Genomic DNA, 42,217 nt, shown 5'->3' on the forward strand with positions numbered 1-42,217 from the left:
CGGCCGCCCTCGCCTACTACTTCCGCCGCCGCGGTACCTGCGGGCACTGCGGACGCGGCTGACCCGGCGCCTTCGAAATTTTTGATCCAGCGTTGAGCGGCGCGTTCGCCTCCGTGACAGTGAAAACGAATCACATGCCCCTGACCGGACGGGACGAGAACATGCGCACCCCCTGACGGCCACCCACCCCTGATCCGGCGGTTTCCGGTCCGTGCCCCCGCGGATCGGGAGCCGCCTTCCCCGTTTGTGCCCGCCCGGGCGGCCGCGCCGGGATCTGCCGATCGGCAGATGTGCCGGGACGCCCCGCGCGGCAGCGTTGTTCCCACGAAGAAGACAGATTCCGCCCCGAGCGGTGAACCGGAGGAAGTCCGTCATGCCGAACACAGCCACCGAAACGCGTACCAGGGAAGCGATCCCGGACGTCGTGCCCCGGCGCCGGTGGTCGAGGTGGCCGGACTGGGCGGGGTACCTGGCGATCGTGTGGTCGGCGCTCTACGGGGCGGCGGCGCTGTACTGGGCCCTGGGCGGGGACTCCTACCCCTTCGGGCGGGTCCACGAGGACCGCGCGTCGGGATCGATCCTGGAGCCGAGCCGGGCCGAAGTGGTCGCCCCGGTGCTGGCCGTGTTCTGCGCCCTCGGTGTCGCCGTCGGCGTCATGATGCTGCGCGGCCGCGGGACCGGACGGTACCGGAAGGCCCTGCTCGCCTACGGCTGGGTGGCCGGCGTCGCCATGACCTTCCTGATCCCCGACTACTCGCTGCTCGGCCTGCTGGTGTTCTCGCCGGCCCTGCTCGTGTTCGCCTTCACCGGGGTGCCGGGTCCGCAGGACATGGGCGACATCCTGTACTGGCACCGCGGCAATCTGATGATCGTCTTCATCGGCGGGTTGCTGTGGATCGCCGCGACCGTCGCCCACCAGCGGCGCACCAACGGCCAGTGCGTGCGCTGCGGCCGGGCCCCGCACGGCCCGGGCGCCTGGAGCGACCCGGCCAAGCTGCGCACCTGGGGGCACCGGGCCGTCTACGTGGCCGTGCTCTCGACGATCCCCTACGACGTCACCCGCATCGCCTGGTACTTCGGCCTGCCGCTCGGCATCACCGACGAGTTCCTCAAGGAGATGCAGGACACGCCCAACATGCTGGAGATCGGGCTCGTCATGGGTGTCCTGTCGACCCTGGGCAGCCTGTTGATGCACGGACTGGTGGCCAAGTGGGGCGAGGTCTGGCCGCGCTGGGTCTGGTTCAAGAAGGGCCGGAGGATCCACCCCGCGACCGCCATCGTCCCGGCCGCGACCGTCGCGGTGGTCCTCGTTCCCGCCGGGCTGATGGGCCTGCGGGGCTTCGAGGCCACCTCCTGGGGGATCATGGGACCCGCGATCCTCTGGGCGGTCTGGGGCGCCGCCCTCGGCGCCGCGACCTACCTCTACCACCTGCGTCGCCGCGGCCGGTGCCGCAGCTGCGAGCAGGAGTGAGGCGCCGGGCGGTGACCGCCCCCCTACGCGCGAGGGCCCGCCGTCCCCTCCGGGACGGCGGGCCCTCGCGCGTAGGGGGGCAGGCTCACGACACCTTGCGGAAGCTGCGGATCGCCAGCGGCGCGGTGAGGAGCACGACGACCAGGCAGATGCCCAGGGGAGCCAGGACGGTGCTCAGCCGGGGCTCCCCGAAGGCCAGGTCGCGTGCCGCCGTGATGGCGTGGGACATCGGGTTGACCTCGGCGAACCCCTTGAGCCAGCCCGGCAGGCCCTCGGCCGGCACGAAGGCGTTCGAGGCGAAGAGCAGCACCATGTTGATGATTCCGCCGATGGGCTGCAGCGCCTCCGGACGGCGCAGCCAGGCCGACAGGGCCATGAAGACCCACCCCAGCGACCAGCCGAGCACCACGGCGACCAGGACCGCGCCCAGCGCGCCGAACACGCCGCCCGCCGGGCCGAACCCGAAGACCAGGGCCGCGGCCACCAGCATGACCAGCATGTTGACCGTGTTGAGGACGGTGTCGGCGATGCTCCGGCCGATCAGGATGGACGCCGTGTGGATGGGCATCGCCTTGAAGCGGGCGATGATGCCGTTGTTGAGCTCCGTCGTCAGTGCCACGCCCGACTTGAGCCCCGCGCTGATCGACCCCGTGACGAGGAAGGCCGGCAGGAGGTAGTCGATGTAGCTGACCCCGGCGGGGAACGCGGAGGTCTGCGAGACGCTCTTGAAGACCTGGCTGAACACCGTCAGCATCAGGATGGGCTCCAGGACACCCGGCAGTACCAGGGCGGGTTCGCGTAGGGCCCGCAGGGACCGGCCGGACAGGACCTGGATCTGCTTGAGGACGCCGGTCCCGGCGAACCGCGGGGGCGTCACGGGGACGGCTTCTCGGGTCGGCCGATCGGCCGCCCGGCTGGTCGTGATGGTCATCGGGGGTTCCTGCCTAGCGTCCGGTGGAATGGTTCAGGGCCATGTACACGTCGTCGAGGGACGGTTCGGCGAAGGCCAGCCCGGCGAGGTCCACTCCCGCCTCGTCCGTGGCCCGGACGACACGGGCCAGGTCGGTGGAGTCCGTGACGGGCATCGTCAACACCAGCCCGTCCCCCTCGTGCGCGGGGGAGAAGCCGGCGCCCCGCAGGGCCTCGGAGGCCCGCGGGCGGTCCGACTCGCCGCGCACCGTGACGGAGACGCTGCGCCGCCCGATCCGGGCCTTCAGTTCATCGGCGGTGCCGGACGCGATGACCCGGCCGGCCGCCAGCACGGTGATCGAGTCCGCCAAGTAGTCGGCCTCGTCGAGGTACTGGGTGGTCAGCAGCACCGTGGTGCCGTCCTTGACGAGGAGTTTGACGACCTCCCACAGGGCGCGTCGCGCCGCCGGGTCGAGGCCGGTCGTGGGTTCGTCGAGGAAGATGACGTCCGGGTGCCCGACCAGGCCGGCCGCGAGGTCCAGGCGGCGGCGCATACCGCCCGAGTAGGTCTTCGCCTTGCGTTCCGCGGCGCCCGTGAGGTCGAACACCTCCAGCAGTTCTTCGGCGCGCAGCGCCGCCTCGCGCCGGGACGCGCCGAGCAACCGCGCGATGAGGACGAGGTTGCCGCGTCCCGAGAGGGTTTCGTCCACCGCCGCGTACTGGCCGGTGAGCCCGATGCGCCGGCGGACCTCCTCCGCGTCGCGGGTGACGTCGAGGCCGCCGACGCGGGCCGTGCCCGAGGTGGGCAGGGCCAGCGTGCTCAGGATGTTGACGAGGGTGGTCTTTCCGGCGCCGTTGTGCCCGAGGAGTCCGAGCACCGTCCCCTGCGCCGCTCCGAGGCTGACCCCGTCGAGCGCCTTTGCCTGACCGAATGCCTTCGATAGGTCCGAGACTTCAATCATCACGTCGTCCATGAATTCTTTCCTCGCTCGATGCCGGGAGCCCACCACCGGTCGTCGGGAGTAATTGAGGAATGACCGAAATGGATGACATGGGCCGTACCTGTAATCGGTACGGTAGTGGTGGCATGCCGTAATGCGGAGTGAGGATCAGAAGTCTCGAAGTGACATTGCGGGATGGCCGGAGATCCTGCTATTCACCATCCCGTGGGGTCATTCGCCGATGGGCAGCGCGGCGGACGTCCGCCACCCCCCGTCGGCGGGAGCGCCGAAGTCGAAGGTGCCGCCGAGCGCCTCCACGCGTTCGGCGAGGCCCGCCAGCCCCGAACCGCCGCCGCGGCGGGCCCGTTCCCCGGCCCCGCCGCCGTGGAGGGACGGGGCGCTGTTGGTCACGGAAACGGCCAGCAGGGGCACCGGACCGGATAGGTCGGGCAGTATCCGGACGCGGACCAGCGGAGTGGTCGGGGCGTGCCGGCGGATGTTGGTCAGTGCCTCCACGACCGCCCGGTGGGCGGTCGCCGCCACCTCGCGCGGGACCCGGCCGACGTGATTGGGCGTCAGGTCGATGTCGAGGTCGACCTCGGCCCGCCCGGCGGCCCGGAACCGGTCCACGACGTCCACGATGTCGGTCAGTCCGTACGCCTGGGGTCGGCCCTCGCCGCCGCCGGGGCCCGGTTGCCCGGGGGTGGCGTCGGCGCCGTCGAGCATGTGGACGGTACGGTCCATCGAGCCCAGGGCCTGGAGCCCCGCGGCCTCGATCTGCGCCAGGAGCGGCAGGACCTGGTCCGGCCGTCCGGCGCCGACGACCTGGGCGGCCTGGGCGAGCACCACGATGCCCGACACGTCGTGGGCCACGAAGTCGTGCAGGTCGCGGGCCAGTTGAAGGCGTTGGGTGCGTCGTGCCTCGCGTACGGCGAGCAACCTGCGGGATTCGAGCGTGCGCAGGTAGCCGCCGATCGCGGCGGCCGCCACCGCCCCGAGCGCGAAGAAGGCGCTCTGTGCCGCGGCTTCCAACACGGTCGGCGGCAGTTGCAGTCGAAGGACGACGGTCGACTCCAGCAGGCCGATCGCCGAGCCGAGCACGATGGCCTGCCGGACGGGCGCGCGCCGCGCCAGCAGCAGGACGATCACCAACAGGGCGGCCACCTCGACCAGCGCGAGCAGGCCGGCCGGGCCCTGTTGGGTCTCGGCGGGCGGCGGGAACTGGGCGGCGGTCCCCAGCGCCGACGCGACGGCCACGGCGGACGCCGTCGGCGCGAGCGGCACCCGTGCGGGCAGTCCGGTGAGGGCGAGGGCCGCGAGGACCGCCACCGTCATGGGTAGGAGGGCTCTCCAGCCCGCCGAGGGCGCGGCGAGCAGGGCGGCCGTCAGGCCGCCCGCTCCCAGGACCGCGCAGAGGGTGCTCGGAAGGACGTTCCGCAGCGGGTGTCGCTCGTCGTGGGGCATCCGGCCGAGTCTAGGAGGGCGTGTTGCGGGAGATGCGGACAACCTCCCCTCCGTAAGGGGAGGTTGCGCCGACATGGCAGCAAGCTGCCATCCGGCTACTGCTCGGCCGGGTCGTTCTGCTGTTCTTCTCCGGGATGTGTCGCGAATCGATCCGTAGAAGGCGCGAGGGAGCTCGAAATGACCGACGACCGGTCGGAACTGGACCGTCTGGTGCCGAAATGGCATTTCAGGGAAATCCACCGGATTCCCGTTGCGGGTTCGACGGACGACGTGATGCGCGCCGTGTACGCCACCACCTGGGCGGAGGCGCCCGTGGCACGCGCCCTCATCGCCCTCACCCGGGCCGACGTCTCGGCGGAGCGGCGCATCGTATCCGACTACCTCAAGGAAAGCGGAGAGGTGATTCCCAGCGGAGGCGAGGAGTTCCTCTTCGCGGCGGTGCAGTCGATGGAGGACATCCCTCGACCCCCGGGTACGATTTCCGAGATAATTCGTGATTGTCCCGGGCCCGGAATACTCAAGATCGGGATGAACGTCCGGTACGCCCGCGGGATCCTCTCCACGGAGACCCGGATCTTCGCGACGGACGACCGTGCCCGGCGCAGGTTCGCTCCCTACTGGTTGTTCATCAGGTTCGGCAGCGGGGCGACGCGCAAGTCCATGCTCCGGGCGATCCGGGACCGGGTGCTGAGGGAGGCTCCGGCCGCCTGAACGTCCGGGGCCCGAACGTCGGCCGCCCCGGGGTCGCCCGCTCCGCCCGGCCCGGCCGGGCGGAGCGCCGGCACGTGATCGGGCAGCCGCCGCCACACCTCGGGCGTGTAGAAGTGCCCGCCGGGCAGCGGCGTGGCCGTGAAGCCGCCCGCGGTCAGCGGGCGCCACGCCTCGACATCGGCGGCGCCCATCATGTCCCGCTCCCCGTACAGCACGTGCAGCGGCGCCCGTACGCGCGTGCCCGGCCGGTGGTGGTACCCGTCCAGGACGCGCAGGTCGGCGCGGAACGCGTCGACGGCCATCCGCGTCAGCTCCGGCTCGGCCCGCACCGCGTCCGCCAACTGTCCGGCCGAGCCCATCCAGTCGAGGAGCTCCTCGTCGGTGTCGTACAGGCTCGGCGGGGTCGACAGGGCTTCCCGTACGCGGGAGGGAGCGTGGGCGGCGGAGACGACCACGGCCCGCGGCGCCGGCCCACCCGCCCGTTCCGCCCGCACCGCGAGATCGAAGGCGACCCAGGCCCCCATGCTGTGCCCCAGCAGTACGTAGGGCCGGCCGCCCAGGCTCCGCACCGCCCCCAGCGCCTCGGCGAGGAGCTCCTCCCAGTCCCGCGCGAACGGGTCGGTGAAGCGTCCCTCCCGGCCGGGATAGCAGTACAGGGCCAGTTCCACGTCCTCCGGCAGCGCCCGCGCCCAGGAACGGAAGGGCGCCGTACCACCGCCGCAGAAGCTCAGGCACAACAGGGTCAGCCGGGCCCGGGGGCGCGGCAGCGGTCTGATCAGCGGTCCTGACACCTGAACTCCCTGCTGGTCGTGAGGGGATGGCACGGTGGACCGTACTGGTCGCCGCGCTGGGGCGCCGACCGCGCCAAGAATTCTTCGATGGCCGGAAGCGGTCCTCGCCGCCGGGGCGCACGGCGGGCGGGGCCGGCGCCGGCGGGCCGCGGCCGACGGGGCGGAACAAACGTACTTTTTCGCCGTCGGCACGACCGGCCCGGAGGTGCGCCCCGAATCCGCGCAACACATTATTCAATTCCTTTCATTGCAATCTCTCACGGCCGGGCGGTCGTCGCGGGTCGGGCAGCCCTTGTCGAGATGATTCCCGGGTGCTTATGGTCGAGCCGAATTGGGCGACAGTGCCAGGAAGGGAAGAGTCGATGGCCAATCCATTCGAGGACGACAGCGCCGAGTACTGGGTACTCGTGAACGAAGAGGGACAGCATTCCCTTTGGCCCGGATTCGCCGAAGTGCCGGCGGGTTGGACCGTTGCGCACGGCAAGGCCGCCAGGGCGGAATGCCTGGACTACGTGAACGAGCACTGGACCGACATGCGTCCCCGCAGCCTCGCGGCGGCCATGTCCGCCGACGCGTCCTGATCAGCCGAAACACGACCTAGGAGAAAAGAAAATGTCGACCCTCACCGACGAGCGCCGTACCGCCATCAAGGAAATCGTCATCGACATCCTGGAGCTGGAGGACGACGAGGTCACCGAGACCAGTCTCTTCATCGACGACCACGGCGCCGACTCGCTCCGCGCCATCGAGATCCTCGCCTCCCTGGAGAAGGAGTTCGGAATCACCATCGACCAGTCCGAGCTCGCCCAGATGGTCAACCTGGAGCGCGTGTACGAGGTCGTCGCGGCGGCTCCCGTCCGCTGACCCGGTCCGTAAGCACGCCGCACCGCAGGTCCGTAGGTCTGAAGGGGGAACAGCATGTCCTCAGTACGCCCCGGAGCCGGAACCGGGAAACGCCGGGTGGTCCTCACCGGCTTCGGAGTCATCTCCAGCATTGGCATCGGGGCGGAGGAGTTCACCGCCAGTCTGCGGGCCGGCCGCAGCGGCGTCAGCCCGATCTCGGTGTTCGACGTCGAAGGCTTCGCGCACGTCAACGGGTGCGAGGTCAAGGGGTTCGACCCCGAGCAGTGGATCACCCGCACACCCGTGGCGGAGCTGGGACGCGCCAGCCGCTTCGCCGTCGCGGCGGCGCGGATGGCCGTGCGGGACGCCGGTCTGGACCCGGCGGACCTCGCCGGCCGACGGGGACTGGTCTCCGTCGGCACCACGGACGGCGAGTCCTACGAACTGGACCAGCTGGTCGCCGCCGAACTCGCCGACGGGCCCGAGCACATGGACCCGCAGGTCGTCCGGCGCGTGTCACCCGCCAGGCTCTCCACGGCCATCGCACAGGAGCTGGAGCTCACCGACGTCGAAGCCCCCACCATCGCCACCGCCTGCTCCGCGGGCAACTACGCGATCGGGTACGGCTTCGACGCGGTGAGCTCGGGCGAGGTCGAGTTCGCCCTGTGCGGGGGTGCGGACGCCATGTGCCGCAAGACCTTCACCGGTTTCTACCGGCTCGGCACCATAGCCCCGGAGTTCTGCCAGCCGTTCGACGTGGACCGCAAGGGCATCCTCACCGGCGAGGGCGCCGGCGTCCTGGTCCTGGAGAGCCTGGACTCGGCCCTCGCCCGGGGCGCCACCATCTACGCGGAGGTCCTCGGGTACGGCCTCAACTGCGACGCGTACCACCAGGTCGCCCCCAACGGCGACAGCGTCGCCCAGGCCATGAGCATCGCGCTGGAGAACGCCGGCGTGAAGCCCGCCGAGGTCGATCTGATCTCCGCGCACGGCACGGGCACCAAGGCCAACGACATCACCGAGGCCGAGGCCATCAACAAGGTCTTCGGCGAGGGGCCCCCGCGCACCATCTCGCTGAAGTCGATGCTCGGCCACACCATGGGAGCGGCCAGCGCCCTGGGGGCCATCGCCTGCGGACTGGCGATCACCCACGGCTTCATCCCGCCGACCATCAACCACCGCACGACCGACCCGGAGTGCCGCATCGACTGCGTCCCCAACCACGCGGTCGAGGCCGACCTGCGCGTCGTGCAGAACAACGGCCTGGCCTTCGGTGGCAACAACGCCATCGTCATCCTCGGCAAGTACGAGGGGGCCGGGCAGTGAAGTACCCCATCATCGGCATCGGGGGAGTCACCAGCATCGGCCGGGACCCCGAGGAGATCTTCGACGGCCTGTGCTCGGGCCTCAGCGGCCTCGCCCCGCTACGGGCCTTCGACCGCTCCCGCTTCAACGCGCAGCAGCTCTTCGAGGTCGACGACCGCGAACTCGACGGCGTGGACGAACCCGGCCGCGCCACCCGCCTCCTGATCGAGGCGGTCCGCCAGGCCGCCGAGGACGCCGGGCTCCCCGAGGACCTCGGCGGGATCCCCGTCCTGGTCGGCACCGGCCTGCGCGAACTGCGTTCGCTGGAACTGTGGTGGCGCGACGGCATCCCCTTCGACACCGACGGGCTCCACTTCGAGGAGGCCCTGCGGCGCAGGTTCGCCGCCGACGACACCCACACCTTCGCGGGGGCCTGTTCCGCCTCGCTGTACGCCCTCGCGCTGGCCTGGGACATGCTCGAACTCGGCGAGGCGGAGACGGTCATCGTGGCCGGCTGCGACGTCGTCACCGAGAGCATGTTCGGCCAGGCGGACCGCGTCCAGTTCGATCCGCCGACCTCCGTACGCCCCTTCGACAAGGACCGCGGCGGCACCATCCTGGGCGAGGGAGCGGCCGCCGTCGTCCTGACCCGGACGGCGGACGCCGGGCGCCGGGTCCACGCCTGGCTGCGCTCGGTGGCCGTCAACTGCGACGCCCACCACCAGACGGCGCCGGACGCCGTCGGCGTGGAGGCGGCCGTCCGCGAGGCCCAGGAACTGGCGCAGGTCACGCCCGAGGAGATCGACCTCGTCGTCCTGCACGCCACCGGCACCCCGCTCAACGACCTCACCGAAGCCATCGTGACCGGCCGGGTGTTCGCGGGTGCCAGGCCCGCCCTCACCGGCATCAAGTCCCTCACCGGACACACCTCGGGCTCGGCCGGACTGCTCAGTCTGATCGTCGCCGTGCGCTCCCTCGACACCGGACTGGTTCCGCCCATCGCGGGCCTCACCGACCCGCTGCCCGAGGGCGAGGGGCTCCACCTGGTGGCCGGCCGGCCACTGGCGGCGTCCCTGCGCGTGGCCCAGGTCAACAGTTTCGGCTTCGGCGGCGTCAACGCCGTCGCGATCGTGGGAGGCGCCGCGTGAACATCGCCGTCTCCGGTGTCGCCGTGGCCCTGCCCGGCGTGTCCGACCCGCGAGCCCTCCTGAGGCCCGCCGTGCCCGGCGCCGAACCGGTGGACGCCGCCGCCCTCATCGGCAGGAAGGGCCTGCGCTTCAAGGACCGGGCCACCCGGCTCGGCCTGCACCTGGCGCACGTGGCACTCACCGACGCCGCGCTCCTCGACGGCACGGAACTCACCGTGCCGGGCAACCGCATCGGCACCGTGGTCAGCTCCAACCTCGGCAACGCGGACACCGTCTGCCGCGCGGTGGAGACCATCGCCAAGGAGTCCACGAGCGCCCTCAGCCCCATGGACACCCCCAACGCGTCCAGCAACATCATCGCCTCGGAGACCGCCATCCGGTACGGACTGCGCGGCCCCAACCTCACCGTCTGCAACGGCCGGACCTCAGGCCTCGACGCGGTCCGCTGGGCCACCCTGATGCTCCGCACCGGCCGCGCCGACCACATGCTCGTCACCGGCGTCGAACCGGACAACGAGGTGACCCGTCGGCTCGTCGGTGGGCCCGTCGCCGACGGCGGCGCCGCCCTGGTCCTCAGCCGCACCCCCACCGCGACCACGAAGGCGCTCCTCGGCCCCGTGGTCCGCACCCCCCGCTCCGGAGAGACCGTGGCCCGGCTCGCCGAGCGGGTTCCCGACGCCGGACTCTGGCTCACCCCCGAGGACGTCCCCGTCGCCGGTGACGCCCTCCACCTCACCCTCGGCGGCTGGGGCGAACTCTCCGGCGCGCTGGGCGTCGTCCAGTGCGCGGCCGCGGCCGGCTGGTTCGCGCAGGGACACACCGACCCGGTGTACGTCGTCCTCGGCGGCGCCGGAACCGCCCTGCTCCCCGCCGGGGCTCCGGCATGAGCACCGTGGTGCTGCTCCACGGACTCGGCAACAACGAGGCGATCTGGGAGCCCACGACGGCGCACTGGGACCCGCGGGTACGCGTCCACGCGCCCCGGCTGCCCTGGCACAGCGGCGGCATCGCCGCGTGGCGGCACGAGAGCGACTCGGCGGGGCTGCTCCAGGACGTCCTGGACGCGGTCCCCGGCGGCGCCGACGTGGTGGTGGCCCATTCCTTCAGCTCCGTCCTGCTGCTGGAACTGCTGTGCCGCCGGGCCGCCGCGGGCAACCCCCTCGACGTCCCCGCCGTCGTCCTCGTCAACCCGTTCTACCGGGCCGACGCCGACGAGTTCCACTGGGACCTGCTCGGCACCAGCATGGCCGACTTCCCCCGCACGATGTCCGAGTCCATCCGGCTGCGCACCCTGGACCGGCCCATCGACGAGGACCTGCGGGCCGACATGGCCCTGCGGATGACCGAATGGGTCGGCCCCTACGGCTGGCTCCGCTTCTTCGAGACCTACCTGCGCACCCCACTGCTGCGCGTGGACCTCGTGCACACCCCCGTACTGACCATCGGCGGCGGGCTGGACCTCTCGGCCCCCGTGGACGAGGCCCGCCGGCTCGCCGCCCGACTGCCCGCCGGCAACTGCGTGACCGCACCCGACTGCGGCCACTTCCCGATGCTGGAGCGGCCCGAGTGGTTCGCCCGCACCGTGGAGTCCGTCCTCGACGGCACTCCCGCCCGATCCGCCCCCCTACGAAGGAGTCCGTGATGGGCCCGACCCCCCATCCCGCTGTGACGGCGCTGCTGGAGAACCCGACGACGGGACGGCTGCGCCCCCTGTTCGAAGGCAACAACATCAGCTTCGCCATCGGCTTCAAGCACATCAACTACGTCGCCGAAGCGGCCGTACTGAACCACTTCAGGACGGCGGGCCTGCCCGCCGGCGACCTCTACCGACGCTTCGGACTCGGATTCGACGTGGTGGACGTCCACTCCCGCCTCGCCGCGCTCCTCGCCGTCGACGACGAGGTGGAAGCCGTCGTCACCCCGGCCGTCAAGGCGGGCGACGACCGGCTCCGCTTCAAGGTCGCCCTGTACGTCGAACGCGACGGCGAACGGATCAAGTGCGCGGGCTCCACCGTGGTCGTCGTCCTGCGCGTCGACGACCACATCAAGGCCGAGGAGGCCTGGCCCGAGGGCATCGAGCGGTTCACCGCGGCCCGCCTCGGCACCGGCGAGAGCCGCGAGGCCACCGCGGTCCCGCTGCCCTACGGCGGGTTCACCGCCGGCCGCGGCACCACCAGCGACCCGGTCCTCGACGAACTCATCGGCGACACCAACGCGTTCGGCTGGCGCTGGCGGATGCCGTACTTCTACTGCCACTTCAACGAGCGCGTCCAGATGTCCGGCTTCCTGCGCGTGATGGAGGAGGTCGAGGACCTCTTCCTCGCCGACCGCGGACTGCCCATCAAGAAGGTCCTCGACACCCGCGGCTGGATCCCCGTCGTCACCCAGTCCCGCATCGAGATCCTCGACGAGACCGTGATGGAGGAGGAGCTCTACACCGTCTACACCGTCGAGAACGTCTTCAAGACCCTCCTCTACTCCACCCGCATGGACTGCTGGGTGCTGCGCGACGGCCGACTCGTGAAGACCGCCACCGGCACCATCACCCACGGCTACCTCCACGAGTCGGCCCCCAACCACTGGGAGATGGCCGAGTTCGACGAGGCCACCGTCGCCGCCCTCTCCACGCCCCGGGCGGCGGCATGAGCACCGCCGTGGCCCCCCGGGCCGTCATCACCGGCTGGTCGGCGGTCTCGCCGTACGGCATCGGCGCCGACGCGCTGGCCGAGGGACTGCGCGGCGAGCGCTCCACCGGCGCCCCGGTCGACACCGCGCGCTGGAAGGTGCCGGCCGGCCGCGCCCACCTGGTCCCCGGCTTCGAGACCCGCGAGGTGCTCGGCAAGAAGGGCACCCGTTCCATGGACCGGGTCACCGGCCTCGCCGTCGCCGCCGTCGGCTCCCTGCTGGAGCGGCCCGGCGCCGTCCGTGAGTCGGAGACCGGCGAGCGGGCCGCGCTCGTCCTGGCCACCACCACGGGCAGCGCCGCCAGCATGATGGACTTCACCCGCAGCTCGCTGGTCGGCGAGCGGCCCTACGACGTCGACCCGGCCGTCATGCCCAACGCCGTCATGAACTGCGCGGCCGGCCAGTGCGCCATCCGGTACGGCATCAAGGGACCCAACACCACCCTCGCGGGCGGTCGTGCGGCGGGCCTGCTGGCCCTCAACTACGCGACGCGGCTGCTCTCCTCGGGCCGCGCCGACACCGTGCTCTGCACGGCCGCCGAGGAGTACTCGGCGGCCCGCTACTGGCTGGAGCGCCACAGCCGGGGCGCCGAGGCGCCCGGCGTCGCGCTCGGCGAGGGCGCGGCCGTGCTGCTGGTCGAACCGGCCGACCGTGCCACCGCCGAGCGGCCGCGTCTCGCCGAGGTCCTGGCCGTCCGGACCAGGGTGGCGACGGGCACCCTCGTGCGCCCGGTCCTGGAGGCCTGCGTACGCTCCGCCCTCGAGGCCGCCGGAGTCGGCCCGCAGGAGGTGTGGGCGGCGAGCGCCGGTGACGCGCCGGGACTGCTCGGCCACCAGGAGCGCGAGGTGCTGGCCGAGGTGTGCGGCACCGAGGCCCTGGAACGGGTACCCGCCGTCAGCCGCATCGGTGACGTCTCCGCGGCCTCCGGGTCGTTCCAGATCGCCATGGTGCTGGCCACCGCCGCCGCCGACGCCTCGGCGGCCGGCCGGGTCGTCGTCATCAGCTCCGCCGACCGCGACGGCTCGCTGGCCTGCGCGGTCCTGCGGCTGGGGGGTGCCTCGTGAGCACCGCCCCGTCCTCCCGGGTGAGCCCGGTCGCCGCCGAGGTCCTGGTGGAGTCCCGGACCGCCGACGGCCTGGCCGCGACCGCCCGCGTCGAGATCGCCGCGAGCGAACCGGTGTTCGCCGGCCACTACCCGGACTTCCCGATCTTCCCCGGGGTGTGCGTGCTGGAGTGCGTGCAGCGCGCCGCCACCGACGGCGACGCCGCCCCGGCCCCCACCGAACTCGCCGCCGTGGAATCGGCGCGGTTCGCCGGATCCGTCCACCCCGGGGACACCCTCACCCTCACCCTCAAGTGGCGCCGCACCGGTACCGGGCTGCGCTGCGACGCCGTCGCGGCCACGGAACGCGGCAAGGCCGCCTCCGTACGGCTGCGCTACGAGTTCCCCGGAGACGCGCCATGACCACCGCACCCGAGCGGGCCCTGCCCCGGGTCACGGACCTGCTGCCGCACCGCTACCCGATGCTGCTGGTCGACCGGGTCCTGGAACTCGTACCCGGCGAGTACGTCCGCGCCGTCAAGGCCGTCACGCACAACGAGCCCTGGTACCGGGGGATCTCCCCGGACTCCCCGCTGGACTACCCGCCGGCCCTGCTCATCGAGTCCTGGGGCCAGGCGGCCGGACTGCTCGCCTCGGCGCTCGCCGAAGCACCCGACGGTCAGGTCATGCTCTTCGGCTCGGTGGCCGACGCCGAGTTCCACCTACCGGTCCGGCCCGGGGAGCTCATCGAACACCGGGTCCGCGTCAGCCGGGCCCTCACCGACACGGTGATCTTCGAGGGCAGCAGCCACCGCGGCGACGAGACCGTGATGACCGTGGCCCGGATGGTGATGGCGTTCCGCCCCGCCGAACAGCTGCGCCCCGCCGGCGCCCCCGCCGACCTGCCCACAGACACCCCCGACCGAGAGGCCACCCGATGACCGACGACAGGCCCGTGGCCCTGATCAGCGGAGGCTCCCGCGGCATCGGCCGGGCGACGGTGCTCAAACTCGCCGCCGACGGCCACGACGTCAGCTTCTGCTACCACTCCCGCGAGGAGGCGGCGCTGACCCTGGCCAAGGAGGCCGGCGAGCTCGGCGCCCGCGTGCTGTACCGGCAGGTCGACGTCAGCGACGCCGCCGCGGTCCGCGAATGGGTCGCCGCCACCGAGGACGAGCTGGGACCGGTCGCCACCGCCGTCACCTCGGCCGGCATCACCCGGGACAAGGGGCTGGTCATGATGTCCGACGACGACTGGAAGTCGGTCGTCGCCACCAACCTCGACGGGGTCTTCCACGTGTGCCGGGCGGTGGCCTTCCCGATGATGAAGCGCCGCAAGGGCAGCATCGTCAACATCTCCTCCGTCGCCGGGATCTACGGAAACGCCGGCCAGACCAACTACGCCGCCTCCAAGGCCGGGATCATCGGCTTCTCCCGGTCGCTGGCCAAGGAGTCGGGCCGCTACGGCATCCGCGTCAACGTCGTCGCCCCCGGCTTCGTCGACACCGACATGACCGCCGCCGTGTCCAAGGGCGCCGTCGAGGGCGTCCTCGCGAACGTGGCCCTGGGCCGGATGGGTTCCGCCGAGGAGGTCGCCGAGCTCGTCGCGTTCCTCTCCGACGACCGCGCCGGCTACATCACCGGAGCCGTCTTCCAGATCGACGGGGGGATATCGCTGTGAGCACCCGCAGGAAGAAGCACCCCAGGTGGTACTTCTCGCTGCGCAGCCCGTACTCGTGGTTCGCGTACCGGGACCTCACCGAGAAGTATCCCGACGTCCTCGACCGGATCGAATGGATCCCCTACTGGGAGCCGGACGAGGAGTCCACCCGGCTCCTCGCGGACGCCGGGGTCACCCTGCCGGTGATGCCGATGCACCGCTCCAAGAACTTCTACATCCTCCGCGACGCCCGGCGCTGGGCCCACGCCCGCGGCTGGCACGTGACCTGGCCCGTCGACCGCGCCCCGCACTGGGAGGTCTCCCACCTGGCCTACCTCGCGGCGGAGGAGAAGGGCCTGGGACGGCGGTTCGTCGACCTCGCCTACCGGGCCCGCTGGAACGAGGGCCGCGACCTGGCGGACCCGGCGACCATCGAGGCCATCGCCGCCGAACTCGGCCTCGACCCGACCCTCGCCGAGGCCGTCGACGACCCGGACCTGCGGCTCAAGGGCGTCGAGTGCCTGATCGCCGCCTACCACGACGACGCCTTCGGGGTGCCGTTCTTCATGCACGGACGCGAAGCGTTCTGGGGAGCCGAGCGGGTGGGGGCGTTCGTGGCCGCCGTCCGCGGCCACGACTGGGACGGCATCAGCGACGCCCCGTTCGAAGCGGCCCCCTACACCGTCGTCCCCGACGGCAGCCCGCACGCCTGACAGGAGAGACGATGACCACCACCGGAACCCCCCAGCGGCTCGTCCCGCGCCGCGTGCCACCGACGCCCGGCCCCGACGGAGCGCCCGTACCCGCCGCGTGGGCCGGGACGACCGTACCGGTCCCGGTCCGGCTCGCCGCCCGGGCCCGGCTGCTGACCAGGCGGTCGCGCACCGGCTGGGCCGCCGCGGCGCTCGCCGCGCACACCGCCGTGCTGAGCGCGCTCGGCGGCGAACGGGCCGTGGTGAGCGGCTACGTCCCGCCGGTCGCCCCGGGCTCGGCCGCGTCCGTCCCGCAGGCCCTGACCCTTTCCTCGGACGCCGGCACCTGGCGCGAACTCCTGACCGCCGCCGGGGCGGCGGCCGCCGAACCCGCCGGCGGCGCCTTCGAGACCGTGCTGGACCTCGGCCACCCCGACGGCGAACCGGCCGCCCCGGACGGCGACACCGTGCTGGTCACCACCCTGCGGTACGGCCCGCGGGGTCCCGCGCTGCTGCTGCGCCACCGCACCGACGTCCTGGACACCGAGGCCGCGGCCCGGATCGCCGGGTACTACCTCACCGCGCTGGAACAACTGGTGGCCGGACCCGAGGCGGGCGTCCACGACCGGGGACTGCTCTCCGAGGCCGAGTACCGCTTCCAGGTCCACGAACTGGCCGGGCCGGTGCGGGAACTGCCCGACCGGCGCTTCCACGAACTGTTCGAGGCGCAGGCCGCCGCCCGCCCCGCGGAGACCGCCGCCGTGCACGCCGGCCGGAGCTGGACGTACGGCGAGCTCAACGCCCGGGCCAACCGGATCGCGCACGCGCTGCTCGCCCGGGACCTGGGGCCCGAGGCGGTGGTGGCCGTCGTCACCGAACGCAACCTGGAGTGGCTCGCCTCCGTCATCGGCATCCTCAAGGCCGGTGCCGCCTACCTGCCCGTCGAGCCGCACGCCCCGGTCGACCGGATGGCCCGCACCCTGGCGCGCAGCGGCTGCCGCCTCGTCCTGACCGAGGAGGGCGGCCCCGGGCACCTCCAACAGGCCGCGCCGGCGGACCTGGAGCTCCTCGACGTCGCCGCCGCGCACGCGGAGGACCGCGGCGAGGCGGATCCCCGCGTTCCGGTGGCGTCGGACCAGCTCGCCTACCTGTACTTCACGTCGGGCTCCACCGGCGAACCCAAGGGCGCGATGTGCGAACACGCCGGGTTCGTCAACCACCTGTACGCCAAGATCGACGACCAGGGCATCGCCGAGGGCCAGGTGGTCGCGCAGACCGCGCCGCAGTCCTTCGACATCTCGCTGTGGCAGCTGGTCGCCGCGCTCGTCGTGGGCGGCCGGACGCTGATCGTCGGCCAGGAGGAGATCCTCGACGTCGACCGCTACCTGGACGCCGTCGAACAGGGCGGGGTCGCCGTCCTGCAGGCCGTCCCCTCCTACCTGGAGGTGGTGCTCACCCGCCTGGAGGAGAGGCCCCGAGAGCTGCCCGCCCTGCGCTGCGTGTCGGTCACGGGCGAGGCGCTGAAGAAGGAACTCGCCGTCCGGTGGTTCGCGCGCTTCCCGCACGTCGCCCTGATGAACGCCTACGGCCTGACCGAGACCTCGGACGACACCAACCACGAGGTGATGACGTCCGTCCCGGTGTGGGATTCCGTCCCGCTCGGACGGGCGGTCGGCAACGTCACCGTGTACGTCGTCGACGAGAACCTCCGGCCCGTCCCCCTCGGCGCACCCGGCGAGATCGTCTTCTCCGGCGTGTGCGTGGGCCGCGGCTACGTCAACGACCCCGAGCGGACCGCCCAGGCCTTCGGAGAGGACCCGCACCGACCCGGGCAGCGGCTCTACCGCTCGGGCGACTTCGGACGCTGGCTGCCCGGCGGCACCCTGGAGTTCCTCGGCCGCCGCGACGCCCAGATCAAGATCCGGGGCTTCCGGATCGAGATCGGCGAGATCGAGAACCAGTTGCTGAAGCTGCCCGGCGTGCGCGACGGCGCCGTCGTGGTCGTGGAGAGCGCCGACGAGGGCCGCCACCTGGTCGCCTTCCAGACCGGCTCGGACGAGACCCCGGACGCCCTGCGCCTGCGCCTGAGGGAGACCCTGCCCGGCTACATGGTGCCCGCCCGGCTGGAGCGCCTGGACGTGCTGCCGCTCACCCCCAACGGCAAGACGGACAAGCGCGCCCTGACCGCCCTGGCCGCGCGACTCGCGGTCCGGGAGGAGGACCGGGCGCGGGAGGAGCTCGTCACCGCCACCGAACGCCGCCTCGCCGAGGCCTGGTCGCACGTGCTCAAGGTGCCCGTCGGCAAGCTCGGGCGCGGCGACGGCTTCTTCGACCGGGGCGGTACCTCGCTGTCGGCCGTACGACTGATCGTCCTCATGGAGCGCGCCTTCACGCTGGGCGACGTCATGCGCCACCCGACGCTCGGCGAACTGGCCGCGCTGATCGACGCCGGAGCCACCGGCGCTTCCGGTTCCGACGCCGTGACGCCCGACTCCTCGTCCGACTCCACCTCCGCCTCCGCTTCCGCCGCCTCCGACGCCCCCCGCGGCCCGTCGGCCGGGCCGTCCGCCGCCGACGCGCCGGCGGTTCCGTACGAGGTGACCCGGACCGAGGGCCGGCCGGCCGTGCTCGTCCTCGACGGCCCGGCCCCCGCCGATCCGGCGGCCTGGGCCGCCGAGCACCGCGCCCGACTGCGGGCCACCGTCGCCGAGCACGGGGCGCTGCTGGTGCGGGGCCTCGGGCTGGCAGACGCCGCGACGGTGGCCGCCGTCGGCCGGGAGGTCCTGCACGAGGTGATCACCGAGCGGGAGGGCTTCGCCGTCCGCCGCCGCCTCGCCGACGGCGTGTACTCCTCCTCGGAGTGGCCCGCCGACCAGCCCATGTGCATGCACCACGAGCTCAGCTACGCCCGGGAGGTACCCGGCACCCTGCTGTTCGCCTGCCTCACCGAGCCCGCCTCCGGCGGGGTGACCGGCGTGGCCGACTCCGCGGACGTGCTGGAGGCCCTCCCCGCCGGCCTGGTCTCCCGCTTCGAGGCACAGGGATGGCGGCTCGACCGCAACTACACCGGGACCGTCGGAGTCACCCTCGCCGATGCCTTCGGCACCGACGACCGCGCGGCCGTGGAGGCGTACTGCGCGGAGCGGGGCATCACGTGCGCCTGGCAGCCGGGCGGCGACCTGCGCACCACCCAGCGCGCCGCCGCGGTGCTGACCCATCCCCTGACCGGCCGCCGCGGCTGGTTCAACCAGATCGCGTTCCTCAACGAGTGGACGCTGGACCCGATGATCAGGGAGTACCTCACGTTCGAGTTCGGCGATGACGGGCTGCCGTTCAACAGCACCTACGGCTCGGGAGCACGCCTGGACGAGGACACGGTGCTCGCCATCAACGCGGTGTACGAGAAGCACACGCTGCGCGAACCGTGGCGTGCCGGAGACCTGTTGATCGTGGACAACCTCCGCATGGCGCACAGCCGGGAGCCGTACGAGGGGGACCGCGAGATCGCGGTCGTCCTCGGCGACCCGGTCACCGTCCCGGGACACCCGTAGCACCGCACCGCACCGCCCCGCCGCACCACGCACCGCCCCTCGCCGCACCCGCGGATCCGCGGCCGGGCGCCCCACGGCGCCCGGCCCCCTCGCCAACCCCTTGGATGGAGCAGCCATGTCCCGCCCGTCGCTCGTGCCGCCCTTCGCCGTCATCACCGGCGCGCAGGTGGCCGGGGTCCTCACCGGCAACGAGAAGCAGGTCGTGGAGCTGACCGAGGAGGTCTACCGCCTCCACGGCCGCGGCGACTCGGTCAACCCTCCGTCGTACTTCCTGCGTTTCCCGGACCGGCCCAGCTCGCGCATCATCGCGCTGCCCGCGTCCGTGGGAGGCGACCGGCCCACCGACGGCCTGAAGTGGATTTCCAGCTTCCCGGAGAACGTCGCCGCCGGCATTCCCCGCGCCTCCGCCGTACTGATCCTCAACGACCACGCGACCGGCTACCCGTTCGCCTGCCTGGAGAGCTCCATCATCAGCGCCTCCAGGACCGCGGCCTCGGCGGCCCTCGCCGCCGACCGGCTGAGCCGGGGCGAACGCCCCCGCCGGATCGGCTTCGTCGGCACGGGACTGATCGCCCGCTACATCCACCACTACCTGGAGGCGACCGGCTGGACCTTCGACGCGCTCGGCGTCCACGACCTGTCCGATCAGCACGCCGAATCGTTCGCGGACTACCTCGCGGGCCGTCCCGGCGACGCTCCCGTCGTCGTGCACCGCACCGCCGAGGAACTGATCAAGGAGAGCGACCTGGTGGTCTTCGCCACCGTCGCCGGCAGCCCGCACGTCCACGACCCGTCCTGGTTCGCCCACCATCCGCTGGTGCTCAACGTGTCCCTGCGGGACCTCGCCCCCGAGATCCTGCTGTCCGCCACCAACATCGTCGACGACGTCGAGCACTGCCTGAAGGCCGACACCTCCCCGCACCTGACCGAACAGCTCACCGGCAGCCGCGACTTCCTCGACGGCACCCTCTTCGACGTCCTCGAGGGCCGCGTCGAGCTCCCCGCCGACCGCACGATCGTCTTCTCCCCCTTCGGCCTCGGCGTGCTCGACATCGCCCTCGGCCGGTACGTGCACGACCAGCTGCGGGACGCGGGCGGGCTCGGCGTCATCGACGGCTTCTTCCACGAGCTCGACCGCTACGGCCGCAACCAGGCGACGCCGCCCGAACGGAACACGGTGATGAAGTGACGGTCATATCCGCCCCGTACGAGATCAACGTGGACGACGTCTTCGTCGATCTTCGGTCCGTCTTCGACGTGCCGCTCTTCCTCAAGTACGAAGGACTCAACCTCGCCGGCTCGGTCAAACTGAAGGCAGCCCTGGGGATGGTGCTCGCCGCCGAGCGCGACGGCACCCTGACCCCGGGGGACGTGCTCGTCGAATCCTCCTCGGGCAACCTCGGCATCGCCCTCAGCATGATCGCCGCCAACCGGGGATACGGCTTCGTCTGCGTCACCGACTCCCGCTGCAACCCGGCGAGCCGCCGCCTCATGGAGTCCTTCGGTGCCCGCGTCCTGGTCATCTCGCGCCCCGACAAGGAGCGCGGCCTGCTCGGCGCCCGGATCGACTACGTCCGAAGACTCGTCGACTTCGACCCCAACTACGTCTGGCTCAACCAGTACGTGAACCCGCACAACTGGCTGGCGCACTACCGGTCCACCGGCCCGGCCGTCGCCGCCCAGTTCCCCGAGCTCGACGTGCTGTTCGTCGGCGCGGGCACCACCGGCACCCTCATGGGCTGCGCCCGGTACTTCCGCGAGCAGCGGCGTCCCGTCCGGATCGTGGCCGTCGACAGCGTCGGCTCCGTGACCTTCGGCGGGCCGGCCCTCACCCGGCACATCCCCGGTCTGGGGGCGGGCGTACGGCCCGAACTGCTGGAGGACGGACTCGTCGACGAGGTCGTCATGGTGCCCGAACGGGACACCCTGGAGAGCTGCCACGCGATGGCCCGACAGGGCTTCCTCTTCGGCGGTTCCACCGGGACCGTCGTCAGCGGCGCCCTGCGCTGGCTCGCCGGACGGCCCCGGGGCGAACGACTCACCGCGGTCGCGCTCTCACCCGACCAGGGTGACCGCTATTTGGACACCCTTTACGACCCCGGCTGGGTCGAGGAGCACTTCGGCGACCCCCGGACCTGGGACGCGGCGGTACCGGCCACGGTCGCCGCACCGCCCCAGCTGGTCACTAGCGTCGGCTGAAAACGTACCCGGCAATGCCCCCGCGAGAAGAGGAATCGCGTCATGGAAAAGCCAGTTGAAGAGTCGGCCGACAGGCCGGTGGGAAAACCGGTCGTGCTGATAGCCGAGGAGCTCTCACCCGCAACCGTCGAGGCCCTGGGACCGGACTTCGAGGTCCGGCACTGCGCGGGCGCCGACCGGGCGGAGCTGCTGGCAGCCCTGCCCGCGGCCGACGCGGTCCTGGTGCGCAGCGCCACCCGCATGGACGCGGAGGCCATCGCGGCGGGAACCCGGCTCAAAGTGATCGGTCGGGCCGGAGTGGGCCTGGACAACGTGGACGTGACCGCCGCGTCCCGGGCCGGAGTCATGGTGGTCAACGCCCCCACCTCGAACATCGTCAGCGCGGCCGAACTGACCGTCGGACTGCTGCTCGCGGTGGCCAGGAACATCCCGCAGGCCGACGCGGCCCTCAAGGATGGCCACTGGCAGCGCAGCCGGTTCACCGGCGTCGAGCTCTCCGGGAAGACGCTCGGCATCGTCGGCCTCGGCCGGATCGGCACGCTGGTCGCCCGCCGCATGGCCCCCTTCGGCATGAAACTGATCGCCCACGACCCCTACGTGCGGCCCGGATACGCCGAGGCGGCCGGCGTGCGGGTCGTCGAACTCGACGAGCTGCTCGCCACGTCCGACTTCCTGACGGTGCACCTGCCCAAGACGTCCGAGACCGCCGGTCTCATCGGCTTCGAGGCGCTGCACCGGGTCAAGCCCGGCGTCCGGATCGTCAACGCCGCCCGCGGCGGGATCGTCGACGAGGCCGAGCTGTACGCCGCGCTCAAGGAAGGCCGGATCGCCGGCGCCGCCGTCGACGTCTTCTCGTCCGAACCCTGCACCGACTCACCGCTGTTCGAACTGGACAACGTGGTCGTCACCCCGCACCTGGGTGCCGGCACCGAGGAGGCCCAGGAACGCGCCGGGGTTTCCGTCGCGGCGTCCGTGCGCCGGGCCCTGTCGGGACGCTTCGTCCCCGAGGCCGTCAACGTGCGTACGGGCACGGTCGACGAGGACCTCGACCCGTGGCTCACCCTCACCGAACGGCTGAGCGGGCTGTTCACGGCCACGGCCGGCGGCCTGCCCGAGCGGCTCCGGGTGACGGTCTCCGGTGAGATCGCCCGCCACGACACCGCCGTACTGGCCCTGTCCGCGCTCAAGGGCGCGCTCGGCGGGGTCGTCGAGGGTGGGATCTCGTACGTCAACGCCCCGCTGATCGCGCAGGAACGGGGTCTGCACGCCGAGGTGACCACCGGCCCGGACAGCCCCGTCCACCGCAGCCTGGTCGCCATCGAGGGAACGCTCGCGTCCGGGGAGCGGGTGTCCGTCTCCGGCACCCTGAGCGGCCCGCGCTCCGGTGAACGCCTCGTGGAGGTCTGCGGGTTCGAGGTGGACCTCTCGCTCGCCGCCGACCTCGCGTTCTTCCGCGCCCCTGACCGGGCCGGGGTGATCGCCGAGGTCGGGGAGGTCCTCGGCCGCGCGGGGATCCCGATCGAAACCCTCCAGGTCGCCCGCTCCGCGGCGGCGTCGGGGGAGGTCCTGGTGGTCGTCGGCCGCTCCGCCCGGGGGCAGTCGCCACGGGACCCGGGCGGACCGTCCGCCCAGGACCACCTGGACGACGCGGCGGCCCGGATCGACGCCACCCGCAACTGGTCCGTGGAGCGGTCGAGATGACGACACACGACTGGCTGATGGGACAACTGGAGACCGCGCAGGCCCGGTTCCGCGTCATCGACCACGCCCCCGAGGGCCGCACGGAGCCCGCCAGCCTGCTGCGCGGGCACCCGCTGGAGCAGGCGGCCAAATGCCTGGTGGTGCGCGTCGCGCTGACCCGCCGTACCCGGCGCTACGTACTGGCCGTCGTACCGGGGGACCGCAAGGTCGACCTGGACGGTCTGCGGGACATGTACTCCGGGACGGAGGCCTCGTTCGCGGCCCGCGACGTGGCCGAGCGGCTGGCGGGCAGCGTCAGCGGTTCGGTCGTGCCGTTCGCCCGCGATCCCGAACTCGACCTGGTGGCCGACCCGGGCCTGCTCGTGCACGACGAGATCTTCTTCAACGCGGCGCGGCTCGACCGGTCGGTGGCCCTGGCCACGGCCGACTACCTCGCGCTGGCCCGGCCCCGGGTCGTGGCCATTGCCCAACGGGCCCTGGTACGGAGGACGGCAGGATGACCGCCTCCACCTCGGCCGCTGCTTCCGCGTCGGCCTCCGCTTCCGCCTTCGCGCACCGCGGCGCCACCGCCCCCGTCCGACCGGACGGCGACCGGTGGTTCCGGCGGTACGCCATGCGGGCCGATCCGAGCCGTCGGCTCCTGATCCTGCCGCACGCCGGCGGCTCGGCGAGCTTCTTCCACTCCTGGGGCGTCGCCTTCGACGAGGACACCGAAGTGCTCGTCGCCCGCTACCCGGGCCGCCACGACCGCCTCACGGACCCGTGCGTCCATTCGATGGAGGAGCTCGCCGACCGGGTCACCGAGGCCCTGCTGCCCTTCCTGGACGTCCCCGTGTCCCTCTTCGGGCACAGCATGGGCGCCTCCGTCGCCTACGAGGTGGCCCTGAGGCTGGAAAGCCGGTACGGCGTGCGTCCCGCGGCGCTCCACGTGTCGAGCCGCAAGGCCCCGCACCGGCTGACCCCGCGCTCCCTGTACGAGGAGGGCGACGAGGCGCTGATCGCCGAGGTCCGCCGGCTCGGCGGCACCGACGACTCCCTGCTCGACGACCCCGACCTGAGGGAGATCCTCCTGCCCGCGATCCGGGCGGACTTCAAGGTCGTCGGCACCTACGGACCGCGTCCCGCGACCCCGGTCGGATGTCCCGTCCACGCCCACATCGGGGACCAGGACCCGTCCACCACCATCGAGGACATGGCCGCCTGGTCCGACGTCGCCCCGGCGGGCTTCGACCTCCAGACCCTGCCCGGAGGCCACTTCTACCTCCTGGAGCACCGAGAGGCCCTGATCGGGTCCGTCTCACGGCACCTCACGGCCACCGCCTGAGCCACCCCGCACGCCCGCCCCGGGGGCCCGATCGGCCCCCGGCTCCGGGCCCGCCCCGCGCTCACGTCGGTGTCACCGGCCGACGTCGGGGGCCGGCGTCACCGGCCGGTGCCGGCGGCGAACAACTCGCGGACCTGGTGGGCCGTCCAGGAGCCGGCGGCACCCGGACAGGCGGCAAGGTACCGGGCGATGCCCCGCTCCTCCCACGGTCCGGACTCCAGGAGGCCGCCGGCCAGGTAGCGCAGGTACGCGGCCGACGGGGTGAGGACCTCGACGTCCTGGAGGGTCCAGGGGGCTGTGAACGTCAGCACCGGGATGCCCTCGATCGCGCCCGGGCAGATCAGGGTCTCGTACCGCCCCGGTCCGAGCTCGTCGCGACCGTCCCGTACGGCCGTCGACACGTCCAGGTCGGCCCCGGGATCCCTGTACATCTCCTGGGCGGCGATGTCCGACATCTGGCCGACCGTCACCAGGTGCGCGCGCCCCCACATCCGCCCGGCGGCCGTGGGGTCGTAGAACCCGCGGCCACCGGTCCACACGGGGGACTCCGTGGCGAAGTACAGGCGACCTTCCAGCTCGACCGCGATCGACCGTTCCGGCGCCCGCCTGTCACGGCATCCCGGATAGGTACGCGTCGCCCCGGGCGGCGTCCCGCCCGCGATGTATGCGGCGAGCCGGTCCATGTGCATGTTGGACCCGTAGGAGGCGTACCAGACCTGCTCGGGCGCGGGGATCGCCCGGGTGAGCGGGATGGGGGTGTGCGCGACCATGCTCGGTTCCTCTGGGTCGGGGGCGGGGCCGCGTGCCGCTGACCTGCACGAAAGCCCTCCCCGGAGGGAGGGCTGAGTGTGGGACGTGAAGAGTGCCCCCGGCAGGACTCGAACCTGCGGCCAAGTGCTTAGAAGGCACCTGCTCTATCCACTGAGCTACGGGGGCCCGAAGGTGGCCGTGGTGGCCTGGAGCCCCGGGGTGGGGGTGGGGCGTCCGTCCGTGCCGGGTCAAGGATAGGGCTCCGGTTGCCTTGTCCCGGTTGCTTCACCCGCGTGCCACGATGTGGAGGTTCGGTGAAGCGGTCCCGATACTCGCAGGCAGGTGCGATTCTCGCATCGCTTTTGCGCCGCGTCGCCCTGGGTGTTGTGCACTCGTTATGCCTGCGTCCCACTCGTCCGCCGTGTCCATGATGTTCCGCTGGAGTCGCCGTCGGCGCGCAGAGGGCGTATAAGCTTCAAAAATGGTCCTAAATTGGGCATTCTTCGCATGTGGTGACCTTGGATGTACGGCCTCAGCTGCTCGATGCCCTGTCCGCCCTGCGCGACCGGGTCGCGTCCGTGCGTCTGCCGCTGCCCCTGCCCGGCGCCCCGCGCGCCCGCCAGACCAGAGCCGAGCTGCTCGCGCAGCTCGACGACTACCTCGTACCCCGGCTCAAGGCGCCCGAGGCGCCCCTGCTCGCCGTCATCGGCGGGTCGACCGGGGCCGGCAAGTCCACCCTCGTCAACTCCCTCGTCGGCCGGCAGGTCAGCGAAGCGGGCGTACTGCGCCCCACGACGCGTACACCGGTGCTCGTCTGCCATCCGGATGACCACCACTGGTTCGCCGGGATGCGGATCCTCCCCGACCTGATGCGCGTCTGGGCGCCCCAGGAGGACGAGGAACCCGCCGGCCCGGCCAAGAGGAGCAACCTCCGCACACAGAACCGCCGCGCCTCCGCCCGCGAACTGCGGATCGAGACCGTCGCCACCCTCCCGCGCGGCCTCGCCATCCTCGACGCCCCCGACATCGACTCCCTCGTCGTCGAGCACCGGACGCTCGCCGCCGAACTCATCTGCGCCGCCGACGTCTGGGTCATGGTCACCACCGCCTCGCGGTACGCCGACGCCGTGCCCTGGCACCTGCTGCGCACCGCCAAGCAGTACAAGGCCACCCTGGTCACCGTCCTCGACCGGGTCCCGCACCAGGTGCTCACCGAGGTCTCGCGGCAGTACGGGGCCCTGCTCACCCGGGCCGGGCTGGGCGACGTACCCCGGTTCACGGTGCCCGAACTGCCCGAGTCGGCGGGCGGGGGCGGACTGCTGCCGGCCAGCGCCGTCGCGCCCCTGCTCGCCTGGCTCAGCCACCACGCCCAGGACCCGGCCGCCCGGCAGTACGCCGTCGGGCGCACCGCGCTGGGCGCGCTCGACTCGCTCGGACGGCGGATGCCGGAGCTGGCCTCGGCCGTCGCCGCCCAGCACGCCGCCGCCGTACGGCTGACATCGGCCGTCGAGGACGCGTACAAGCGGGAGGGCAAGCGGGTCCGCAGCCGCCTCGACCAGGGCGCCGTCCTCGCCGGGGACGCCCTGACCCGGTGGCGCGGCTACCCCCTCGACACCAGCGCCGACGAGCTGCTGGACTCCCTCGCCGAATCCCTCGCCGCGCTGCTCCAGTGCGCCGTCGCCGCCGCCGACGAGCGGATCGCCGAAGCGTGGCGACGCGAACCGGCCGCCGGAGCGGTGTCCCTGCCCGCCCCCGACCGGGAGGCGGCGGAACGTATCGGCATGGCCGTACGGCGCTGGCGGCGCGTCCTGGAGGAACTCGCGGAGGAGGAGGTCGCCCGCCTCGACAAGCAGCCGCTGCCCGACCCCGACGGCGTCGCGGCCCTCCTCGTCGCCGCCCTCCTCGGCGGCAAGCGCGCCCGCCCGGCGGGGGAGAAGCTCGCCGAGCGGATCGGCGTCCAGGCCGCCGTACGCCTGCGCGACCGGGGCGGAGAACTCGTCGGCGACCACCTCGACGAGGTGCTGCGAGCCGAACGCGACCGCCGTCTCGCCCCGCTGGAAGCGCTCGAAGTGACCCCGGAACCACAGGCCGAGCTGATCGCCGCGCTGTCCGTACTGCAGAAGGAGAGGTGACGCGGTGACCGCCCTGACCGACCGTGACCGCACCGACGACCGCTGGGACGACGGGTTCATCGCACGCTCCCGCCCCCGGCCCAAGGGCCGCAGGGGCCTGAGCGCCGCTCCCGGCCCCGGCGGCGAACTGTGCGGGGAGGGCCTCTGCGACGAGGGCCTGTGCGACGGGGACCACGACGACGCCGAGGTGCTGGGCGAGGGCGAGGAGGAACTCGTCCGCGCCGTGTCCGGGGCGGGCAGCGACGGCGGCAAGGTCTCCGCGCCACCCCTCAGCCCCGAGGCCCAGGCCCTGCGGACGCGCCTCGACGCGCTGCGCCAGCTCGTCGGACTGTCCCGGACCCGCCTCGACGGAAAGACCCTCGCCGAGGCCGGCCGGGTCCTCGACGAGGCCTCGGCGCGCCGAGGGCTGTCCCCGCAGCACACCGTCGTCGCCATCGCCGGAGCCACCGGAAGCGGCAAGTCCACGCTGTTCAATTCACTCGCCGGAGTGCAGATCTCCGAAACGGGGCTGCGCCGCCCGACCACGGCCGCACCGATCGCGTGCAGCTGGTCGGACGGGGCCGCCGGCCTCCTGGACCGGCTGGAGATCCCCGGCCGGCTGCGGCGCCGGCCCCGCGAGACCTCCGAGGCCGAGGCGCTGCGCGGCATGGTCCTCGTCGACCTGCCCGACCTGGACTCGGCGCTCGGCGTGCACCGGGACCACGTGGACCGGGTACTGGCACTGGTCGACGCGGTGGTGTGGGTCGTCGACCCCGAGAAGTACGCGGACGCCGTCCTCCACGAGCGGTACCTGCGCCCGCTCGCCGGGCACGCCGAGGTCACCTTCGTCGTGCTGAACCAGGTGGACCGGCTGCCCGGCGACTCCGCCGACCTCGTCCTCGACGACCTGCGCAGACTCCTCGACGACGACGGCATCGCGCTCGGCGAGCACGGCGAACCCGGAGCCACCGTCCTCGGACTGTCCGCCCTCACGGGTGAGGGCGTCGGGGAACTTCGCGAACTCCTCGGACAGTTCACCCAGGAGAAGGGCGCCGCGACCCGCCGGATCTCCGCCGATGTCGACCGGGCCGCGCTGCGCCTGCGCCCGCTGTACGTCGCCGACGGGCACGCGGGGCCGGAGATCGGCGAGGTGGCGCGCGCCGAGTTCGAGGACCGGCTCGCCGAAGCCGTCGGCGCGTACGCGGCGGGCCTCGCCGCCGAACGGGCCTGGCGGCGCAACGCCGGCAAGGCCTGCGGAACGCCCTGGCTGCGGCTGTGGCGGTGGTACGAGGGCCGCCGCGCCCCGCGCTCCCTGGCCGGACTGGCCGCCCTCGCCGCGATCGGCCGCTCCACCGCGCCCTCCGCGCAGACCCCCGTCGAGGAGGAGGTGACCGCCCGGCAGCGCGTCGAACAGGCCGTGCGGACCGTCGCCGACGAGGCGGTCATCGGACTGCCCGACCCCTGGGCGCAAGCCGTACGGGAGACCGCCGCGCGCGGCGGCGAACAGTTGCCCGAAGCGCTGGACGAGCTGGCCGTGACCCTGGGCCCCGAGGTCGCCGTGCCCGGCGCCAAGCCGCCCCGGCCGACGTGGTGGCCCGCCGCGGTCCTGGCGCAGGCGGCCATGACCCTCGTTCAGATCTTCGGCGGGCTGTGGCTCGTCGGGCAGATCGTGGGCGTCCTCGAACCGAAGCTCATGCCGCCGGTGCTGTTCATGGTGGCGGGCATCATCGGCGGGCCGCTGGTGGAGTGGGCCTGCTCCCTCGCCGCACGCGGCCCGGCCCGCCGCTACGGACAGGACGCCGAACGCCGACTGCGGCAGGCCGCCGCGGGCTGCGGACGGGCCAGGGTCCTGGAACCGGTCGCGGCCGAACTGCTGCGCTACCGGGAGGTGCGCGAGCAGTACGCCACGGTGGCCGCAGGGGGGAGCAAGTTGTCCACAACCCGCCAGTAGTCCACAGGCCGGAGCGGGGCCCGGGGGGCCGGGTCCAGCATGGTCGTACCTCGCGCGGCCGGTCCGCGGAGGTACCCGTGCGGAGGGCCCGCGCGGGTGGGCGGACGTGGGGGAGGGCGACCGGGATGAACGACACCCTGGTGACGCTGGTCGGGTACGTGGCGACACAGATCGACTTCAAGGAGACGACCACCGGCCCGTCGGCGAGATTCCGCTTCGCCGTGACGCCGAGGTACTTCGACCGGCGGACGGACACCTGGACGGACGCGGCCACCAGCTTCTACACGGTGTGGGCACGCCGTGTACTCGCGGTGAACCTGGCCGGTTCCGTGTCCGTCGGCGAACCGCTCGTGGTCCACGGACGATTGCGGGTCCGGGAGGACCCGCCCGACGGCGACGGGGTCCGGTGGTTCTCCGCCGACATCGACGCCATCGCGATCGGACACGACCTCAACCGCGGCACGGCCGCGTTCCGCCGGGTGGTCAGGACGGACACCCCACTGATGGGCAATCAGAACGCGGCGGTGGTTTGAGTGTTCGAGGGGGCTAGGATTCCCCGGTACTCACGGGCACCTGGGTCTTTGGCCCGAAGGGGAAGACTGTGTCGATTGCTGTTCCCGCGTCCTCCGCATCCTCCGCATCCTCCGCATCCTCGGGGTTCACCGATTCCGCGGCCGCCGCCGCAGGCGGACCGGAGTCCGCTCCGATGGCGCCGTCCGGCGCCCGATCAACGCCCAGAACCGCCAAACCCGCGGTTCCGCTTCCTGCCCGGGCGGCCACTCCCGTCGTCCCTGCCGTCCCCGCTCCGGGTGCCGGAGCCGGCGGCGGGGGGAGGCCCTCCGTGCGGCGGCCGCTCGCGGTGGCGCTGCTGGCGGCGGCGGCCTTCACCGCCGCACCGGGAGCCCGGGCCGCGGCGGACGCGGGTCCGACCACGGGTCGGACCTCCGAGGGGGCCGGCGCCGTCCTCGACGGACTCAAGACGTACGGACAGGCCGTCCTGCGCGCCGGCGACGGCTCGGTCCGGCAGATTCCCGCCGGCCTCCACGAGATGCGGGTCGACGGTGGCGGCACCCTCCAGACCTACGGAGTGGGCGTCGCGGGATACGCGCAGCCCCAGGCCCGCTTCACCGAGACCGGTTGGGGCGGCAGCCCCCTCGCCGGGAACGCCGAGGCGGGTCGCATCCGCTGGGTCCTGGAGCACTCCTACCCCCAGTTCAACGACCTGGCCGGGCTCGCCAAGGCCTCCGGAGCGGGTTCGCTGACCGCGGAGAGCGCGGCCGCCGGTACGCAGGTGGCGATCTGGAGACTGGCCGACGGGGCCCCGGTGGAGGCCGCCGACCCGGCCGCCGAACGCCTCGCCGACTACCTCCAGCGGGAGGCGGGTCGACTGCCCGAACCGCCCGCCTCGCTGGGGCTGGACCCCGGCCCGGCGACGGGACCCGTCACCGGGCCGACCGGCAGCCGCATCGGACCGGTCACGGTGCGGACCCGGGCCCAGAGCGTGACCGTCACCCCGGACGCGGCAGCGGCCGCCATGGGGGTCCGGGTCGTCGACGCCGACGGCAAGCCCCTGACCTCCGCCACCGACGGAAGCCGCCTGTACTTCGATGTGCCCGCGGGCACTCCCGACGGCACGGCCTCCGTCACCGTCCAGGGCTCCACCAAGGTCCCCGTCGGGCGGGTCTTCACCAGCGGAGTCCCCGCCGAGGCGCAGATCGTGGCCGGCTCCAGCGAATCCGCGGCCTCGGCCGGGGCCGCCGCGACGTGGCGCGAACCGGGGCAGGCCCCGGCGGGCCCGGTCGGCAACCTGTCCGGAGCGACCGAGGTCCCCGTCGCCGACGCCACCGCCCGGGCAACCGTCCGGCCCCCGGCATCCGCGGCTTCCCAGGTGTCCCCGGATTCCGCGGACGGGGAACGGTTGGCCTCCAGCGGCAGCTCCGCCGCGACCCCGGTCATCGCCTCCCTGGCCGTCGGCCTGGTGGTCCTGGGCGGAATGGTCGTCCTCCTCCTGCGCAAGCGCCCCCTCGAAGGCGACCACCCGGAGGAGGACGGGGCGTAGGACGGCCCCGTCGCCCGTCGCCCGTCGCCCGTTGCCCCGCCGGCGGTGTCCGCGGTCCGGGCTCCGGCGCGCCGCCACCCGCGCGCCGGAACCGGACTGTGGCGTTCGGGGCTCGTCTGATTCCGGACCGGTTCCCCGGGGTAGGCGCTGGAGATGTCTGATCAAGAACTGACCTGGCGGGGTGCGGTCGCGCGGTGGGACCGGCAGCTGTTCGACGCCGTGGCCCGCCGGCACTGGCCGGGGGCCGACCGGGTGCTGCCGCGCCTCGGTCGGGCGGCGAACCACGGGGTCCTGTGGGGCGGGACCGCGGTGGCGATCGGCGTGCTCGGCTCCCCCCGGGCCCGCAAGGCCGCGCTGCGCGGGGCCGCCTCGCTGGCGCTGGCCTCGGCGACCATCAACACCGTCGGCAAGTGGTCGGTCCGCAGGCCCCGCCCGCTGCTGGACGGGGTGCCCGCCGTGCGGCAGTTGCACACGCAGCCGCAGACCACCTCCTTCCCGTCGGGGCACTCGGCGTCGGCCTTCGCTTTCGCCGCCGGGCTGGCGCTGGAGTCCCCGGGGTGGGGGGCCGTGGTGGCGCCCGTCGCCGCGTCGGTGGCGTTCTCCCGCGTGTACACGGGGGTCCACTACCCGTCCGACGTCGCGGCGGGCGCGGCGCTCGGGGTGGCGGCGGGGTTCGTCGTACGGCGGCTCGCGCGGGACGCCCAGGAGGCCAGGGTGGTGCCGGGGGACGAGCGGCCCGCGCCCGGAGTCCCCGCGCTCCCGGACGGGGACGGGCTGACGGTGGTCGTGAACACCGCTTCGGGGACGGCCGCGGAGGCCGGGCTCCACGTCCTGCGGGAGCGGCTGCCGAAGGCGGAGCTGGTGGAGGTCGGCAGCGGCGACCTGGTGGCCGAGCTGGCGGCGGCGGCGTCCCGGGCCACCGTCCTCGGGGTGTGCGGCGGGGACGGCACGATAAACGCAGCGGCCACCGCCGCGCTGCGGGCCGGGGTGCCGCTCGCGGTGTTCCCCGGCGGCACCCTCAACCACTTCGCGCTGGACCTCGGCCTCGCCGGCCCGGCGGACACCTGCCGCGCGGTCGCGGCGGGCGAGGCGGTCCGCGTCGGCGTCGGCCGCTTCACCCCCGGCCCCCGCCACCCCGACGCCCCCGACGCCCCCGCGAGTACGGCCACCGGCCACCACCCGGACGCCGGCTCCGGTACCGGATCCGGCTCCGGCTCCGTCCCGGTCCCCGGAGCCGGCCCCCGGCCGGGCGACGACTCCGGGTACTTCCTGAACAACTTCAGCGTCGGGGCGTACCCGGAGCTGCTGCGCCACCGGCTGCACTGGGGCCCGCGGATCGGCGGCGGGCCGGCCGCGTTGCTCGCCGCCTGGCAGGTACTGCGCGCCGAGCGGCCCGTACGGCTCCGGTTGGCCGGTCGACCCCGGAGCGTGTGGCTGCTCTTCGCCGGCAACGGCACCTACCAGGGGACCGGCCCGACGCCGCGCCGACGCGCCACCCTCGGCGAGGGCCTGCTCGACCTGCGGCTCGTCCTCGGAGGTGGCCGCCCCGGACCCCGGCTCCTCGCCGCCGCCTTCACCGGCCCGCTGACCCGTTCCCCGGTGCACGTGGCGAGCAAGCTGCGCAGCCTGCGCGTCTCGGACGTCCCGCCGGGCACCCCGCTCGCCTACGACGGGGAGTACGCCCAGGCCCCCGCCGCCTTCGTCCTCGACGCCCTGCCGGACGCCCTCACCGTCTACCGCCCCCACTGACGCCCACCGCCCCGGCCCCGCGGCCGGGGCGGAACCGTCGGCCGGGCGTCGCACCGCCCTCGGTCCGCGACCCGGCACGCCCCCCGGGGGCAAGCCCCGGCGGGGCAGGCCCTAGAAGGGTTCCACCGCCGGGCCCGGCTCCACCCCCAGGTCGGCGCGCATCGCGCCGCGCATGACCATCCACTGCTCGTTGGCCCGGAGCAGCCCGGACTGGATCTCCTCGAACGAACCGTCCGGCGCGGGGTTGCCCTCCTCCAGCCGCATGACCCGGTCGTACAGGGACGCGAAGGTCTGCGACATCGCGTCCAGTTCCGCCAGGACCGCGTCGGAGGCGGCCATCTGGGCCTCGGCGAATGACGCGTGCATCGCGTGCCGCGCGTCCTCCAGGGCCGTTCGCCGTTCCGGGGCGACCGCGTCCTTGTGCACCAGCCAGAGGTAGTTCATGAGCTCGACGCGGAAGCGGCGGTAGCCGGAGTTCGCCGCCACGTAGCAGTCGCGCCGTTTGTCCAGCGCGGAGACCTGCTGCTCGCGCCGCCACTGGGCGTCGGCCACCCGTTCCTGCCGGTCACCCTGCTCCGCCTGGACGCGGGCCACGAGGCGCTGCGTCAGCAGGGGGGCGAAGAGGGTGCCGCCGACGCCGATGAGCGCGATGGCGAGCGGGATGAGGGAAGTGCTGTTCAGGGGGACCTCCGGGACCACCGGCGCCGGGTGGCGCAGCAGCATCCTGCCCTCCCGGGGGACCCCCGGCCAGACCCTTCCCCGCCGCCCACCACCCGCCGCCCGCAGGCCACCGTCGGGCCCCGGCCCAGGGGCCTCTGACCTACCCATTCGCCCGCAGGTATGGACGACTGGCAAGATGGGGTGTATCTGCCCACCATCGATCTGCCGGACGGTTTCTCTTGGCTGAGTTCATCTACACCATGCGCAAGACGCGCAAGGCGCACGGCGACAAGGTGATCCTTGACGACGTCTTCCTGAACTTCCTGCCCGGCGCGAAGATCGGTGTGGTGGGCCCGAACGGCGCCGGTAAGTCCACCGTTCTGAAGATCATGGCGGGCATCGAGCAGCCGTCGAACGGTGAGGCGTACCTGTCTCCCGGCTACACGGTCGGCATCCTCATGCAGGAGCCCAAGCTCGACGAGTCGAAGACCGTCCTGGAGAACGTCGAGGACGGCGTCGCCGAGATCAAGGGCAAGCTCAACCGGTTCAACGCGATCGCCGAGGAAATGGCGACGAACTACACCGATGAGCTGATGGAGGAGATGGGCAAGCTCCAGGACGACCTGGACCACGCCAACGCGTGGGACCTCGACGCCCAGCTGGAGCAGGCCATGGACGCGCTGGGCTGCCCGCCCGGCGACTGGCCTGTCACCACCCTCTCCGGCGGTGAGAAGCGTCGCGTGGCGCTCTGCAAGCTGCTGCTGGAAGCCCCCGACCTGCTGCTCCTCGACGAGCCCACCAACCACCTCGACGCCGAGTCGGTGAACTGGCTGGAGCAGCACCTCTCGCAGTACAAGGGCTGCGTCATCGCGGTCACCCACGACCGGTACTTCCTGAACAACGTCGCCGAGTGGATCCTCGAACTCGACCGCGGCCGCGCCATCGCCTACGAGGGCAACTACTCCACGTACCTGGAGAAGAAGGCCACCCGCCTCAAGGTCGAGGGCCGCAAGGACGAGAAGCGCCAGAAGCGCCTCAAGGAAGAGCTGGAGTGGGTGCGGTCCAACGCCAAGGGGCGTCAGACCAAGTCCAAGGCCCGTCTCGCCCGGTACGAGGAGATGGCGGCCGAGGCCGACAAGATGCGGAAGCTGGACTTCGAGGAGATCCAGATCCCGCCGGGCCCGCGTCTGGGCTCGATCGTGGTCGAGGTCAACAACCTCACCAAGGCGTTCGGCGACAAGGTCCTCATCGACGACCTGTCGTTCACGCTGCCGCGCAACGGCATCGTCGGCGTCATCGGCCCGAACGGCGCCGGCAAGACCACGCTCTTCAAGATGATCCAGGGCCTGGAGACGCCGGACTCCGGCGCCATCAAGGTCGGCGAGACCGTCAAGATCAGCTACGTCGACCAGAGCCGCGCCAACATCGACCCCAAGAAGACCCTCTGGGCGGTCGTGTCGGACGAGCTGGACTACATCAACGTGGGCCAGGTCGAGATGCCGTCCCGCGCGTACGTCAGCGCCTTCGGCTTCAAGGGTCCGGACCAGCAGAAGCCGGCCGGTGTCCTGTCCGGTGGTGAGCGCAACCGCCTGAACCTGGCGCTGACGCTCAAGGAGGGCGGCAACCTGCTGCTCCTCGACGAGCCCACCAACGACCTCGACGTCGAGACCCTGTCGTCGCTGGAGAACGCGCTCCTCGAATTCCCCGGTGCGGCCGTGGTCATCTCCCACGACCGTTGGTTCCTGGACCGGGTCGCCACGCACATCCTCGCGTACGAGGGTGAGTCCAGGTGGTACTGGTTCGAGGGCAACTTCGAGTCCTACGAGAAGAACAAGGTCGAGCGGCTCGGCCCGGACGCCACGCGTCCGCACCGTGCCACCTACAAGAAGCTCACCCGGGGCTAGGTCGAGACCATGGCGAGACACCACTACCGGTGCCCCCTCCGTTGGGCGGACATGGATGCCTTCGGGCACGTCAACAACGTCGTCTTCCTCCGCTACCTGGAGGAGGCACGGATCGACTTCATGTTCCGCCTGGCGCCGGGGGAGGGCAGCGACTCCTTCACGGGCGGCTCCGTCGTGGCCCGCCACGAGATCGACTACAAGCTGCCCCTGGTGCACCGGCACGAGCCCGTCCTCATCGAGTCCTGGGTGACCCGCATCGGCGCCGCTTCCCTGACCATCCGCTACGAGGTCAAGGACGAGGCGACTCAGGACGCGCCGGAGACGGTGTACGTACGGGCCGAGACCGTGGTCGTGCCCTACAACCTCGCCGAGGGACGTCCCCGCCGCATCACCGCGGAGGAGCGTCGCTTCCTGGAGGAGTACCTCGACCGGCCCGAGCCCGCCGAAGGGCGCCTCGCGGCATGACCGAGCAGCTGCGCTTCGTCGATCCCGGGGAGGCGGCGGACCTCGCCGCCTTCCTGGGTCGGCTGGTGCACTACGACCGCGCCGCCGCCGTCCGCCTGCAGGCGCGGTCGGGCGGCGGCGCGCTCGCCGTCTTCGGACGCCCGCCGTCCTTCGACGTGCTCGCCGTCCGTACGGCCCGCCTGGCCGAGCCCCTCGCGACACCGCTCGACCTCACGGTGTCGGCGGGCGAGCTGCTGGAGGCGATCGACGAGACCACCGCCGGCGCCGTCGTGCCCGCGCCGGTCACCGGGCCCCCCTGGGCCGGTGTGCTGCCGCCCCGCGGCGGCTGGCAGCCCGTGCCGGGCCTTCCTTCCCCCGAGGCGGTCAGGGCCTGTGTGGCCGCGGCCGTCACCGAGTTCCGGGCCCGGGACGAGGCCCTGCCCCCGCAGCACCGGACCCGCTCCGAGCGGGACCGCATCGGCCGCGAGATCTGGTCGCGGACCTTGGGCGACACCGAACTTCCGCTGCGCGCCGTGCACGCCGCGCAGTCCCTGGGCTTCCTGCGCCCGGTAAGGACCCCCGTCCCCGCCGCGACGCCCCCCGTGGCGGCGCCGGTCACGGCGCCCGCCCCCGTGGCGCTGTTCGCCTCGGGCGGCTGGCTGCGCCTCAGCACCCCGTACGGGTCCGTCGCCACCCGGCGCCCCGGGCGGACCGGCGGCCTGGGCGCCCTCCAGGTACGTCCCGTCTGACCTCCCCGACCCGACGCCCCGGGCCGGCCGGACTCAGGCGGAGTTGATCATCGAGGCGGCCGCGTAGGTCAGGTAGCGCCACAGCTGCGCCTCGTGCTCCGGCGCCAGCCCCATCTCGTCCAGCGCCACCCGCATGTGCTTGAGCCACGCGTCGTGCGCGGCGGCGTCGACCTGGAACGGCGCGTGCCGCATCCGCAGGCGGGGGTGGCCCCGGTTGTCGCTGTAGGTGGTCGGGCCGCCCCAGTACTGCATCAGGAACAGCGCGAAGCGTTCCTCGGCGGGCCCGAGGTCCTCCTCCGGGTACATCGGGCGCAGCAGCGGGTCCCCCGCGACCCCCTGGTAGAAGCGGTGGACCAGCCGGCGGAAGGTGTCCTCGCCGCCCACCAGCTCGTAGAAGGTCTGCTCCTGGACCGTGCTCTGCGGATCGTCATTCACCCGACCATCGTCTCAGACACCCGGACGGAGGACTCCGGTCCCAGGGCCTTGATCTCTTGCAGGGGTCGCATGATCTCTTGCAGGGGTCGCACGGGAGGCCCGCCCGCAGCACAGTGGAGTCATGGGCACGGGTGGCACGGGGGCACACACCCCACGCAGGTCCCGCAGCACGCCGGACGAAGCGGTCCGGGACACGCGGGCGGCGGCGCACGCCGCCCAGGTGCGGGAGCTGACGGCGGCCGGGGCGCTGGAGGACCCGGCCTGGCGGGCCGCCTTCGCGGCGGTGCCCCGGCACGTGTTCGTCCCGTACTTCTGGACCGGCCGCGGCGCCGGGCACGAACGGCTGTGGGGCGAGGACCCGGATCCCGAACAGCGGGCCCGCTGGCTGCGCGGCGTGTACACCGACACCCCGCTGGCTACCCGACTGCGCGACGGCGAACTGGTCTCCTCCAGCAGCCAGCCCTCGCTGATGGCGAGGATGCTGGAGGCGCTGGAGGTGCGCGACGGCGACAACGTGCTGGAGATCGGTGCGGGCACCGGCTACAACGCCGCCCTGCTCTGCCACCGGCTCGGCGAGGACCTGGTCACCACGGTCGACCTGGACGAGGAGATCACCGAGTCGGCGCGGGCCCACCTGGCGCTGCTCGGGTACCGCCCGACGGTGGTGACGGGGGACGGGGCGCGCGGCTGCCCCTCCCGGGCCCCCTTCGACCGGATCCTGGTGACCTGCACCCTGCCGCTGATCCCGGACGCCTGGCCCGCCCAGTGTCGGCCGGGCGCGCGGATCCTGGCGCCGCTGTCGACGGGGCTGATCGCGCTCACCGTCCGGGACGCCGGTTTCGCCGAGGGCCACTTCCTGCACACCTCGGCCTACTTCGTCCCCCTGCGCGGGGCCACGGCCTCGCCCACCCCCGCCGGGACGACGGGTCCGCTGCACGGGGTTCCGTACGAACTGGTGGCGAACGAGCGCTTCCAGTTCCTGCTGATCCTGACCGCGGGCGTGCTGCACCCCCGTGAGGCCCTGGACCTGTGGCGCAGGGAGGGCCGGCCGCCGCGCGAGCGGTTCGGGGTCACGATCACGGCGGAGGGCCAGTGGTCCTGGCTCGACGACCCCCAGGGCCCGTACGTGTGGCCGCTGGGGGAACCGGTCCGGCCCGGTTAGCCGCGGCGGATGGTGATGGTGGTCCAGGCCCCCACGTGGACGCGGTCGCCGTCGGAGAGGGGGACCGGCACGTACGGCTGGATCGGCTCCTCACCGCCGTTGATGGTGGTGCCGTTGGTGGAGTTCTGGTCGACGACCGCCCAGCTGAGGTCGGGCTGCTGGACGAGCACCGCGTGCTGGTGGGAGACGCCCGGGTCCTCCGGCGGCACCGCGAGGTCGATGTCCGGGGCCTCGCCCGTGGAGGCGCGGCGCCGGCCGATGGTGATCTGGCCGCCGGAGAGCGGCAGGTGCTGTTCGGGGGAGTACGCGGGCAGGTTGAGCGCGGCGGCCTCCGGGCCGCTGCGCTGCATCATCGCCAGGAAGTACGAGCGGTCGGGTGCGATCGTCGCCGACCAGGACACCGGCGCCGGGTTGTTCTGCGGCGGGAACGACTGGTGCTGCTGGTACTCGTGGTGCTGCTGCACCGGCTGTTGCTGGTGGTGGTACTCCTGAGACGGCGGAGCCTGCTGCTGGTAGTACTCCTGCTGGTACTCCTGCTGCACGGGCTGCTGCCCGGACTGGCCCTGCTGCTCGTGCGAGGGCGGCGGCAACAGCCAGTCGTCCTCCCGCTGGAGCGGTTCGGCGGGCCGGTTGACCCGGGACGGCCGGGACCCCTGGTACTCGAAGTGGTCCTGGGAGAAGACCGGCGGTGCCTGGGCCGGCGGCGGGGGCGGCGGGCCGGGCTGCGCGCCCGCCCCGGTGCCGGGCCCCGCACCCGTGCCCGTCGCGTCCGGGGACAACGGCGCGTACGAAGTCGGCGTACGGGTCAGGAAGTTGTACCGGCACTCCTCGCAGAACGGGGCCATGGCCTCGCGCGGGGTCCGGCACTGCGGGCACAGCTCCGCCTGGGCGGTCGGTTCACCGGCCGTGGGAGGGTAGCCGTATCCGTAGGAGGGCGCCGCGGGGGTGCCCGTAGGGGCAGCCATGCGGTGGCCGCAGACCTCGCACCAGTCGTCGGAGGCGGACTGGTGCCCGTTCGGGCAGGTCGGCATCGCGGCGCTTCCCCCTTCTTCCTGCGTCATCGCGTCAGGTTTCTTGTCAGGACTTCTTCACTCGGACGGTCTGCGTCGAACGCGTTTCAAGGGTCATCTCGTCGGCATCGGCGACCTTCGCTTTCAGCCGCACAGTACCCGCCACCGCGTCGACGACATCCACCACCTTCGCCAGCAGTTTGGCAGTGTCGGCGTTCCCGGAGACGCTCGCCAACTGCACGGCACGCCCCAGTTTGGCCGTGGCCCCGTCCACATCACCCATTTTGCGGGCTTCCAGGCCCTGTTGGATAGCCTGCGCGAGTTCTGCCTGTCCCGTGTAGTGCGCCACTTGCGGGCTGATCGCGGTCGAGGCGGCCAGATCGTCGGTCCACACCGCCCTGACCAGCCCCTGGGCGAGCGGCGGCCGGGGCTCGCCCGCCGGCCCGGGCAGGACCAGCGAGGCGCGGGCCGCCAACATCTCCTGGCCGACGGAGGCCCCCGGCACCCGGACGCAGACGTGGTACTCGCGGGACTCGTCGCCCCACGACCCGGTCGGGTAGTCCCCGGCGCGGGGCCCGGCCTCCGTGCGGCGGCCGGTCAGGTCCTGGACGGCGGGCGCGACCTGCTTGACGTACTGGACCTCCACCCCCACCGGGGTCCACAGGCGCAGCGCCACGTCCGCGACCTCCTTGCCCATGACGTTCTCCATCATGCGCGTGAAGTCCTCGGCGAGGTGGGCCGGATCGGCGACGATGTCCGCCGAGCCGAGCAGCGCGCCCGCGATCCCGGTGACCTCCTTCACCTCCCAGTCGGTGCCCACGCCGCGGGCGTCGCACGTGAAGCGGCCGGCGCAGGCGTCGAGGGTGGCGCGCAGCACCGCGGGTTCCTCGTGCTCGTTGCGGCCGTCGGTGAGCAGGATCCCGTGCCGGATCGTGGCCGGGGACCGGCGGAGCAGTCCGTCGGCCAGCCGCAGCCAGGTCCCGATGGCGGTGCCGCCGCTCGCGGTCAGACCGCGCAGCGACTCCTTGGCCTGCGCGCGGCTCGCCGGGTCGGCGGTGGCCAACCGGCCCTGGCCCGGGTACACCTCGCGGGCCACGTGGGTGCCGGCGATCACGGCGAAGGCGGTGCCGTCGCGCAGGGTGTCGATCGCGGCGGCCGTCGCCTCGCGGGCCCCGCGCATCTTGTCCGGCGGGTACTCCATCGAGCCCGAGCAGTCGACCATGATCACGACGGCCGCGTCCTGCCCCAGGACGCGGGCGGCCGTCGCGGTGGCGCCCCCGCTGGAGGTGACCGTCACGATGGCGTGCACGTCCCGGCCGCCCTCGGGCAGGAACTCGTTCTGGTACACCTCCACGCTGAAGCGCGGGGCGCTCGGCTTGGCGAAGTTCGCCATCGACTGGACTCCTCGGGGGCTGGCTGACGGGGACGGGCGGGTCAGGCCCGGGGGCGCGGTTCCGCTTCGGCTTCCGCTTCCGGGCCGGCGCCGGGGGCCCCCGGTTCCGGTACGGCGGCGAAGGGCACGACGGCGACGGTGACGTTGTCGTGCCCGCCCCCGTCGAGGGCGTGGCCCACCAGGACCTGCGCGCTGTGCAGGGGACGGACGGCCGCGTCGGAGGGCAGGACCTGGGCCATGTCCCGGGCGGACTCCGCGTAGTTCCAGAGGCCGTCGGTGCAGACGACGACCACGCCGGGGTGATCCGGCTTGTAGCTGGCGGTGTGCGGTTCGAGCTCGTACGCGTCGGCCCCGAGCCAGCCGGTGATGGCGTGGGCCCGGACGTCGGCGTAGGCCTCGGCCTCGCCCATCAGGCCCGCCGCGACCATCTGGGCGGCCCACGAGTCGTCCTCGGTCAGGCGCCGGGGCATGGCGCCACGGTCGTCGGGCACCCAGTAGGCGCGGCTGTCACCGACCCAGCCGATGGTCAGGACACCGCCGCTGACGACGGCGCCGACCAGCGTGCAGGCGGGCGCGTTCTGCGCCCCGGGAGTCTCGGGCGCGAGGGCGTTCACCGCGGTGGCGGCGGCGAGGATCGCCTCGTGCATGGCCTCCTGGGGGTGGGCGCCGCGGGGGAGGGCGTCGAGGAGCGCCTCGTTGGCGGCGCGGGCGGCCGCGGCCGAGGCCTCGTCGGGCCGGCTCGCGGAGGAGACGCCGTCGCACACGATGGCCACGGTGGCGGCCGACCCGTCGGGCAGGGCGGTCGCCGACACCGCGAAGGAGTCCTCGTTGCGGTGGTGGCGCAGGCCGCGGTCGCTGACGGCGGCGACGCTGCCGAGCTCCTCCTCCAGGTGGTCCCGCTCGCGGGGCTGGGCGTGGCCGCAGTGCTCGCAGTACCCGTCCGGGTCGACGTGCCCGGCGCGGCAGGCGACGCAGGTCTTCCCGCCGTCCCCCGCCGGGACGGCGCCGTACGGGTCCTCGTGCGCGGCTCCGCCCTGCGCGCCGTACGGCTCCTCGTGCGCGGGCGCCCCCCACGCCCCGTCCCCGACCGGCGCACCGGGGTCCCCGGCGCCGCCGGGGAGGTCGTGGCGCACGGGATCCTGCCCGTACGGGGCCTGGTGGTGGCCCGGCTCCTGACCGTGCGGCCGCTCGTGACGGGTCGGCTCGGGCCCGTGCGGGGCATCGCCCCGGGTCGGTTCCTGTCCGTACGGGGCCTGGTGGCGGCCCTGTTCCTGTCCGTACGAGCCCTCGTGCCCGGCGTCGGAGGCGCCCCAGGGCACGCTCGGGCCCGGCATGACGGAGCCGTCGTCGACCAGGGTCGGGGCGGCCTCGGCCACGCTGCCCCAGCCGGGCGCGGGCAGCCC

At 73.0% G+C, this 42,217-nt stretch carries 39 protein-coding genes and 1 tRNA gene; 29 read left to right on the forward strand and 11 right to left on the reverse strand.

The features are described from left to right. Positions 1-373: 373 nt before the first annotated feature. Entirely contained in the window at positions 374-1,471 is a 1,098-nt protein-coding gene (locus NOD94_RS21870) for an NYN domain-containing protein (RefSeq protein WP_281207725.1), read from the forward strand. An 85-nt stretch (positions 1,472-1,556) separates the two neighbouring features. Here NOD94_RS21870 and NOD94_RS21875 read toward each other — a convergent pair whose 3' ends face one another. From NOD94_RS21875 to NOD94_RS21885, 3 genes are all read right to left on the reverse strand, one after another. Then, positions 1,557-2,402 (reverse strand): ABC transporter permease, encoded by an 846-nt coding sequence (locus tag NOD94_RS21875; protein WP_281207726.1) that lies wholly within the window; start codon positions 2,400-2,402, stop codon positions 1,557-1,559. Positions 2,403-2,415: 13 nt separating this feature from the next. Next, a complete protein-coding gene (locus NOD94_RS21880; protein ID WP_281207727.1) occupies positions 2,416-3,354 on the reverse strand; it encodes an ATP-binding cassette domain-containing protein in 939 nt (312 codons plus the stop codon). 198 nt (positions 3,355-3,552) lie between these two features. Next, entirely contained in the window at positions 3,553-4,785 is a 1,233-nt protein-coding gene (locus tag NOD94_RS21885) for a histidine kinase (protein ID WP_281207728.1), read from the reverse strand. A gap of 177 nt (positions 4,786-4,962) precedes the next feature. On the opposite strand from NOD94_RS21885, the gene NOD94_RS21890 reads away from it, so the two are divergent. Further along, positions 4,963-5,496, forward strand: a complete 534-nt coding sequence (locus NOD94_RS21890) for a hypothetical protein (RefSeq protein ID WP_281207729.1) — start codon at positions 4,963-4,965, stop codon at positions 5,494-5,496. Here the strand turns inward: NOD94_RS21890 and NOD94_RS21895 are convergent. After that, positions 5,400-6,287 (reverse strand): alpha/beta fold hydrolase, encoded by an 888-nt coding sequence (locus tag NOD94_RS21895; RefSeq protein WP_281207730.1) that lies wholly within the window; start codon positions 6,285-6,287, stop codon positions 5,400-5,402. The genes NOD94_RS21890 and NOD94_RS21895 overlap by 97 nt on opposite strands. Positions 6,288-6,649: 362 nt before the next feature. Here NOD94_RS21895 and NOD94_RS21900 point away from each other — a divergent pair, with 362 nt between their 5' ends. From NOD94_RS21900 to NOD94_RS21985, 18 genes are all read left to right on the forward strand, one after another. Continuing rightward, positions 6,650-6,868, forward strand: coding sequence for an MbtH family protein (locus tag NOD94_RS21900; protein WP_281207731.1), 219 nt, complete (start codon positions 6,650-6,652; stop codon positions 6,866-6,868). A 31-nt stretch (positions 6,869-6,899) separates the two neighbouring features. Then, positions 6,900-7,151 (forward strand): acyl carrier protein, encoded by a 252-nt coding sequence (locus NOD94_RS21905; RefSeq protein ID WP_281207732.1) that lies wholly within the window; start codon positions 6,900-6,902, stop codon positions 7,149-7,151. 54 nt (positions 7,152-7,205) lie between these two features. Further along, positions 7,206-8,456: a beta-ketoacyl-[acyl-carrier-protein] synthase family protein gene (locus tag NOD94_RS21910; RefSeq protein WP_281207733.1), complete on the forward strand. Its 1,251-nt coding sequence runs from the start codon at positions 7,206-7,208 to the stop codon at positions 8,454-8,456. Continuing rightward, on the forward strand, positions 8,453-9,583 hold the full coding sequence (locus NOD94_RS21915) for a beta-ketoacyl synthase N-terminal-like domain-containing protein (protein ID WP_281207734.1): 1,131 nt from the start codon (positions 8,453-8,455) through the stop codon (positions 9,581-9,583). Before NOD94_RS21910 ends, NOD94_RS21915 begins: the two co-directional genes overlap by 4 nt. Then, positions 9,580-10,470 carry a beta-ketoacyl synthase N-terminal-like domain-containing protein gene (locus NOD94_RS21920; RefSeq protein ID WP_281207735.1) on the forward strand — a complete coding sequence of 297 codons (891 nt, stop codon included), beginning with the start codon at positions 9,580-9,582 and terminating at the stop codon, positions 10,468-10,470. The genes NOD94_RS21915 and NOD94_RS21920 overlap by 4 nt, the downstream gene beginning before the upstream one ends. Continuing rightward, entirely contained in the window at positions 10,467-11,225 is a 759-nt protein-coding gene (locus tag NOD94_RS21925) for an alpha/beta hydrolase (RefSeq protein ID WP_281207736.1), read from the forward strand. Before NOD94_RS21920 ends, NOD94_RS21925 begins: the two co-directional genes overlap by 4 nt. Further along, a complete protein-coding gene (locus tag NOD94_RS21930) occupies positions 11,225-12,229 on the forward strand; it encodes a hypothetical protein (protein ID WP_281207737.1) in 1,005 nt (334 codons plus the stop codon). Before NOD94_RS21925 ends, NOD94_RS21930 begins: the two co-directional genes overlap by 1 nt. Further along, positions 12,226-13,332, forward strand: coding sequence for a beta-ketoacyl synthase N-terminal-like domain-containing protein (locus tag NOD94_RS21935; RefSeq protein ID WP_281207738.1), 1,107 nt, complete (start codon positions 12,226-12,228; stop codon positions 13,330-13,332). Before NOD94_RS21930 ends, NOD94_RS21935 begins: the two co-directional genes overlap by 4 nt. After that, a complete protein-coding gene (locus NOD94_RS21940) occupies positions 13,329-13,733 on the forward strand; it encodes a hypothetical protein (RefSeq protein WP_281207739.1) in 405 nt (134 codons plus the stop codon). Before NOD94_RS21935 ends, NOD94_RS21940 begins: the two co-directional genes overlap by 4 nt. Beyond that, on the forward strand, positions 13,730-14,251 hold the full coding sequence (locus NOD94_RS21945) for a 3-hydroxyacyl-ACP dehydratase FabZ family protein (protein ID WP_281207740.1): 522 nt from the start codon (positions 13,730-13,732) through the stop codon (positions 14,249-14,251). Before NOD94_RS21940 ends, NOD94_RS21945 begins: the two co-directional genes overlap by 4 nt. Beyond that, positions 14,248-14,991: a 3-oxoacyl-[acyl-carrier-protein] reductase gene (gene fabG, locus NOD94_RS21950; protein WP_281207741.1), complete on the forward strand. Its 744-nt coding sequence runs from the start codon at positions 14,248-14,250 to the stop codon at positions 14,989-14,991. Before NOD94_RS21945 ends, fabG begins: the two co-directional genes overlap by 4 nt. Next, positions 14,988-15,683, forward strand: a complete 696-nt coding sequence (locus tag NOD94_RS21955; RefSeq protein ID WP_281207742.1) for a DsbA family protein — start codon at positions 14,988-14,990, stop codon at positions 15,681-15,683. The genes fabG and NOD94_RS21955 overlap by 4 nt, the downstream gene beginning before the upstream one ends. A gap of 11 nt (positions 15,684-15,694) precedes the next feature. Further along, positions 15,695-19,213 carry an amino acid adenylation domain-containing protein gene (locus NOD94_RS21960; RefSeq protein WP_281207743.1) on the forward strand — a complete coding sequence of 1,173 codons (3,519 nt, stop codon included), beginning with the start codon at positions 15,695-15,697 and terminating at the stop codon, positions 19,211-19,213. 115 nt (positions 19,214-19,328) lie between these two features. Continuing rightward, on the forward strand, positions 19,329-20,402 hold the full coding sequence (gene sbnB, locus NOD94_RS21965) for a 2,3-diaminopropionate biosynthesis protein SbnB (protein WP_281207744.1): 1,074 nt from the start codon (positions 19,329-19,331) through the stop codon (positions 20,400-20,402). Next, positions 20,399-21,412, forward strand: a complete 1,014-nt coding sequence (gene sbnA, locus NOD94_RS21970; RefSeq protein WP_281207745.1) for a 2,3-diaminopropionate biosynthesis protein SbnA — start codon at positions 20,399-20,401, stop codon at positions 21,410-21,412. Before sbnB ends, sbnA begins: the two co-directional genes overlap by 4 nt. A gap of 42 nt (positions 21,413-21,454) precedes the next feature. After that, positions 21,455-23,113, forward strand: a complete 1,659-nt coding sequence (serA, locus tag NOD94_RS21975) for a phosphoglycerate dehydrogenase (protein WP_281207746.1) — start codon at positions 21,455-21,457, stop codon at positions 23,111-23,113. Further along, positions 23,110-23,613 carry a YbaK/EbsC family protein gene (locus NOD94_RS21980; protein ID WP_281207747.1) on the forward strand — a complete coding sequence of 168 codons (504 nt, stop codon included), beginning with the start codon at positions 23,110-23,112 and terminating at the stop codon, positions 23,611-23,613. The genes serA and NOD94_RS21980 overlap by 4 nt, the downstream gene beginning before the upstream one ends. After that, positions 23,610-24,437, forward strand: coding sequence for an alpha/beta fold hydrolase (locus tag NOD94_RS21985; RefSeq protein WP_281207749.1), 828 nt, complete (start codon positions 23,610-23,612; stop codon positions 24,435-24,437). The genes NOD94_RS21980 and NOD94_RS21985 overlap by 4 nt, the downstream gene beginning before the upstream one ends. A 98-nt stretch (positions 24,438-24,535) precedes the next feature. Here the strand turns inward: NOD94_RS21985 and NOD94_RS21990 are convergent, their stop codons facing one another. Both NOD94_RS21990 and NOD94_RS21995 read right to left on the reverse strand, forming a co-directional pair. Continuing rightward, positions 24,536-25,207 carry a histone deacetylase gene (locus tag NOD94_RS21990; protein WP_281207750.1) on the reverse strand — a complete coding sequence of 224 codons (672 nt, stop codon included), beginning with the start codon at positions 25,205-25,207 and terminating at the stop codon, positions 24,536-24,538. Between the two features lie 93 nt (positions 25,208-25,300). Then, positions 25,301-25,373 (reverse strand) — tRNA-Arg (locus tag NOD94_RS21995). A 332-nt stretch (positions 25,374-25,705) separates the two neighbouring features. On the opposite strand from NOD94_RS21995, the gene NOD94_RS22000 reads away from it, so the two are divergent. The 5 genes from NOD94_RS22000 to NOD94_RS22020 all read left to right on the forward strand — a co-directional run bounded on the left by NOD94_RS22000 (position 25,706) and on the right by NOD94_RS22020 (position 33,057). Beyond that, positions 25,706-27,319 (forward strand): dynamin family protein, encoded by a 1,614-nt coding sequence (locus tag NOD94_RS22000; protein WP_281207762.1) that lies wholly within the window; start codon positions 25,706-25,708, stop codon positions 27,317-27,319. Positions 27,320-27,323: 4 nt separating this feature from the next. Then, complete coding sequence (locus NOD94_RS22005; RefSeq protein WP_281207751.1) at positions 27,324-29,249, forward strand: YfjP family GTPase; 1,926 nt, start codon at positions 27,324-27,326, stop codon at positions 29,247-29,249. Between the two features lie 125 nt (positions 29,250-29,374). Then, positions 29,375-29,782, forward strand: a complete 408-nt coding sequence (locus tag NOD94_RS22010) for a single-stranded DNA-binding protein (protein WP_281207752.1) — start codon at positions 29,375-29,377, stop codon at positions 29,780-29,782. 308 nt (positions 29,783-30,090) lie between these two features. Then, entirely contained in the window at positions 30,091-31,308 is a 1,218-nt protein-coding gene (locus NOD94_RS22015) for a thioester domain-containing protein (protein WP_281207753.1), read from the forward strand. A gap of 153 nt (positions 31,309-31,461) precedes the next feature. Further along, positions 31,462-33,057, forward strand: coding sequence for a bifunctional phosphatase PAP2/diacylglycerol kinase family protein (locus NOD94_RS22020; RefSeq protein WP_281207754.1), 1,596 nt, complete (start codon positions 31,462-31,464; stop codon positions 33,055-33,057). Between the two features lie 111 nt (positions 33,058-33,168). On the opposite strand, the gene NOD94_RS22025 is transcribed toward NOD94_RS22020, so the two are convergent. After that, positions 33,169-33,780, reverse strand: a complete 612-nt coding sequence (locus NOD94_RS22025; protein ID WP_281207755.1) for a hypothetical protein — start codon at positions 33,778-33,780, stop codon at positions 33,169-33,171. Positions 33,781-33,956: 176 nt separating this feature from the next. On the opposite strand from NOD94_RS22025, the gene ettA reads away from it, so the two are divergent. The 3 genes from ettA to NOD94_RS22040 are packed head-to-tail and all read left to right on the forward strand — an operon-like array spanning position 33,957 to position 36,814. Then, the gene (gene ettA, locus NOD94_RS22030) at positions 33,957-35,621 is read left to right on the forward strand and encodes an energy-dependent translational throttle protein EttA (RefSeq protein ID WP_281207756.1); all 1,665 of its coding nucleotides are present in this window, start codon (positions 33,957-33,959) and stop codon (positions 35,619-35,621) included. A gap of 9 nt (positions 35,622-35,630) precedes the next feature. Then, positions 35,631-36,086, forward strand: coding sequence for a thioesterase family protein (locus NOD94_RS22035; protein ID WP_281207757.1), 456 nt, complete (start codon positions 35,631-35,633; stop codon positions 36,084-36,086). Continuing rightward, a complete protein-coding gene (locus tag NOD94_RS22040; RefSeq protein ID WP_281207758.1) occupies positions 36,083-36,814 on the forward strand; it encodes a hypothetical protein in 732 nt (243 codons plus the stop codon). The genes NOD94_RS22035 and NOD94_RS22040 overlap by 4 nt, the downstream gene beginning before the upstream one ends. A 33-nt stretch (positions 36,815-36,847) precedes the next feature. Here NOD94_RS22040 and NOD94_RS22045 read toward each other — a convergent pair whose 3' ends face one another. After that, positions 36,848-37,249, reverse strand: a complete 402-nt coding sequence (locus tag NOD94_RS22045; protein WP_281207759.1) for a globin — start codon at positions 37,247-37,249, stop codon at positions 36,848-36,850. Between the two features lie 121 nt (positions 37,250-37,370). Between NOD94_RS22045 and NOD94_RS22050 the strand changes: the two genes are divergently transcribed. After that, positions 37,371-38,411, forward strand: coding sequence for a methyltransferase domain-containing protein (locus NOD94_RS22050; RefSeq protein ID WP_281207760.1), 1,041 nt, complete (start codon positions 37,371-37,373; stop codon positions 38,409-38,411). Here NOD94_RS22050 and NOD94_RS22055 read toward each other — a convergent pair. From NOD94_RS22055 to NOD94_RS22065, 3 genes are read right to left on the reverse strand one after another with little or no spacing between them, the layout of a single operon-like run. Next, the gene (locus NOD94_RS22055) at positions 38,408-39,442 is read right to left on the reverse strand and encodes an FHA domain-containing protein (protein WP_281207763.1); all 1,035 of its coding nucleotides are present in this window, start codon (positions 39,440-39,442) and stop codon (positions 38,408-38,410) included. The two genes, NOD94_RS22050 and NOD94_RS22055, sit on opposite strands and share 4 nt — an antisense overlap. 46 nt (positions 39,443-39,488) lie before the next feature. After that, positions 39,489-40,814: a VWA domain-containing protein gene (locus NOD94_RS22060; RefSeq protein WP_281207761.1), complete on the reverse strand. Its 1,326-nt coding sequence runs from the start codon at positions 40,812-40,814 to the stop codon at positions 39,489-39,491. 41 nt (positions 40,815-40,855) lie between these two features. Then, a complete protein-coding gene (locus NOD94_RS22065) occupies positions 40,856-42,214 on the reverse strand; it encodes a PP2C family serine/threonine-protein phosphatase (protein ID WP_281207764.1) in 1,359 nt (452 codons plus the stop codon). Positions 42,215-42,217: the final 3 nt, after the last annotated feature.

Source organism: Streptomyces sp. Isolate_45 (assembly GCF_024721315.2).
GTDB lineage: Bacteria > Actinomycetota > Actinomycetes > Streptomycetales > Streptomycetaceae > Streptomyces.

Coding starts and splice junctions, on each gene's coding strand:
- NOD94_RS22050 (WP_281207760.1), top strand. CDS start 37,371: ATGGGCACGGGTGGCACGGGGGCACACACCCCACGCAGGTCCCGCAGC.
- NOD94_RS21925 (WP_281207736.1), top strand. CDS start 10,467: ATGAGCACCGTGGTGCTGCTCCACGGACTCGGCAACAACGAGGCGATC.
- serA (WP_281207746.1), top strand. CDS start 21,455: ATGGAAAAGCCAGTTGAAGAGTCGGCCGACAGGCCGGTGGGAAAACCG.
- fabG (WP_281207741.1), top strand. CDS start 14,248: ATGACCGACGACAGGCCCGTGGCCCTGATCAGCGGAGGCTCCCGCGGC.
- NOD94_RS22055 (WP_281207763.1), bottom strand. CDS start 39,442: ATGCCGACCTGCCCGAACGGGCACCAGTCCGCCTCCGACGACTGGTGC.
- NOD94_RS22035 (WP_281207757.1), top strand. CDS start 35,631: ATGGCGAGACACCACTACCGGTGCCCCCTCCGTTGGGCGGACATGGAT.
- NOD94_RS21985 (WP_281207749.1), top strand. CDS start 23,610: ATGACCGCCTCCACCTCGGCCGCTGCTTCCGCGTCGGCCTCCGCTTCC.
- NOD94_RS21880 (WP_281207727.1), bottom strand. CDS start 3,354: ATGGACGACGTGATGATTGAAGTCTCGGACCTATCGAAGGCATTCGGT.
- NOD94_RS22010 (WP_281207752.1), top strand. CDS start 29,375: ATGAACGACACCCTGGTGACGCTGGTCGGGTACGTGGCGACACAGATC.
- NOD94_RS21875 (WP_281207726.1), bottom strand. CDS start 2,402: ATGACCATCACGACCAGCCGGGCGGCCGATCGGCCGACCCGAGAAGCC.
- NOD94_RS22020 (WP_281207754.1), top strand. CDS start 31,462: ATGTCTGATCAAGAACTGACCTGGCGGGGTGCGGTCGCGCGGTGGGAC.
- NOD94_RS22060 (WP_281207761.1), bottom strand. CDS start 40,814: ATGGCGAACTTCGCCAAGCCGAGCGCCCCGCGCTTCAGCGTGGAGGTG.
- NOD94_RS21870 (WP_281207725.1), top strand. CDS start 374: ATGCCGAACACAGCCACCGAAACGCGTACCAGGGAAGCGATCCCGGAC.
- NOD94_RS22040 (WP_281207758.1), top strand. CDS start 36,083: ATGACCGAGCAGCTGCGCTTCGTCGATCCCGGGGAGGCGGCGGACCTC.
- NOD94_RS21885 (WP_281207728.1), bottom strand. CDS start 4,785: ATGCCCCACGACGAGCGACACCCGCTGCGGAACGTCCTTCCGAGCACC.
- NOD94_RS21960 (WP_281207743.1), top strand. CDS start 15,695: ATGACCACCACCGGAACCCCCCAGCGGCTCGTCCCGCGCCGCGTGCCA.
- NOD94_RS21980 (WP_281207747.1), top strand. CDS start 23,110: ATGACGACACACGACTGGCTGATGGGACAACTGGAGACCGCGCAGGCC.
- sbnB (WP_281207744.1), top strand. CDS start 19,329: ATGTCCCGCCCGTCGCTCGTGCCGCCCTTCGCCGTCATCACCGGCGCG.
- NOD94_RS21945 (WP_281207740.1), top strand. CDS start 13,730: ATGACCACCGCACCCGAGCGGGCCCTGCCCCGGGTCACGGACCTGCTG.
- NOD94_RS21905 (WP_281207732.1), top strand. CDS start 6,900: ATGTCGACCCTCACCGACGAGCGCCGTACCGCCATCAAGGAAATCGTC.
- NOD94_RS21900 (WP_281207731.1), top strand. CDS start 6,650: ATGGCCAATCCATTCGAGGACGACAGCGCCGAGTACTGGGTACTCGTG.
- NOD94_RS21890 (WP_281207729.1), top strand. CDS start 4,963: ATGACCGACGACCGGTCGGAACTGGACCGTCTGGTGCCGAAATGGCAT.
- NOD94_RS22025 (WP_281207755.1), bottom strand. CDS start 33,780: ATGCTGCTGCGCCACCCGGCGCCGGTGGTCCCGGAGGTCCCCCTGAAC.
- NOD94_RS21930 (WP_281207737.1), top strand. CDS start 11,225: ATGGGCCCGACCCCCCATCCCGCTGTGACGGCGCTGCTGGAGAACCCG.
- NOD94_RS21990 (WP_281207750.1), bottom strand. CDS start 25,207: ATGGTCGCGCACACCCCCATCCCGCTCACCCGGGCGATCCCCGCGCCC.
- NOD94_RS21935 (WP_281207738.1), top strand. CDS start 12,226: ATGAGCACCGCCGTGGCCCCCCGGGCCGTCATCACCGGCTGGTCGGCG.
- NOD94_RS21910 (WP_281207733.1), top strand. CDS start 7,206: ATGTCCTCAGTACGCCCCGGAGCCGGAACCGGGAAACGCCGGGTGGTC.